A 56,724-nucleotide genomic window follows, 5' to 3' on the forward strand; every position below is an offset into this window, starting at 1 on the left:
CCCCGCTCCGGAATCGGAGCGGGGCGCGGTTCGAGGCGTGCGGCCGGGGCTCAGTGGCCGCCGGACTTCTTCTCGCCCTCCTGCTTGACGGGCTCGGGCCGGGCGAGGTCCGGGCCGGCGTCGACCGGCACGTTGATCGCGACGGTGCCGTTCCGCTTGAAGTTCATGGTGATCTGGTAGGTCAGGCCGGGGGTGACGTCCTTGGTCAGGCCGGTGACCTCGATGAGCAGCGGATCGGCGTCCGGGTCGGCCGTCTTCTCCGCGGCGGTGGTGGCCGGGGCGGCGTGCGAGTCGTCGTGCCCGCCGGCGCCGTGGTCGTCCGCCTTGGCCGCGGACTTGTTCGGCAGGTCCGCGACCAGGGTGGCCTGCGGCTTGATCTCGGCCTTGCCGTTGACCTTCACCTGGCCGATGTCGGTGGTGATGCTGACGAGCTCGTCGGGCTCGTATTCGCCGAGGTTGGCGGCGCTGAACGCGAGAACGGCCTTGCCGCCCTTGGCGTTCTGGTACTCCTCGCTCTGCGGGAGCAGGAAGCGCACGTCGCGCAGCGCGATCTTGCCGACCTCGGCCGCGTTGCCGTTGACGGCCGCGACCTGGTCCGCGGTCTGCGACACCTGTCCGGCGCCGCAACCCGTCAGCACTAGCGCCGCGCCCGCGGCGAGTGCAGCAACTGTCACGGCACGCGCCTTAGACAAGGTGGTGGCTTTCAGGGCAGTCACGGGTTGTCCTCCATGTCGACCGGGCTCACTCCACTATGCAGAGTAGTAGTCAATGAGAGTAATGCGTGCGATCGGACGCCTCGCGCGGGGGCAGTGTCGTTTATGCGAGGGTGCCCGCCGCGTATGCCGAGAGGGCCCCCGCATATGCCTGCGAACATCGCCGCGCGCTATCCCGTTATGCCACAACGAGATGCACACGATTCCTGTTCTGTCAACCCCCGCCGCTGGCTCGTTGTGGCCCTGACCTGCGCCGTTGATCGCGCCGTTACCGAGTCGCATGTTAAACTGTGAACATCGAAAGGGGCACGGGACAGATGATTTTTAAGGTCGGAGACACCGTCGTTTACCCCCACCACGGAGCGGCGCTGATCGAAGCTATCGAAACTCGCACCATCAAGGGTGTACAAAAGGAGTATCTGGTCCTGAAGGTCGCGCAAGGCGACCTGACCGTTCGGGTTCCCGCAGAGAACGCAGAGTATGTCGGCGTCCGCGACGTCGTCGGCCAGGAAGGCCTCGACAAGGTCTTTCAGGTACTGCGTGCACCGCACACCGAAGAGCCCACCAACTGGTCTCGCCGCTATAAGGCCAACCTCGAGAAGCTCGCCTCCGGCGATGTGAACAAGGTGGCCGAGGTCGTTCGCGATCTGTGGCGCCGGGAGCAGGACCGCGGCTTGTCCGCCGGTGAGAAGCGCATGCTGGCCAAGGCCCGCCAGATTCTCGTCGGCGAGCTCGCGCTCGCGGAGGGCACTGACGATGTCCGTGCCGAGACCCTGCTCGACGAGGTTCTCGCAGCGGCTTCCTGATAGTGAACGCATCACGCGGCGCGAGCCGTGTTGTCGCGCTGGTGCCTGCCGCCGGTCAGGGCGTACGCCTCGGTGAATCGAGGCCGAAGGCATTCGTCCCGGTCGGCGGCATTCCCATGCTCCGCCTGGCAATAGATGGCCTGCTCGCATCCGAGTCCGTCGACGAGGTCGTGGTGATCGTGCCCGCCGACCTCCTCGACGAGACTCGCGCCCTGCTGCCGGTCAGTCCCATCCCCGTGCGGGTGGTCCCCGGCGGTGCCGAACGCACGGATTCGGTCCGCGCCGGCCTGGACGCCACACCCGCTGCCACGCACGTGCTCGTGCACGACGCCGCCCGCGCCCTCACCCCGCCCGACCTCGTGTCGCGCGTGGTCGAACAGTTGCGCTCGGGTTCGGTCGCGGTGGTTCCGGCACTGCCGGTCACCGACACCATCAAGTCCGTGGACGCCGCGGGCGCGGTCACCGGCACGCCCGACCGTTCGGCCCTGCGCGCGATTCAGACGCCGCAGGGATTCGACGCGGAATTGTTGCGCGCCGCCCACGCCACCGGCGTGCAGGCGACCGACGACGCGGGACTGGTCGAATTACTCGGCGCGGTCGTGCATACGGTGCCGGGCGCGGCCATGGCCTTCAAAATCACCACTCCCCTGGACCTTGTGCTGGCCAATACACTGGTGGCGCAACGCGAGCCAGGTCCGAACGAATCCAGAGAGGCGGTGCCGGCGCCATGAGCTTCGATCCCACCTCTCTGCGGGTCGGCGTCGGCAGCGATGTGCACCCGATCGAACCCGGCCGTCCCTGCTGGATGGCCGGTCTGCTTTTCGACGGCGACAGCGGTTGTGCTGGGCATTCCGACGGTGACGTGGCCGCGCACGCGCTCTGCGACGCGCTGCTGTCCGCGGCCGGGCTCGGCGATGTCGGCGCGGTCTTCGGCACCGGCCGGCCCGAATGGGCGGGCGTCTCCGGTGCGGCCATGCTCAAAGAGGTCCGGCGGCTGCTGGATGAAGCGGGCTTGACGATTGTCAATGCCGCTGTACAAGTAATCGGGAACAAGCCGAAGATGGGCCCGCGACGCGCCGAGGCGCAACAGGTACTCGGGGAAATTCTGGGTGCGCCGGTATCGGTGTCCGGCACCACCACCGACGGCCTGGGACTCACCGGCCGCGGCGAGGGCGTGGCGGCCATCGCCAACGCCCTGCTGTGTTGTCGGGACTGACCCGACCCGCTGTCCCGCCTCAGAAATCGCACGCGGCCGCCCGAAGCCGCATCCGCCCGTCTTCCGCCATATCCCAACAGCTAGGATGCCTTGTCGTGACTCTGCGCCTGTTCGACACCGAGACGCGGACCCTGCGTGAATTCACTCCGCTGGTCCCCGGCCACGCCTCGGTGTACCTGTGCGGCGCGACCGTTCAGGGCGAACCCCACATCGGCCATGTGCGCAGCGGCGTCGCCTTCGACGTGCTGCGACGCTGGTTGTCCGCCAACGGTTTCGACGTCGCCTTCATCCGCAATGTCACCGATATCGACGACAAGATCCTGCACAAGGCCGCCGAGGCCGGGCGGCCGTGGTGGGAATGGGCCGCCACGCACGAGCGCGCCTTCGATCGCGCCTACGAGACCCTCGGGGTGCTGCCGCCGTCGGCGGAGCCGCGCGCGACCGGGCACATCACCCAGATGGTCGACATGATGGAACGGCTCATCGAGCGCGGGCACGCGTACCCGTCCGAGGGCAACGTCTACTTCGACGTCGTGAGCTTCCCCGAGTACGGCAAGCTGTCCGGGCACCGGCTCGACGACGTGCACCAGGGCGAGAGCGCGGGCCAGGGCAAGAAGGACCAGCGCGACTTCACGCTGTGGAAGGCCGCCAAGCCGGGCGAGCCGAGCTGGCCGTCACCGTGGGGCCCGGGACGCCCGGGCTGGCACCTCGAATGCTCCGCGATGGCCGAGTTCTACCTCGGACCGGAATTCGATATCCATTGCGGCGGAATGGATCTGGTCTTCCCGCATCATGAGAACGAGATCGCGCAGTCGCGCGCGGCCGGGGACGGGTTCGCCCGCTACTGGCTGCACAACGGCTGGGTGACCATGAGCGGCGAGAAGATGTCCAAGTCGCTGGGCAACGTGCTGTCCATCCCGAACGTGCTCGCCCGCCTGGACGTGCGGCCGGTCGAGCTGCGCTACTACCTCGGCAGCGCCAACTACCGCTCCATGCTCGAGTACTCCGATCACGCGCTCACCGAATCGGCGGCCTCCTACCGCCGGATCGAGGCGTTCATCCATCGGGTGGTCGAGCGGGCCGGGGACGCGCCGATCGGCGACTGGACCCCGGGCTTCGCCGACGCGCTCAACGACGACCTCAACGTCCCCAAGGCCCTGGCCGAGATTCACGGTGTGGTGAACGAGGGCAACAAGGCCGTGGACGCCGGCGACCTGGACACCGCCCGCACCCTCGCCGGACAGGTCCGGGCCATGCTCGGCATTCTCGGCGTGGATCCGCTCGACGCCCACTGGGTGGCCCCCGCCGACTCCTCGTCGGCGCTGGCGGCCCTGGACGTGCTCATCGGCGCGGAACTCGAACGGCGGCAGCAGGCCCGGGCCGACAAGGACTGGGGCGCGGCGGACGCCGTCCGCGATCGGCTCAAGGCGGCGGGCGTGGAGGTCACCGACACTGCCCGCGGTGCCGAATGGGCGCTGACCAAAGCGGATCGTTGATTCGGCCGGGGTCTCCCGGCAGTACCGGTCTCGAACTCGTTCGAGGCGACACCCGGCGCGGTTCCCGCCGCGCCGCACCCCGCGCCACGAGGCAGTGGCGCACCAGAAGAACAGGGCGCAGCCGTTTGCTGCGCCGACCGGATGCAGGTTTCCCGCATGATCGACCGAGAGCGGGTTCTCCCGTGACCGGCCGATGCGGGTTTCCCGCGTGATACGGAAGGCGAAGTAATGGCAGGCAATTCGGCGCGACGCGGTGCGGTGCGCAAGAGCGGCAGCAAGAAGGGGCAGGTCGTCGGCTCCGGCGGCAAGCGCAGCCACGGCCTCGAGGGCAGGGGCGCCACGCCGCCCGCCGCCGAGCGCACCAAGCATCCCGCGGCCAAGCGGGCCAGGGCCGCGGCCAAGGCGCAGAACGCCACCGCGAACACCCGGGCGCGCAACGCGAGCCGCCCGATCGCGGGCCGCAAGGACAACGCGGGCCCCGAGCTGGTCCTGGGCCGCAATCCCGTGGTCGAGTGCCTGCGGGCCGGGGTGCCCGCCACCGCGCTGTACGTCGCGGTCGGCACCGAGAACGACGAGCGGCTGACCGAGGCGGTGAAGATCGCGGCGGACACCGGCATCAGCATTCTCGAACTGCCGCGCACCGATCTCGACAAGATGAGCCACAACGGCATGCACCAGGGCCTGGCCCTGCAGGTGCCGCCGTATCGCTACGCGCACCCGGACGACCTCGTCGAGAAGGTGCGCGCCTCGGGCGAACCGGCCCTGCTGGTCGCGCTGGACAACATCACCGACCCGCGCAACCTGGGCGCGGTGATTCGCTCGGTGGCCGCGTTCGGTGGTCAGGGCGTGGTGATCCCGCAGCGCCGCAGCGCCAGCGTCACCGCGGTCGCGTGGCGCACCAGCGCGGGCGCGGCGGCCCGGCTGCCCGTCGCGCAGGCCACCAATCTGACTCGGACACTGAAGGATTGGGCAAGCAAGGGGTACCAGATCGTCGGCCTGGACGCCGGCGGCGACACCACCCTGGACGAGTTCGACGGCACCGCACCGACGGTCATCGTGGTCGGCTCGGAGGGCAAGGGCCTGTCCCGCCTCGTGCGCGAGAACTGCGACGCGATCCTGAGCATTCCCATGGCGGGTCCGGTCGAGTCGCTCAACGCCTCGGTGGCGGCGGGTGTCATTCTCGCCGACATCGCGCGCCAGCGCCGGTCCTGATCGCCGGTCCGCCGGACCCGAGCGGGCACCGGCGGCAGCGGTGAAAACCGCTGTGCACCAAGTATTTCCACGAACTCCCCGGACCGCCTCGGCGCCGGGGAGTTCGTGCGTTCGCACCCGGGCCGCCCCGGGTCCGGCGGCCTCGGCACGGCCGTGGAATCAAGTGCCGCAAGGGAACACCGCGCGTCTGCCTGTCGCGCGGGCGGATTCGACCGTAAAATCGGGCGGTGGCCATCCATCATCAGCCCATCGGCTCACCGATCGAGCACGAATATGCCACGACGGTGCTGTTACTCGGGGTGCTCAGCGTGTTCTGTTGCGGAGCGCTGGGGCCGGTGGCGTGGGCCATGGGCCGCCGTGCGATGAACGACATCGAGGCCTCGGGCGGTGCGATCGGCGGCGGCGTTCAGGTGCGCGTGGGCCTGCTGCTCGGGATCCTCGGCACCATCTTCATGATCTGCTTCGGCATTCTGTTCTTCATGATGGCGATCAGCGGCCGGGGCTGAGCGCCCGGGATTCAGTCCAGGCCGGGGCGATCCGCTCCGCCGGTGACCGCGTCCCAGGCCGGCCATTCCCCGCTCACACTGCCCGTCCACTTCGGTGAGCGCCTGTCCTTGAGCGCGGCCACGCCCTCGCCGCCGTCGGCGCTCTTGGCGACGTAGTCGTTGAGCTCGGTCTCCAAGCGGCCCACCGTCTCCGGGGACATCGCGGGCGCCTCCCACAGCAGTCGCTTGGACAGCGCCACCGGCAGCGGCGCGGAGCCGTGCGTGATGTCGTGCGCGACCGAGAGCGCGGTGGGCAGCACCTCGGTGGCGGGCAGGCACGAGTTGGCGATGCCGAGGACCTGGGCCTCTTCCCCGTCGAAGGTGCGGCCGGTGAGCAGCAGATCGGCGGCCACCGAGCTGCCGACCAGGCGGGGCAGGGTCCAGTGCGCGTAGCCGCCCGCGATCGCGCCGCGGCGCACCTGATTGAGGCCGTAGACCGCGTCCCGCGCGAAATACCGCAGATCGCACTGCAGCGCGATCTCCAGGCCGATGCCTACCGCGTGCCCGTTCACCGCCGCGATGACCGGTTTGCGAATACGGAAGGGCGCGGGATCGATGAGGCCGTTGACCTCGCCGGTCTTGAGGGAAAGGTCCGCGCCCGCGCAGAAGGCGGGGGCGGTGCCGGTGATGACGACCGCGCCGATCGCGTCCTCGGTGTCGCAGCGCCGCAGCGCCGCACCGAGTTCGGCCGCCATGGCGGGTGTGAGCGCATTCTGCTGAGCGGGCCGGTTGAGCGTGAGCACCGCGACTCCGCCGGACACATCCACATGCAGTTCCGAGCTCATGCGGGGAATGCTAATGCACCTACCTGGTTCGGCTGCCCGGAACCACTCCCCCCGCCCCGGTTCGGCCGCGGCCGGCGGGCGGGGGTGTGATTCTCGATCATCGGGACCGCGCCCGAGCGGGCGCGGCGGCGTCAGCGCAGGATCTGGCGGCCGATGGCGTACTTGTGCACCTCGGTGGGCCCGTCGTAGAGCCGGAAGGCGCGCATGTCGCGGAAGATCATCTCCACCACGGTCTCATCGCTGATGCCGATGCCGCCGAGCACCTGCACGCAGCGGTCGGTGACCTTGAACAGCTCCTCCGAGACGTACGACTTGGCGATCGAGCTCTCGTGCCGGGCCTTGTCGCCCTGATCCATCAGCCAGCAGGCGTGCCAGATGGTGAGGCGGCACTGGTGCAGCGCGATCTCGTTGTCCGCCAACATGAACGACACGCCCTGGTGCTCGCCGATGGTCTTGCCGAAGGCGGTGCGGGTCTTGGCGTAATCGATGGCGATGGCCTGCGCCCGCTCGGCCGCACCCAGCCAGCGCATGCAGTGCGTGAGCCGCGCGGGGGCCAGGCGCAGCTGGGCGTAGCGCAGGGCCTGGCCGGTCTCGCCGAGCACGGCTTCGCGCGGCAGCACGAGGTTCTCGAAGTTGACGACCGCGTGCCCGCCGACGTAGTTGCGGTCCATCGTGTTCATGATGCGTTCGATGACGATGCCCGGGGTGTCGCCCTCGCAGATGAACAGGGTCGGGCCCGCGGGCAGGTGCGCGTTGTCGGCCAGGCGCGCCATGATGATCCAGGTCTTCGCGCCGTCCGCGCCCGTGATCAGCCACTTGCGGCCGTTGATCGTGAAGTTCTCGCCGTCGAAGACGGCCTCGGTGGCGAGCTGGTTCGGGTCCGAGCCCGCGCCGTTCGGTTCGGTCATGGCGAAGACCGAGCGCTGGTGACCGTCGATGACCGGCTGCAGGAAGCGTTCGACCTGTTCCGGGTTCGCGATCTTGGAGAGCATGAACATGTTGCCCTCGTCGGGGGCGGCGCAGTTCATGGCGACCGGGCCCAGGGTGGACCAGCCCGCCGCCTCGTACAGCACAGCCTGCTCGATGTGGCTGAGGCCGCGTCCGCCCAGTTCGACGGGGGCCTGCACGGTGAGCAGCTTCTCGGCGCGAGCCAGCTCGACCAGTTCCTGCCGGAGCTCGTCGGTCGGGCCGTGCTGGGTCAGTCGCGGATCCCGCTCGTACGGGACGATCTTGTCGATGACGAATTGCCGCACTCGATCGCGTTCGGCGGCGAGGTCGGCGGGAATCGTGAAGTCGATCATCGTTGGTCACCATTCATTCCGGGTCGGCTGCTCGCCGAGCATACGACGGCGGCGGCACAAGACTGAAGGCACCCGCCTTCACAAAAGCCGGGGACCGCCGTGCCGGGCGGTGTACCGCATCGAATTCGCAGGTCAGCGTACTCCCAGTCGGGCGACAGCGGACCGGGACGGGCGAGCGCCGAGGTCTACGGCGAACTCAGCACCCGGCGCAGGAACAGCTCGACCTCGGCGCGGTAGACAGCCGGCTGATCGTCGTGCACCAGGTGCCCGGCACCGGCGATGACCACGTGCCGGGCATCGGGATGCACCGCGGCCATCTCGGTCATCTGCCCCGGCGGGGTGATCGTGAACTCGCCCTCGAGCAGCAGGGCCGGGACGGTGATCGACTTCCACTGGGTCCAGAAGTCGCGGGTGCCCCACTCCTCGGAGATGTCCCGGAAGGTGTCGACCTCGCCGTGCAGGTGGTAGCCGTCGGGCTCGCGGCGGAAGGAGTCGAGGAAGTAGCGGCCCGCGACCGGGCCGAAGAACTCCAGCATCGCGGCCTCGTCCGGGAAGGGCTGCGGCCAGGCATGAACCATGGCCGCCCAGTCCGCGGCGGTGCGGCCCTGGAAGTCGGGGGCGATGTCCTCCACGACGAGCGCGCGCACCCGGTCCGGATGCGCGGCGGCGAAGACCCAGCCGTGCAGCGCGCCCATCGAATGCCCGATCACCACCATGGGTTCGGTGATGTGCGCGGTGGCCGCGGCCAGATCGGCCACGAACGCCTCGGTGGTCAGCTCGGCCGGGGCCGGGCGGCCGTGGCCGGCGGCGTCGAAGGTGTAGACGTGGCCGAACTCACGCAACCAGCCGAGCTGACTACGCCAGGTGCGGGCGCTGCCCATGAGCCCGTGCAACAGCAGCAGCGGCACACCGCTGCCGCCTTCGTCGTGCAGGGCGCTCACGGCGGGATCTTCGTCATGCGACACGCCACCAATGTAGGGCGCGCGAAGCATTCACGGGTGTGTCGTCTCACGGTGCGGGCGGCGTAGATTCGGACATATGGCTGTCGTCAAGATCAATGCAATCGAAGTTCCGGAGGGCGCGGGCCCCGAACTGGAGAAGCGGTTCGCCGCCCGCGCGCACGCGGTGGAGAACTCGCCCGGTTTCCTGGGCTTCCAGCTGCTGCGCCCGGTCGCCGGGGACCAGCGCTATTTCGTTGTCACCCAGTGGGATTCGGAGAGTTCCTTCGAAGCCTGGCGGGACGGCCCGGCCCGCTCCGCACACGCGGGCAGCGAACAGCGCAAGCCCGTTTCCACCGGGGCCTCGCTGCTGGAATTCGAGGTCGTCCTCGACGTTCAGGGCAAGAACGCCTGATCAGCCCGTGTTGACGAGTGGCCAGCGGGGATGTCACAGTTCGAGGTGAAGTATGCGACGGTGACGCGTAAGCCGGTGTGAATCCGGCGCGGTCGCGCCACTGTATCCAAGCATCGAATCCTTCGGGGAGATGCCGGGAAAGCCAGACACCGGCATCGTCGCACCCATCTCGACAGGGACGCGAATTCCCTTAGGAGGATTCGAATGGCCACCATTCACTCTCCCAGCGAGGCATCGGGCGACGCGCTGAAGGCGCTGTTGATCTCCGCCGCCGTCGTTCTGTTTGCGCTGCTCACGCTGTACCTGGTCGGCTTCGACCAGGGTGCGGTCTCCCGCACCGGCATGTACATGCACGAGCTCATGCATGACGGACGGCACCTGCTGGGTGTCCCGTGCCACTGAGCGAAGCAACCGAGCCGCGCACCGCGGTGGGCGCCCTGACCGGTTCGCTCAAGACCCTGTTGATCCGCGGCCTGCTGGCCGGGCTGATCGCCGGACTGCTGGCGGCCACCGTCGGCTACTTCGTCGGTGAGCCCAAGATCGACGCGGCCATCGCCATCGAAGAGGCCGCCGGCGGCGGTCACACCCACGGCGAGGCCGCCGAACCCGCCGCCGCGGGCGCTCCGGCGGAAGAAGAGGAAGCCGAAGTCAGCCGGCCCGGCCAGAAGGCCGGGCAGTTCCTGGCCCTCGGCCTGGCGGGGATGGCCTTCGGCGCCCTGTTCGCCTGCGCGGCCAACGTGGCGCGCCGGCACACCACCCTGTCCGGTCCGCGCCTGGCGCTCGGTCTGGCCGCGGGTGGCTGGCTGGCGATCGTCGCCGTGCCGTTCTTCAAGTACCCGGCCAACCCGCCCGCGGTGGGTGATCCGGAGACCATCAACGACCGCACCTGGCTGTGGGTGGCGGTGGTCCTGCTCGGCTTCGCGGCCGTCGGGCTCGCCGTGTACGCCTACCGCCTGCTGAACGGTCAGCTCGACACCGTTCGACTGATCGGCGCGACAGCGGTATTCGTGCTGGTCACCGCGATCGGCTACATCCTGCTGCCGGGCGTCGACGAGGTGAAGGCCGACTTCCCGCCGTCACTGCTGTGGCAGTTCCGGGTGGCCTCGCTGGCCGAGACCGCGACCCTGTGGGCCGCACTGGGTCTGGCCTTCGCGGCGCTGACCGAGTTCGCCGCGCGCGGCGTGCGCGAACCCGCGGCGGTCGCCGCGTAGTTCGCACCCTCGCAACAGAAATGGGCAGTGCCGTAGGAACCGGCACTGCCCTTTTCGTTGTCCGGGCCGGATCCGGGCGAGCGGGTCGCCCGAATCCGGTTCAGCCGGGGAGCATCACGCCTCGAGCGTGGCGTCCAGCTCGATGGTGTCCACGCCCGCGAGGGCCTTGGAGACCGGGCAGCCGGCCTTGGCGGCGGCCGCGGCCTCGGCGAAGCCCGCGGCGTCGATGCCCGACGCGCGGCCGACGACCGTCAGCTTGATCTTGGAGATGCGGAAGCCGCCGGCCGGATCCGGGCTCAGCGAGACGTCGGCGGTGACGTCCAGGCTCTCCGGGGTGCCACCGGCATTGCCGATCTGCGCCGACAGCGCCATGGCGTAGCACGAGGAATGCGCGGCGGCGATCAGCTCTTCCGGGCTGGTGGTGCCGTCGGCATTGTCGGCGGCGCGCTTGGGGAACGAGACGTCGTACTTGCCGACGCCGGAGCTCGCCAATTCGACCTGACCGGAGCCGTCCTGCAGGCCGCCGGTCCAAGCGGTGCGCGCGGTACGTGTGGGCATCACTGTCCTTTCACTCGAGGAATAGGGACGAAACTACCCCGTCGCCGAAAGTGCGGGGCGGCAACCATATAGGAGACCGGGCGGTGGGTTACACCGCGGCGGCGGTCCGCAGGTCGAGCTGCTCCAGAACGGCGGGCCAGGATTCCCGATGCCGGTCCCGGGCCGCGGCGTTCGGGAATCCGGCGTGCGTGAGCAGCAGGGCGGTGCCCGCGCCGTGCGGTGAGAGTTCCACCGTCAGTACGGTTTCCGCGCCTTCGGTGCCGTCCGGGCCGGTCACCCAGGTGAGTTCCACCAGGCGTTCGGGGATCAGGCGCAGGTAGCGGCCGTAGTGCGGGTGGCCGCCGCCCGCGGTGAAGAAGAACGGCTCGTTCACCGCCGGGCGGGACAGCACCGAGCCCGGATCGGCGAACCACAGGCTCAATCGGCGGGTGCACATGAGGTAGAGCTCATCCGGGGAGGCGGCCATGATGCGCTCGGCGACCAGGGCGAACGGTCGCGCGGAGAGGTCGGGTGGCCGAATCGGCGCAGCGTCCATGCGCGAGCACGATACCGGTCGCCGTCGCCGTCCCCGCGCAGTGCCCGAGGCGGGTCGGCGAACCCGGCCGTCACTCCGGGTTGGTCACCCGGGCCAGCACGATGCCGCCGATGATGAGCGCGAGCGCCAGCACCCGGCCCGCCGAGAGCGGATCCTTCTGCAGCACCACGCCCAAACCGATGGCCCCCACCGCGCCGATGCCGGTGAAGACCGCGTACGCGGTGCCGACCGGCAGGGTGCGCATGCTGTAGGACAGCAGCCAGACCGCGACCGCGGCCAGGACGAAGCAGACCAGGGTGGCCAGCGGGCGGGTGAAGCCCTGTGTCGGTTTGATCGACTGGGACCAGGCGATCTCCACGATGCCGGCGAAAATCAGGACCAGCCAGGCCATGTCAGTACTCCTTTCCGAGCCGCCGGGCGGTGTCGAGCGCCGCGGCGTAGGAGGCGTCGTGCTTGCCACGGGCCTGCGCCAGGTGCGGGTCCTGGCGGGCGTTGGCCCATTCGGCGGTGACGAAGACGGTGTCCTCGACGGCGAAGTGGCCGGCGAAGAAGTCGCGCAGATAGCGCTCCTGATAGTCGAAGGCGGCCTTGGGCGCACCCGGGGAGTACGCGCCGCCGCGCGCGGTGGCGACCACGAAACGTGTGGGGGCCAGCGACATTCGAGGGAAGGTGATCTGGTCCAGCCACGCCTTGAGCGCGGCGGGGATCGAGTAGTTGTACATCGGGGCGCCGATGAGCACCACGTCGGCCGCGCGCACCTGGGCGAGCAGCGGCTCGACCACCGCCCAGGCGGCGGCCTGCGCCGGCGAATCCACCAGGTGCGCAAGGTGATCCAGGTCGGTGCTGCCGTGCGCGAGGACCCGGTCGCAGAGTTCGGTCCAGCCTTCCCCGATGAAGGGGATCGGGTCGGCGGCAAGGTCGCGGTAGTCGTAATCGCCGGCCGGGTGCGCGGCGCGCCAGGACTCGGCGAAGGCGGCGCTCAGCTCGCGGCTGATCGAGGCGCGGCGGGCACTGGCGTCGAGGTGCAGCAGGGTCGGCATGACGGTCTCCGATCTAAGTGGACATTGTGTCCGTTTATTCTCGAACGATAGACACTAACCGGACATGTTGTCCACTTATTCCGGACCGGGTTACAGTGGCCGTATGGACCCCGCCGGATTGCCACTGCTCGACGGCGCGGACGGAACCGCCCCGGCCGAACGCGCCGACGCGGCCCGCAACCGGGCCAAAGTCCTCAGCGCCGCAGCCGAACTCTTCGCGAGCAAGGATCCGCGCACCGTCACCATGGACGAGGTGGCCAAGGCCGCCGGGGTCGGGCGCGGCACCCTCTACCGGCGGTACCCGGACGTGGTGTCGATCGCGGTCGCGCTGCTGGATCAGCACGAACGCGAACTCCAGGAGCAGTTGCTGCGCGGTGCGCCGCCGCTCGGACCCGGCGCGCCCCCGGCCAACCGGCTGGCCGCGTTCTTCACCGCGATGGTCGAATTGCTGGACGCGCACGCCGATCTGGTGCTGGGCGCGGAGACCGGGGGCGCGCGCTTTCGCACCGGGGCGTATCAGTTCTGGCGCGTGCACGTGCGGTCACTGCTCGTGGAAGCCGGTGTGGCCGAGGTGGATTCCCTGGTGGACGCGCTGCTCGCGCCGCTGGCGGCCGAGGTGTTCCGGTATCAGCGCGAACACGGGCTCGACGCCGCGCGGATCAGCGCGGGGCTGACCCGCGTCGCCCACGGCGTACTCGGGCCGTAGACATCGCCGGGCCGGAGCCACCCGGCCGGCGACAGCGGATTCGGCGCTCAGACCAGGTCGCGGCGGCGGATGAGCCAGGTCGTGCCGACCGCGAAGGCCGTGATGTACAGGGCGAGCAGCGCCAGGGACTCCCCTCGGCTCAGGATGTCCAGTACGCCGGGGGTGGCCGGACCGGAATCGACGCGCAGGGACCCGGCGAGCGAGCCCGCCGCGGTGCCGGGGAGGTGATCGGTCAGGGGGCGGATCGGATCGAAGATCGCGGCCACGCCGCGCAGGAGGTTCTCCACCACCAGGACCCACACCAGGCCGAGGCCGACCGCGAGGGCCGGACCCCGGGCGATCGCGCCGATCAGCGCACCCGCCACGGTCCACATGCCGAGAATGGCCGTGCCCGAAGCTATTCCGAGCAGCGCCCGGCCCGCGGACGGCAGCGCGAGGGACTCACCCCGGGTCGCCGCGATCAGTGCCGCCACCCCCGTGTCGACCACGAAAGCGGTCAGCACCAGGACGATCACCGTCAGCGCGAGGGCGACGATCGCCCCACCCAGCACCGACACCCGCGAAGGCCCCTGGGTCAGAACGGTTTTCCAGCTGCCCCACCCGTACCCGGAGCCGATCGCCAGCGCGCCCAGCACCAGCATGAGCGCCCCGCCGAACATGGCCATGCCCTGGGTGAAGACCTCGGGCACCGCGGCGGGCAGCAGCTGGCGCAGCAGCACCTCGCGGGGCTGACCGTTCGACATCCGGCTGTCCGATCCACTCGTGTAGGCCAGATAGTTGAACAGGTAGGCGAAGGTCAGATTCAGCAGGATCCAGGTGCCGAGCACGATCCAGAACGCGGGCCACTTACGCAGGCGCAGCAGCTCGGCTCGCGTGCTCGCCACCAGGTCGCGCGCGGTGGATCCCGGCCGAGGGCGCGGCGGGACGACGGGCGGCCCGGCAGCCGGGGACCCCGCGTCCGCCTCGGCTGCCGTCCGATGGTCCGTACCTCGCGCCGGCCACGTATTCGTGGCTGCGCCGGGCGCCGTCGCATCGCCCGGATTCATTGCCCGATCCGTCATGTCGTCGTCTCCGTCATCTCGAAAAACACTTCCTCCAGGGACTTTTCGTCGGTGCGCAGCTCGAGCAGGTCCGCGCCGGACTCGATGACCGCGCGTGCCACCGCGGGCGCCATTGCCACACCGGCGTCGACCTTGATGCCGGTGGCGGTGAGCAGCGCGGATCGATCGCCCGCCACCCGGCGCACCGCCGGGAAGGCCGTCTCGAGGGGTTCGGCGCGCACGAACAGCGATGCCGTACCGCGCAACTCGCGCACGGTGGCTTCGGTGAGCAGGCGGCCGCCGGAGATGACGCCGACGCGGTCGCAGATCTCCTGCACTTCGGCGAGCAGGTGACTGGACAGCACGACGGTGTGCCCGTCGGCCGCGAGACCGGTGATCAACTCCCGCATCTCGGCCATGCCCGCGGGGTCGAGGCCGTTGGTGGGTTCGTCGAGAATCAGCAGGTCGGGACCGCCGAGCAGGGCGGCCGCGACGCCCAGGCGCTGCTTCATGCCGAGGGAGTAGGAGCGGAACTTGTCGTCACCGCGCGCGCCCAGACGCACGCGATCGAGGACGCGGTCCACCTCCGCGCGATCCGTGCCGCGGTAGCGGGCCAGCACCCGCAGGTTGTCGCGCCCGGACAGGTAGGGGTAGAAGCCGGGCCCCTCGATGAGAACGCCCATGCGGCGCAGGGCTTCCGGTGCGCCCGGGGGCTGTCCGAGCACCGTGGCGGCGCCGCCGGAGGGACGGATGAGGCCGACCAGCATGCGCAGGGTCGTGGTCTTGCCCGCGCCGTTGGGTCCGAGGAACCCGTAGATCTCACCGCGCCGCACCCGCATGCTGACCGCGTCCACCGCCAGGTGCGATCCGTAGCTCTTGGTCAACCGCTCGGTGTCGAGGATCGCTTCGTTCATGGTTTCAGCGTCCGCCCGGGGCGATCGGGAAACATCCGCCACACAACCCGATTCGATGTACGCACCGCGACGTATGTCCGGCCGGAGACACCGCCGCCGGCCGGCCCGGTCCCTGTGCCCGCGCGCTCGAGCACGCGTTCGGCACCTTCGCCGACACCCGCCTCGACTCCACCGGCGGCCGCCCGTCCGGGGACCGCCAGCGCGGACACATCCGGCGCGACCCCGTACGTACGCGGACGTATTTCCCGCCGAGACGGTGTCGCGGAAGCTCGCACGGCGCTACCGTTCAGCCATGGGTGCGGCGCGGTGGGGTCTGCGGAGCGGGGGCGTACGGGGCGGGGATGTGCTGCTCGCGCTGGTCATAGCCATCGCCCAACTCGGTGGCGGGACGGCGGCCAACGCGCACCAGGACGTGCTGCGCGAACTGGACCCGCTCGGGTACGCGCTGCTGGCGGCGGGGCCGCTGCTACTGCTCGTGCGGCGGCGGTATCCCGAACCCGTGCTGTACGGGACCATCGCCGCGGCGGCGGCGTATCTGCTCCTCGGGTACGGGTACGGGCCGATCTTCCTGTCGCTGGTGGTCGCGTTCCTGACCGCGGGCATCCGCGGATCACGGTGGCGCACCTATCCGCTGGTGCTCGCCGGATACCTGGTGATGGTGTGGCCGGCGCCCGGGTGGCGGGGCTACGCGAGCAACAGCTGGCAGCAGTTCGGGCTGCTGGCGTGGCTCGTCGTGCTGGTCGCGATCGCCGAGGGCATCCGGCAGCGCCGGGCCGCGCTGCGCGCACGACGGGAGCAGGAGGCCGAGGCATTGCGCAACGCCGAAGCCGAACGCGCGCGCGAACTCGCCGAGCAGGAGCAGCGGGCCGGCGAGGAACGGCTCGCCATCGCGCGCGAACTGCACGATGTGCTCGCGCACAGTCTCTCGCTCATCAATGTGCAGTCCTCGGTGGCGCTGGAATTGCTCGACCGCAAGCCCGAGCAGGCGGCCACGGCGCTGGCGGCGATCAAGACGGCCAGCAAAGACGCACTCGGGGAAGTGAATTCGCTGCTGCGCTCGATACGCGGCGGCACGGCCACCGTCTCCGCACCGGTCACGCCCACGGTCGGCATCGGTGACCTCGACGCGCTCACCGGGCCCGCCCGCACCGCCGGGGTGCAGGTGCGGACCATCGTGACCGGGACGGTCCGGCGGCTGCCGACCGTGGTGGAGGTGGCCGCCGCGCGGATCGTGCAGGAGGCGCTGACCAATGTGGTGCGGCACGCGCCCGGCGCGAGTGTGCTTGTGACCATTCGCTATTCGGCGGACCGGCTGTTCGTGTGCGTCGAGAACACCCCGCCCGCGCGGGCCGCTACCGAGACCGGCGGGGGCGGGCACGGCATTCGCGGGATGACCGAGCGGGCCAACGCGCTGGGCGGGCGGCTCGCGGCCGCGCCCAAACCCGACGGCGGATTCCGGGTGGAGGCGCGGCTGCCCGCGCATCTGACGCAGCCCGAACCCGCGACGTAGCCGTGCCCGGCGAATCCCGCGCACACGAGCCGTGGACCGGCGGGCGCGTAGGTTCGAGGCAGCCGCCGGTCGGCGGCCCCGGCGCTCACGCCTGCGGCCGTCGGCCCGCCCGGCCCGTCCCGGATACCGAAAAGCATGCGCACCCGGAGGTTTCGTGAGTATTCGAGTCGTGATCGCCGATGATCAGGCGCTGGTGCGCGCGGGTTTCGCGGCGCTGCTGAACGCACAGGACGACATCGAGGTCGTGGGCGAGGCCGAGAACGGCGACCAGGCGGTGCGCCGGGCCCGCGAGCTCACGCCCGACGTGGTGCTCATGGACATTCGCATGCCGGTGCTGGACGGACTGGCCGCGACCCGCGCCATCGCCGCCGATCCGAAGCTGGCCGGGGTGCGGGTGATCGTGCTGACCACCTTCGAACTCGACGAGTACGTCTTCGAGGCCATGCGCGCGGGAGCCACCGGGTTCCTGGTCAAACACACCGAACCGGCCGATCTCGTGAAGGCCGTGCGCGTGGTCGCCGAGGGTGACGCGCTGCTGTCCCCCGGCGTGACCCGCCGCCTGGTCGCCGAGTTCGCCGCCCACGCCAAACCCGCGCCGGCCGCTGCCCTGTCCGTCCTCACCGACCGCGAACGCGAGGTCATGACCCTGGTCGCCGAGGGCCTCACCAACGCCGAGATCGCCGCCCGCCTGTTCATGAGCCCCGCGACCGCCCGCACCCATGTCAGCCGCATCCTGGTGAAGCTCGGCGCGCGCGACCGCACCCAACTGGTCGTGATCGCCTACGAGTCGGGCATGGTGCGACCGGGCTGGCAGTGACGCCCCGGTGCGAGGCCCACCGGGGGCGTGCCCATCGGGCGGCCGGAAACCGGCGCACGGCTCCGGAACGGTTCCGCGCGCGTTCGCGTACGCCCGCGGACGTAGTCCGAACACCGCCCGCACGCAGATTCCGGGTGATGCGAACGCGCGCATGCTCGAAAAATGAACATGCACTTCGGAATCGTCCTGACTCCCCGTTCCGGCGCCGAATGGGTGCGATCCGTCCGGGAGGCCGAACAGCAGGGCTACGCCACGCTCATGCTCCCCGACACCCTGTACACACCCTCGCCGTTCCCCGCACTGGCGGCAGCGGCGGCGGTGACCAGCGCAATTCGACTGCGGCCCAACGTTTTGGCGGTACCCATGCGCACGGCCGTCGCCACCGCGCGGGAAACCTCGGCGCTGCAACTGCTTTCGGACGGCCGCTTCGAACTGGGCCTGGGCACCGGACGCCCCGACGCGAGCCGTGAGGCCGAAGGGCTCGGCGTGCCCTGGGGCTCGGCCGCCGAGCGCCGCGCCCAACTGCTGGCGACCATCGAAACCGTCCGCGCCACAGTCCAACCCGCTCCGCCGATCATCATCGCCGCCAGCGGCCCGCGCATGCTCGCCACCGCCGCCGCGCACGCCGACCGCATCCATCTCGCGGTCCAGCCCACCGCCACCGAGGACGACCTGGCCGCGGTGATCGCCACCGTGCGCGATCACACCGACCGCGCGATCCCCTGCTCGCTCCAACTGGTCGGCGTCGGAAACCAACTCCCCCACTACATGACCACCCACATGGGGATCACCGCCGCCGGCCTCCGCGAGGTGGACGCCGCCGCCCTGCTCCCCGCCGACCCCGGCGCGGCCGCCGAACTCCTGGAACACCGCCGCGAGAAGTACGGCATAGACGAGCTCCTGGTCCCCGGCGACCTCGCCGCGGCCTTCGCCCCCATCGCCGCCCGCTTCCACTGAACACCTCGCGCGCGAGGCCCACCTGTCCCGGGCACTGCACCGGGACAGGACGAAGCCGGAGCCGCACACGGTCGCCCGAACCTCAGCGCCGTGCGCGAACGGCCAGGGCTGCCGCCGTGGCGGCGTGAATCCGCTGGCCGCCGATGTGCCGATCCACGGCGGGCAGGGCGAACGCCGGCCGCCCGGATCACACAGCCGACCTCGTGCCGCCGACCGCCGCCGCGCAACCGACTTCGTACTACCGCTTGCGTGCCGCCGAGCGCGGGCCCGCCGACACGCGCCTATCCCCGCACACGCGAAAGCCCCGCTCACCCGAAGGTGAGCGGGGCTTTCGGTGGAACTCTTACTCGCCGGAGGCCGCGGGGGTCGCCGGGGTGTCACCGGCGGCGGCGACCGCCACCGGCTCTTCCGGGGCATCCTTCTTGGTCAGCTTGGCGCGGGCGGCGAAGGTGAACTTCGCCTTGTCGCCCTGGCCTTCGCCGTCCCAGCCCTCGACGTCGACCTTCACGATCTGACCGGCGCCCAGCTCGCCGAAGAGGATCTTCTCCGACAGCTGGTCCTCGATCTCACGCTGAATGGTGCGACGCAGCGGGCGCGCGCCGAGCACCGGGTCGAAGCCGCGCTTGGCGAGCAGGCTCTTGGCCTGTTCGGTCAGCTCGATCTCCATGTCCTTGTTCTTCAGCTGCTTGGCGACGCGGGCGATCATCAGGTCGACCATCTGGATGATCTGATCCTGGGTGAGCTGGTGGAACACGATCACGTCGTCGATGCGGTTGAGGAACTCGGGGCGGAAGTGCTTCTTCAGCTCGTCGTTGACCTTGAGCTTCATGCGCTCGTAGTTCGAGCCCTCGGCGTTGGACTGGGCGAAGCCCAGGCCCACGGCCTTGGAGATGTCCGAGGTGCCGAGGTTCGAGGTGAAGATCAGCACGGTGTTCTTGAAGTCGACCGTGCGACCCTGACCGTCGGTCAGGCGGCCGTCCTCGAGGACCTGCAACAGGGTGTTGTAGATCTCCTGGTGGGCCTTCTCGATCTCGTCGAACAGCACGACCGAGAACGGCTTGCGGCGCACCTTCTCGGTGAGCTGGCCGCCCTCTTCGTAGCCCACGTAGCCCGGAGGGGCACCGAAGAGCCGCGACGCGGTGAAGCGGTCGTGGAACTCGCCCATGTCGATCTGGATGAGCGCGTCGTCGTCGCCGAACAGGAAGTTCGCCAGCGCCTTGGAGAGCTCGGTCTTACCGACACCGGACGGGCCGGCGAAGATGAACGAGCCCGAGGGACGCTTGGGGTCCTTCAGACCGGCACGCGTACGGCGGATCGCCTTGGAGACGGCGCGAACCGCGTCCTCCTGGCCGATGATCCGCTTGTGCAGCTCGTCCTCCATGCGGAGCAGACGGGTGGTCTCCTCCTCGGTGAGCTTGAACACCGGGATACCGGTCCAGTTGGCCAGCACCTCCGCGATCTGCTCGTCGTCGACCTCGGCCACGACGTCCAGATCGCCCGAGCGCCACTGCTTTTCGCGCTCGGCACGCTTGGCGACGAGCTGCTTCTCCTTGTCGCGCAGGCGCGCGGCCTTCTCGAAGTCCTGCGCGTCGATCGCGCTTTCCTTCTCGCGACGCGCGTCGGCGATCTTGTCGTCGAACTCGCGCAGGTCCGGCGGTGCGGTCATCCGGCGGATGCGCATGCGCGCGCCCGCCTCGTCGATGAGGTCGATCGCCTTGTCCGGCAGGAACCGGTCGTTGATGTACCGGTCGGCCAGCGTCGCCGCCGCCACCAGCGCGGAGTCGGTGATCGAGACGCGGTGATGCGCCTCGTACCGGTCGCGCAGGCCCTTGAGGATGTTGATCGTGTGCTCGACGGTCGGCTCGCCGACCTGCACCGGCTGGAACCGGCGCTCGAGCGCGGCGTCCTTCTCGATGTACTTGCGGTACTCGTCGAGGGTGGTCGCGCCGATGGTCTGCAATTCACCGCGCGCCAGCTTGGGCTTGAGGATCGAGGCCGCGTCGATCGCGCCCTCGGCCGCGCCCGCACCCACCAGGGTGTGCAGCTCGTCGATGAACAGGATGATGTCGCCGCGGGTGTTGATCTCCTTGAGCACCTTCTTCAGGCGCTCCTCGAAATCACCGCGGTAGCGGCTGCCCGCGACCAGGGAACCCAGGTCGAGGGTGTACAGCTGCTTGTCCTTCAGCGTCTCCGGGACCTCACCGTTGACGATGGCCTGTGCCAGGCCCTCGACCACGGCGGTCTTACCGACACCGGGCTCGCCGATCAGTACCGGGTTGTTCTTGGTACGGCGGCTCAACACCTGCATGACGCGCTCGATTTCCTTCGAGCGGCCGATGACCGGGTCGAGCTTGCCCTCGAGGGCGGCCTGGGTCAGGTTGCGGCCGAACTGGTCGAGCACCAGCGAGGTGGACGGAGTGCCCGCACCCTCGCCACGCGTACCCGAACCCTCGACCGGCTCCTTGCCCTGGTAGCCCGAGAGCAGCTGAATAACCTGCTGGCGCACCCGATTCAGGTCCGCGCCGAGCTTGACCAGCACCTGCGCCGCGACGCCCTCACCCTCGCGGATCAGGCCGAGCAGGATGTGCTCGGTGCCGATGTAGTTGTGGCCGAGCTGCAGCGCTTCGCGCAACGACAGCTCGAGAACCTTCTTGGCACGCGGGGTGAAGGGGATGTGACCGGACGGCGCCTGCTGGCCCTGCCCGATGATCTCCTCGACCTGCGACCGCACACCCTCCAGCGAAATGCCCAGCGACTCCAGCGACTTCGCTGCGACGCCCTCACCCTCGTGGATCAGGCCAAGCAGGATGTGCTCGGTGCCGATGTAGTTGTGGTTGAGCATCCGGGCCTCTTCTTGGGCCAGGACAACGACCCGCCGCGCGCGGTCGGTGAACCTCTCGAACATCGCTCCCTCACTTCCTGCTCCGCTTGCTACGGCATCCGGCGCTTCAGACCCTGTGCTGCCCTTCTGGTCGCCAGCCTGCCATGAAGCCCTGGGGTTGCATCCCCCGCCTCCACTCTAGTTGGCAGGGGTCACGCACGTCGTCCGTCCACCCTATTGCGAACAGGCGACAGTACGACTCATTCCCTCATAACGGAGCTGTAGCCGGAATCGTTTCCGCCCCGGCTACGCCCACAGCTGAATTTTCTGCTCCCGCTCCGCGACGGCGGACTTCGCCGGGGTTCTACCCGGTGAAGGGTGGAATGAACGTGCACTCGACCGGGCGCGGGTGGGCCGGGTCCAGGGCGTTCAGGACGTAGGCGGCCGCGCGCGAACTGCCGGCGATCGCCAGGTGGTCGGAGAAATCGGTCGCGCAGCCGTCCTGGACGACGATGTTCGTCGCGTTCGGGCCGGGTATCAGGCCGGCGGTGTGCGGGAACGCGATCTCGTCGTAAACAGTGGCGATATTGGTATACGTGATCTCCGGCGCGTAGATCCCGTCGGCGTTCAGGGCCGCCAGGAAGGCCGACCCCGCCGTCAGCTGCGGGACGGCGGGCATGGGGAAGTTCACGGTGTCGAGGTCGATGCCCAGGCGCAGCGCCGTCTCGCGGATCACCGCCATCGAGTCACCGCCGACGCCGACCCAGGGTCCGGCGATGGAGACGAACTTGTCGACCTTGGCCGCCCCGCCGAGCCGCTTGACCATGTACTGGCCGACGATCCCGCCCTGGGAGTGGCTGATGAAATCCACCTTCGCCGCACCGGTGGCCGCGAGCACGCGGTCCACGAAAGCCGAGACCTGGGCGGCGCTTTCGGGGATGGGCCGCATCCCGCCCATGGCCGAGAGCGGCCACGGGACGTCGGCGCTGCCGTAGGTCAGGGCGTACGCGCAGTAGCCCTCGTTGGCCAGCAGCGGCGCGTACGCGCCCCAGTTGGTCTGCGCCCCGCCCGCGGTGCCGTGCAGCAGCACCACCGGATTGGGGTGCGCGGCGGTGGGCACGCACGAGAAGTCATTCGCACCGGGCAGCGAGCCGCCGGGGTTGGACAGCTCGTACGGAATGCCGGCGAAGAAGTTGAAGTCGACGCGGTACTCGGCGTGCGCGACGCCGCTCGTCCCCGTCCACAACATGGCCAGTACCGCCATGATCAGCAGTGATCCGGGTGCCCGGCGGGCCGCCGGTCCCCGCGATCGGCGGATCGGCATTCCCGGTGCTCGGCGCTGCGGCGCACGACGCATGGTCCCTCCCAAAATAGAACGCGTTCCATCAAGTTAATGGGAATTCGCGTCCGCTGAGGGACTTACCGACGGGTAATTTCTAGAACTTGTTCTTCCGAATGGAAGCGGTGCGGTGCACCCCCCGAACGACGGCGGCGGCCGGAACCCACCGCGGCAGCGCGCCGCACGATGGGTTCCGGCCGCCGCCGGATCGAGTCAGGACCAGCCGGGCGCCGAGCCCCGCGGCGCGGACCCGTGCGGGGCCGCGATCGGAGCCGAGAAGCCGCCGGGCACCTGCGGAAAGGCCGGGGCCGCGCTCTCCCCGGCCGCGGTGGCGGGCAGCGCCGCGCTCTCCGCGCGGCCGTGCTGCAGACCGGCCACGAACAGCGCGCCCAGCAGCACCAGGAAGGCCAGCGTGTGCAGCACCGCGCGCACGGTGTTCCAACGCACCCAATCGGATTCGAACTGGGCGCGCACCGCTGCCAGATCCGGGATCGCGTTCACATCGCCCGCGGCGGCCAGCTGATCGTTGAGCGGGACGTTCAGTCCGGAGGTCACCCCGAACGCGATCACGTTGAGCACCAGCGCCACCGCGATCCAGATCAGGGTGGTGCGCACATCCTTGCCGAGATGCAGGGCCGCGGCGACCACCGAGAAGCCGACGGTGCCCATGAACGCGATCATGAACCACGGATTGATGATGACCACGTTGATCTTCTGCATGACGTCCACGAGGGTGCGGTCGTCGGCGCGGTTCAGCGCCGGCATCACCGAGATCACATACCCGTAGAAGAGTCCCGCGATCAGACCCGTCGACGCAGTGGCCGCCACCAGGGCCGCGATCCGAAGTCCGAACATGTCCTTCTCCTGACTGAAAATCCGTCACCCGCGAAAACACCGGGTGCTCAACGACTTCTAGTCAACACCGGGACGGACCCCGCATTCCATCGCCGAGACGCTCGGCAACATCCGCGGTCGTCTCACGCGTCAGGACGCCGCGCGGGCGCGCATCACAAATCGCGTTCGGAGATGATGCCGCTCTGCAGGGCCAGGTTGGCCAGGCGCACGCGTTTGGCGTTCTGCGGCAGATCCTCCACGCCGAACTTGGCGAACAGCGCCCGCAGATGCGTCTTGATGGCGTCCACGCTGAGGAACAGCTCGGCGGCGATCTGTTGATTGGACGCGGGCGAGGCGAAGCCGTCGTTGCCGCGCAGCGGGCGGCACAGGGCCACCAGCACCGAGCGCTGGGTCTCGGTGAGCGAGCGCAGCGTGGGCAGGCCGCCGGTGGAGGTCTGGGTGATATCGCCTGCGGCGCCGGAGAAATCGTGGAAGGTCACGCGCGAGGTGCCCATGCGGATCACATCGCCGGGCTGCAGCCGATGCCGGCCGACCAGGCGCACGCCGTTGACGAAGGTGCCGTTGCGCGAGAGGCCGTCGTCCACGATGGTCCAGTGCGCGCTCAGGTATTCGGCGGTGGCGTGCAGGCGCGAGACCTCCACGTCCCAGGACAGCGAGAGATCGGCCTGCGGGGAGCGGCCGATCGTGATGCGGGGCTGGTCAGGGGTCAGCATCAGCTCGTGCTGACGACCCTCTTGATCCTTGACCCGCAGGAATGAACCGTGGAATGCGGTCACTGCGCCGATACCTCGTCTCTACATCCAGCCAGTGACATCGTCCGCACAGGTTCAATGGTGCCGTGCCGCCTCGGCACGAGCAAGATCGCACCCGATATATGGGCAGAACCCGCCCCACCGAGTTATACGCAAAGCGTATGAATAAACCACTGCCGCCCGGGCTCGCACGAATCACCCGAGCGGCAGTCGTAAAGACAACTAGTTCTTCGACGCGGCCTTGTTGTAAGCCTCCGTGATGTCCGCGGAGATACGACCGCGCGCCGACACCTTGTGTCCATTCCGGCGCGCCCATTCACGAATCGCCGCGCTTTGTTCGCGATCGATCGAGACCCGGCTCTTCGGACCCGTGGCCGCGGCGGCCGCGACCTTGGTGCGGCGGCGGCCGCTCACGCGACGCGCGTTGGAAACCCAGACTTCCAAACCGTCCCGCAGCTTGGCCGCATTCGCCGTCGACAGGTCGATCTCGTACGAGACGCCATCGATAGCGAACTCGATGGTCTCGTCCGCGATGGACTCACCGTCGACATCGTCGATCAGGCTAACGGTGACCTTCTTTGCCATGAGATGAACGTCCTCTCGAAATCGTGCGACCCGCATAGTTAGGCCGATTACCCAGAGCCAGAATACCGCTGAATTCGATAGTCCCAGAACGGGCACCGACAATGCAATCCAGCGAACTCAACGAGCAGCCGGACGCACAATTGGAAAGAGTATCGTTTCTCGGATTCCCAAGCCAGTCAGGGCCATCAGCAACCGGTCGATTCCCATACCGGTTCCAGTCGTCGGCGGCATACCGTGCTCCATCGCGGCCAAGAAGTCCTCGTCCAGGCGCATGGCCTCGTCATCGCCCGCGGCGGCCAAACGCGCCTGATCTTCGAAGCGCTCCCGCTGGATGACCGGATCCACGAGTTCGGAATATCCGGTGGCGAGTTCGAAGCCGCGCACGTACAGGTCCCACTTCTCGGTAACCCCGGGCTTGCTCCGATGCTGACGCGTCAGCGGCGAGGTCTCCACCGGGAAGTCGCGAACGAAAGTCGGCGCGTACAGCTTGTCGCCGTACACGTGCTCCCACAGTTCCTCGACCAGTTTCCCGTGACCGTAGCCCTTGTCCTGCGGAATTTCCAGACCTACGCGATCGGCGAGCTCCAGCAATTCCGCCACCGACGTTTCCGGCGTGACCTCGACACCGATCGACTCGGACAGCGACGGGTACATCTCGACGGTCGTCCACTCGCCCGACAGATCGTATTCGGTGCCATCGGCGAGCGTGACCACCAGCGTTCCGTAGACCGCCTGCGCGACTTCCTGGATCAATTCACGCATCATCTTCGCGGAATCGTCGTAGGTGCCGTACGCCTCGTAGGTTTCCAGCATTGCGAACTCCGGGGAATGCGTGGAGTCCGCGCCCTCGTTGCGGAAGTTCCGGTTGATCTCGAAGACCTTCTCGATACCGCCGACCACGCAGCGCTTGAGGAACAGCTCCGGCGCGATGCGCAGGAACAGCTCCAGATCGAGCGCGTTGGAGTGGGTGACGAAGGGCCGGGCCGCCGCACCGCCGTGGATGGTCTGCAGCATCGGGGTCTCGACCTCGAGGAAACCCCTGCGCTCCAAGGCATCTCGCAGCGCACGCACCGCGGCGACGCGGGTGCGGGCCATCTCCCGGGCCTCCGGGCGCACGATGAGGTCCACGTAGCGCTGGCGCACCCGGGACTCCTCGTTCATCTCCTTGTGCGCCACCGGCAGCGGGCGCAGCGACTTGGCCGCCATCTCCCACGCATCGGCCATCACGCTCAATTCGCCGGTGCGCGAGGAGATCACCTCACCGTGCACGAACACGAAATCGCCCAGGTCGACGTCGGCCTTCCAGGCGGCCAGCGACTCCGCGCCGACGCCGTTCAGGCTGATCATGGCCTGCAGCTTGGTGCCGTCGCCCTCCTGCAGGGTGGCGAAGCAGAGCTTGCCGGTGTTGCGCAGGAAGATGACCCGGCCCGCGACGCCGGCGACGAGGCCGGTCTGGGTGTCCGGGGCCAAATCCGGGTAGGCGGCCCGGATTTCGGCGAGGCCGTGGGTGCGCTCGACGATGACCGGGTAGGCCTCGCGCCCCTCGGCCAGCAAACGCTCCCGCTTCTCTCGGCGAATCCGCATCTGCTCCGGGACGTCCTGTTCCACGACAGGGGCTGCGGCAGCCTTCTGACCGGCGGCGGACTTGGTTTCAGCGGAAGAAGAGGAGGTGGGGGTGCTCACGGATGTCTAGCCTAGCTGCCTCGTCCACCCGAATACTCAGCGCCCGGTCGAGAGCGGTGACGCCCCCGCGCCGACGAAAAAGCGCCGCTCGCCCGCGCCCGCGACCCACGTCCGGGCAGCGCCGAATTCCGGGCGCCGCGCGAGCCGTCCGGCCCCGCCGCAGCATTTCCCGGGAACGGGACCGCAAATAGTCGGCAATACGCGTCGAACGCCTATGGCGTGGACCACCGACTCGGAAACAAAAGTCGCTCCCGCACCGCGAAACAGGCCGCCCGCGCGATCTCGGGCCCCGCCGTTACAACCAGGCGAGCGTGGCGACCTCGCGCTGAAAATGCGGGGCGGTGGTCGCGGCCACGGTCAGCAGCCCCGCGGCCTTGAGCGCCTGGTAGCCGCCGACCAGGTCGGTGGCGCGGCGCAGGCCCAGCTGCTGCAGCGACGACGCGGCCAGGCTGGAGGTGTAGCCCTCGGAGCAGGCGATGACCCACTCCACGTCATGGTCGGTGGCCAGGGCAAGGCGGGCGCTGCTGGACGGGTCGAGCCGCCACTCCAGCACATTGCGCTCGATCACCAGGGCGCCCGGCAGGGTGCCTTCGCGCAGGCGCTGGGCCTGCGGCCGGATATCCACCAGAATCGCGCCGCGGGCCAGGGCCTGCGGCAGTTCGATCGGGTAGAGGCGGCTCAGGCCCGCGCGGGCCTGGGCGAGCATGCCGTCGATCGTCAAGTGGGTCATTCGAGTTCGCCTTCGGGCTGGTCGGTGAGGACGGAACGGGTGCGCCGCAGGGTGCCGTGGCCGGTGACCTCGTAGTAGGACATGGCCGTCAGCGGCGGCGAGTAGGCATGCACGCTCAGGGTGGGATCCAGCGGTCCGGCGATGCCGGCGGCCGCGTCCGGGGCACGCACCACGTCGTGCACCCAGCCCAGCGGGAAGGAGGCCTGGTCACCGGCCACCAGGGTCCGGGGCCGCAATTCCTTACCGTTCCAGCGGTATTCGGACAGCGCGCCGGACAGCACGGTCAGCGCGCCCAGCGAGCCGGCGTGATCGTGCAGTTCGGTGTACTGATCCGCGACCCAGCTGATCAACCAGACGTCCACCTCGTCGTCGGCGTAAAGCCTTACGGCCCAGCGCTTCTCGGCGGGCCAGAGGCCGTCGGCGGGGAGCAGGTGATCGTAGCGGCCGAGCAGCACGTCCTCGGCGCCCTCATCGGTCAGGCGCAGCAGATCGGCCGGGCGCAACCGGGTGGGCAGGGCGGAGGCGGTGGCCCGCTCGGTGATCTCGGCGGGCAGCGGCTCGGACACGGCCGCGTGCGCGGACTCGGTCACGGCCTTGGCAAGGGAAAGGACAGAAGATCGCATGAGCGAAACTCCAAGGAGTGTGTTTACGGTCGAGGGCTAAAAACGCGGCCTCGACAAAATCGAGGCAATCAGCCTCGACAACACTCCTGGGCGCTCACACGGATGGACACGAGGGCGAGCTTAGCAAACGCTCCCGGCGAAGCAACAGCCCCGCCGGGATCGACTAGGTCACAAACCGGCTGGTCTGACATCTGCCGGGGCCGGCCCGGCGACCGCACACCCGCCGCGCGGGTGCGAATCACCGTTCACCTCGGAGTCCGGCGCCCCGGTCATCTCGGGGTGCGGCGCTGCTGATTGCGCTCGTACACCAGCCGCAGCCCGTCCAGGGTCAGATGCGGCTCGTGATGGTCGATGGTCTCCGATTCCGGGACGATCAGCGGGGCGCTCGCGCCGGTCGCCACGACGGCCACCTCGGCGCCGGAGAACGCGTCGAACTCGTCGCGAATGCGATCGATGAGCCCGTCGACCAGGCCGGCGAAACCGAAGATCGCGCCGGACTGCATGCACTCCATGCTGTTCTTGCCGACCACCGACCTCGGGCGCGCCAATTCCGTGCGGCGCAGCGCGCTGCGCTCCACCAGCGCCTCGGTCGAGATCTCCACCCCGGGCGCGATCACCCCGCCCAGGAACTCACCCTTGGCCGAGACCAGGTCCACACAGATCGCGGTGCCGAAATCGACCACGATGGAAGGACTTTGGAAGCGGTGATAGGCGGCCAGGCAGTTCACGATGCGGTCCGCGCCGACCTCCTTGGGATTGTCGACCAGCAGCGGAATCCCGGTGCGCACACCGGGTTCCACCACCACGTGCGGCACGTGACCCCAGTAGCGGTTCAGCATCTCGCGCAACTCGCGCAGTACCGGCGGCACCGTCGACAGCGCCGCGACGCCCACCACCTGCTCGGCATCGGCGCCGATGAGCCCGCGCACCTGCAGCGCGAACTCATCCGCGGTCAGCAACGGATTGGTGTGCATTCGCCAGTGCCGCACCAGTTTCGCGTGTTCGCCGCTGCCGGAGAACAGGCCGAGCTCGATACTGGTGTTGCGGACATCGATGGTCAGCAGCATCGCTGATCCTTCCTTCGCATGAACGGAGCGCCCGCGCGGTCACGCTCCGCTATCGCCCCGGCGAACCGGCCGTACGAGACCGGTCCGCGCCCCGCTCAGTGCACGAACGTCAGCGCTTCAGTGCGCGAACGTCAGCGAACGGGGTGAGATCAGATCCGAGCCCTCGGGCGCGTGCGCCGGATCCGAGCCCAGCTCGACCTGGCGGTTGCGATCGTCGACGAAGACCACGCGCGGGGCGTAGCTCTTCAGCTCCTCGGCATCCATCATGGCGTAGGCGATCAGGATCACCAGGTCGCCCGGGTTCACCAGATGCGCTGCGGCGCCGTTGATTCCGATGACTCCCGAACCACGCTCACCCGCGATGATGTAGGTCTCCAGGCGGGCGCCGTTGGTGATGTCGACGATGCAGACCTGCTCGCCCTCGAGCAGATCGGCGGCGTCGAGCAGATCCTGATCGACCGTCACCGAACCCACGTAGTGCAGGTCCGCGTGGGTCACCGTCGCGCGGTGGATCTTCGACTTCATCATGGTGCGCAACATCGTCGTCGCCTCCTTAAACGGTTGCCCGGTCGGACAGGTGGGGTGTGGTCGGATTGCCGTCGATCGGGGTACCGAGGCTGATGGGAAGGTTGTCGAGCAGGCGGGTACCGCCGACCCGGGCCGCGACGAGCAGCCGGGCGTTGCCGCTGGCCTGCACCTCGCCGAGATCGGAACCGCGCAGCGCCAGGTAGTCGACCTCGATGCCGGGCGCGGTGTCGAGCACGGCGCGCGCCGCGGCCAGCACCGCGTCCGCGCCCAGGCCCGAGGAGTGCCGGCCGGCCGCGAGCGCGGCGGACAGCGTGGTCGCCAGTTCGCGCTGCTCGGCGTCGAGGAAGCGGTTGCGCGAGGACAGCGCCAGGCCGTCGGGCTCGCGCACGGTCGGCACCGCGACGATCTTCAGATCGAAGTTCAGGTCGCGCACCATCTGCCGGATGAGCGCCAGCTGCTGGTAGTCCTTCTCGCCGAAGAACGCCTGGTGCGGGCGGCAGATCTGGAAGAGCTTGGCGACCACGGTCAGCATGCCCGCGAAATGCCCGGGGCGGACCGCGCCTTCGAGTTCGTCGCCGATCGGGCCGGGGTGCACGGTGGTGCGCGGGCCGTCCGGGTACATCTGCGCGGCGCTGGGCGCGAAGACCAGTTCCACGCCCTCGGCGCGCAACAGCTCGACGTCGGCGTCCAGGGTGCGCGGATACTTGTCCAGGTCCTCACCGGCCCCGAACTGCAAGGGGTTCACGAAGATCGACACGATGACGACCTGGTTGGTCCGCTTGGCCTGCCGCACCAGTTCCAGGTGACCCTCGTGCAGCGCGCCCATCGTCGGGACGAGCGCGACCGTGCGGCCGACCTGACGCAAAGCCTTGGCAACCGAGTTCACGATCGCCGGATCGTGCAGCACGGTCAGCTCGCCGCGCTTGTAGGTGCCACGCAGTTTCGGGTCCATCAGCGGTTTCCTTCTTTCGGCAGATCGGATCCGAGCAGCTCCAGCAGCGCGGGGTTGGTGGCGGCCCGCTCGGCCGTGCGCAGGGACATCGCGCGATATCCGGCGGCGATCGGCGGATCCACCGACTCCAGGGCCGACAGGTGCGCGGCCACCGCGGCCACGTCACCGCGCGCCACCGGACCGGTCAGCGCGGCCTGGCCGCGGCGCAGCGCGTTGTCGAGCGCGGCCGAGGCGAGCGGAGCCAGCATTCGCTCGGCAAGCCCGTTGGGCTGATCGTCCACCGCCTGCTGGCCCAGCAGGCCGGGCCCCGCGAGCGCGGACCGCAGCGCGGCCACCGCGTCGACGATGAGCGTCACCAGGTGATTACTGCCGTGCGCCAGCGCGGCGTGATAGAGCGTGCGGTTCTCCTCGGCCACCCGCACCGGCTCACCGCCCATTTCGATGACGAGCGATTGCGCGATGGCGTAACCGATCTCGTCACCGGCGGTCACACCGAAACAGGCGTTGGCCAGCCGGGCGACATCCTCGTCGTGGCCGGTGAAGGTCATGGCGGGATGGATGGCCAGCGGCAGCGCGCCCAGTTCGGTGAGCGGCGCCAGAATTCCGATGCCGTTCGCGCCGGAGGTGTGCGCCACGATCGCGCCGGGCCGCACGGCTTTCGCCGCCGCCAAACCCGCCACCAACCCGGCCAATTCGCTGTCCGGCACCGCCAGGATCAGCAGTTCGCTGCGCGCCGCGACCTCGGCCGCGGGCAGCACCTGCGAATCCGGCAGTCGCGTGGCGGCCCGGCGCAGCGAGGCGTCCGAAATCGCGGACACCCCGAAAACCACATGACCGGCACGTTCGAGTGCCACACCCAGAGCGGAGCCGACGCGTCCCGCCGAGACGATTCCCACCGTCAGTCGTGCAGGCGCAAGATCGGTTCCACAGACATCCTCGTCCGAGGTCACCCTTGTCCTCTCGAAGTTCGTTCCAGTCCCGCTCCCGCGGGTACCAGACGTTACGGCCCGAGAATATCGGCCCCGATTCCGCGGGGCCACCGACTGTGGGATGTCTTACAGGTCGCCCTCGGATCGCAGGTTCGCCATGATCTCGGCCACCGACAACCGTCGGCCCGACTCGGGATCGGTGTCCTCGTCCGACCGGCGGCGACGCCGGGCACTGGCGGTGCCCATGGCCGGGGCCGTGGTCGGCTCGGGCATCAGGCGCGGGGTCGCGGGCGCGGGCGCGTCGGATCCCTGCTCCGCGCCGAAGGACTTGTCCGCGAAGGGCTTGTCGAGGGGCTGCGGGCCCGCCGCGGCCAGGGCAGCTTCGACCTGTTCGGCCTCGCGCGCCTCGGCGGCGAGTGCGGCTTCGGCGGCGCTCTTCGCGTCCGCGGCGGCCTTCGCCTCCGCGGCGCTCGCGGCCTCGGCCGCGCTCTTGGCCTCCACGGCGGCGACCGCCGCGGCGGCAGCGGCCGCCACCCCGGAGGTCCGCGCGGTGCCGAAGGTCATGTCCTGTTCGAACTCGTTCATCTCGTCGTCGAGCTCGTCGAGGCCGACCGGCACGTCGAAGAAGCGCGGCTGCTCGCCCGGCTTGGACTTCATGGCCGCGGCCATGATCCGGTCGATGTCGAGCTGATCGACGCTCTCGGTGACGATGGAGGTCTCCGCGGTCACCGGGTCGTCGTAGGGGCTCGCGAAGGCCGGCGGCTCGGGATGATCGTCGTGGAAGATCGGCGTGACCAGGCTGCGCGGATCGGGCTCGGACGGCTCGGGCAGCTCCGGCTGGGACCACGGGTCCCAGGAGTCGGTGTTCTGCCAGCTACCGTTCGCCGTCGCGTCACGCGATTCGGCGCCGCTGCTGGGCAATTCCTGCACTCGGACCGCGTCGGCCCGCAGGGCGACCCGTTCCTGGGGCAGATCGCCGTCGAACAGGCGCTGCAGGCTCTCGCGCAGAACCGCCAGTTCACCGCGCAGCGCGGCCATCTCCTCGGCGTCCGCGCCGACCTCTTTGCGGACCCGGGACTCGACGCCGAGCTCGTATTCGCGGCGGGCGGCAACCTCCCGCTCGAGCTGGAGGTGGTAGACCTTCTGCAGGTCACCTACTTTGGCCTTGTCCACCGCCGATTCCCTGCGGTAACGGGTCGCGGCCAGGGCTCCGATAGCGGCCGCCCAGAGCGCCGCGACCAAGCCCACCCGGACCATATGGACATTGTCGCTGAAGACCAGGAAAACACTGGCAACCAGTCCGAGGAGGAGAAGCACGCCGGTGAAGAATTTTCCCGCGTCGACCCGCCGACGACGGGAAGCAGTGCTACGGGAGGGTGAAACCATGTCAGCCAGCGTAGCGGGTAGTACCGACTCCGGGTCCAACCTTGCCGATGATCATTGTCAATAAGTTAGCTAGGAAGTAGCCGCTTCATCGGGCGGATCGATCGGCGCCCGGCAGCAATATTCCAGCCACAGCGCCGCGGCCACCAGCGCCAACCCGGCCAGCAGCCCGACCACCGCGCCCGGGGTGTCCGAGGCGGCCGCGCGCAGCTCCGACCGCTCGGGCAGCAGCCAGATCAGGAAACCCAGCCAGATACCGCCCACCAGCGAACCCACCTGCACCGACGCCTTCGCCAGCGCCACCGCGCGCGCCACCGTGATGGGATGCAGCTGGCGGCCGCCCGAACCGATCCCCCGGTTCTCCATGCGCGCGCGAATCACGAAGGCCAGCACCAGTTCCAGCACCGCCACCGGCAGCAGCGAGGCGCCGGAAAACACCGAGATCGGCGGAAAGCTCGAATACGCGATATTGGTGACCACCCAGGCCACGACCGCCGCCAGCAGCAGATTCGCGCACAGATCCAGAACGCGGGTCGGCCTCACCGCATCGGCTCCCAGCCGCGGTTTACCGGCTCCCAGCCGCGGTTCGCCGGCTCCCAGCCGAGTGACAATTCCGTCCGTCGCACGCCCCGCACCTCGTCCGCGCTCAATTCGGTCAACAGCTCACGTATCGGGCGCGGCGCGCCCGCGACCACCTCGAGGGTCGCCCAGGGCTCCACCTCGGCCCACGGCGTCAGCACGAAGGCGCGGTTGTGCGCCTGCGGATGCGGCAGTGTCAGGGTGGGATCGGCACTGCGGCAGACGGTTTCGCCCGCGCCGCGCGACTGCGCGGCCCATACGATGTCCACGTCGAGAGTCCGTGCACCCCAGCGCACCTCGCGCACCCGGTCGGCTGCCCGCTCCAGATCCTGACCCAGGCGCAGCCAATCGCTGGGCTCGAGCTCCGGATCCCGCGCCACCAGCACGGCGTTCAGGTAATCCTGTTGCGGCACACCGCCCCACGGCGGCGTCGAGTACACCGAGGACACCGCGATCAGCCGCGGTCCCAGGGCCCGCACCACCCCGCGCAGATGCTCGAGCCGATCGCCGAGATTGGAACCGATGGACAGCACGACCCGGGTCATCGGCTACGCCGCCGATTCACGACGGCGCGAGGTGACGACGCGGACGTCGGAGAACGCGTGCGGGATCGGCGCGGAAGGCTTGTGCAGCACCACTTCCACGGCGCTGATCCGCGGATCGGCCAGTACCGCGTCGGCGAGTTCGGTCGCAACGGTCTCGATGAGATCGCGCGGCGGGCCACCGACCACGCGCACCGCGAGGTCGGCGAGCTCGCCGTAGTGCACCGTGTCCGCGATGTCGTCGGACTTCGCGGCGGCGGTGAAATCGGTCCACAGCGTCAGGTCCACGACGAATTCCTGGCCGTCGCGCTTCTCGAAGTCGAAGACGCCGTGATGGCCGAACACGCGCAGCCCGCGCAACTCGATGCGATCGGTGCTCAACGCTCTTCCCCCCAGGTCCAACGGTTCGAGTCCGTGCCGTTCGCGCGCCGGGCCGCGATGCCGGGCGCACGCACTCCGGCCGCATCCGAGCCCGGGGCGCGGCCGGCCGAGTGGTGACCGGCCGAATCGCCACGCTGCCCGGCCCCGGCCAGCCGCCGGGCAGCGGCGCGCCAGGCGTCGTTGACCGCGATGGCGTCGAGCGAGGCGCGCACATCGTGCACCCGCACCCCCCAGGCACCGTGTTCGGCGGCCAGCGCCGAGATGGTGGCGGTCGCGACCTCGCGGCCATCGGGCGGGCGCGGGGTATCCGCTTCGGCCAGTAGCGATCCCAGGAAACGCTTGCGCGACGCCCCGACCAGCACCGGCAGGCCGGTGTCCACGAATCGCGGTAGCGCGCCGAGCAATTCCCAATTGTGGTCCGCGTTCTTGGCGAAACCCAGCCCCGGATCCAGCACCAGCCGCGCCGGGTCGACCCCGGCCGCCACCGCCAGATCAGCCTGCACGCGCAGCTCCCCGAGCACCTCGGCGACCACCGAGCCGTAGGAGTCGGCGGCGCCGGTGTGCCGGTAGTCCGCGGCCGCGCGCCAATGCATGAGAATCCACGGGACACCTGCCGCGGCAACGACTTTCGCCATATCGGCATCGGCCCGGCCACCGGAGACGTCGTTCACCACCACCGCGCCGGCCGCGACCGCGGCCTCGGCCACCCGGGCGCGCATGGTGTCCACACTGGTCGGCACGCCGAGCGCGACCAGCTCGCGAATGACCGGAACGACCCGCTCGGCCTCGGTCGCCGGATCGACGCGGGTTGCGCCGGGCCGGGTCGACTCCCCGCCGACGTCGACGATGTCCGCGCCCTGTTCGTACAGCCGCAGGCCGTGAGCCACGGCCGCGTCCACATCCAGATAGCGGCCGCCGTCGGAGAACGAGTCGACGGTGACGTTGACGATGCCCATCACCACGCAGGAGCGGCCCGCGCGCGGAGCGATCCCGATAGCGCTCGCGGCGTGCGCCGAAGCACCCGAACCGGTGGCCGCCCGCGCGACGACATCGGTGCCCCGCCCGCCATCGAAGCGCTCGCCGGTCGCCGATTCGCCGGGTCCGGCTACCGCGCCACGGGTGGCTCGTTTCCCGTGGTCGATCCGGTACTCGCCACCGGCGGCGGCAGTTCGTGCGCCGAGCTCGGGCGTCGCGGAAGACACTTCGCCGAGTCCGGCGGGCACGGCACCGGATCCGGCGGGCATATCGTCGCCGAAAGCAGCGACGGGGCCGATCGATTCGGCGGCGCACTGGTTGCCGGATGCCACCGCACCGGCGGGTGAGGCCGGCGCACGCCCGTGGGCCGCGTCGCCGCGCGCTCCCCGGTTCGCGTTCTCCGCGTCGGCACCGAGAGCGGCTGCGGGGTCGCGCGATTCGGCAGCGAGGCGGTCGGCAGCTCGCACCGCGCGCTCGGACGCGGACGGCGCGCGACCGTCCGCCGCGCCGCCGCGCGCTCCCCCGTTCGCGTCCTGCGCGTCATCCGGTCCGGGAACGAGATGAGCGGTGAACGCGTCGGAGATGGCCATCGGACTCACTTGCGCAGAATGAGGTCCAGGGCCTCGGAGCGCGAGGCCGCGTTGGTCTGCAACAGGCCGCGCACCGCCGAGGTGGTGGTGCTCGCGCCGGGTTTGCGGATGCCGCGCATGGCCATGCACAGGTGCTCGGCCTCGACCACGACGATCGCGCCGCGCGGATCCAGCTTGCGCATGACGGCGTCGGCGATCTGACTGGTGAGGCGCTCCTGCACCTGCGGGCGCTTGGCGTACAGATCGACCAGGCGGGCCAGCTTGGACAATCCGGTCACCCGGCCGTGCGCGCCGGGGATGTAGCCGACGTGCGCGACACCGTGGAAGGACACCAGGTGGTGTTCACAGGTGGAGTACATCGGAATGTCGCGGACCAGCACCAGTTCCTGATGCCCCTCGTCGAACGTGGTGTTGAGCACCGCGTCCGGCTCGGTGTAGAGCCCGGCGAACATCTCCCGGTAGGCGCGTGCCACGCGGGCCGGGGTGTCGGCGAGCCCGGGACGATCCGGGTTCTCGCCGACGGCGAGCAGCAGTTCACGTACTGCGGCCTCGGCGCGCGCCTGGTCGAACGGCCGACCGGTATCGAGCGCGATCGGGCCGGAGACGACGGTGTTGTTGGTCGTCATTCGACACCTCCTGTATTGAAGCTGCCGCACCTGGCGGGGCGCGGCTTTCGCCGACTGCTGATATTCCAGGTCGGCCCAACCTCCGGAGGCTGCGAACCATTCCCGCGTACCGCGCGGCGGCGCACTCCGCGTCAACGGTGTGCGCCACGCCGGACGACACCCGCCACGCCGAGAACGGGTGGTGTACCCGCCCGCGCGCCGCGCGTTCGCCCGGCGAATGGTCTCACCCTCCGGACCGGGCCCGATCCTGCCGGGCCGCGAACCCCATGAGCCTATCCGGGCCGTGATCAGCGACGGCCGTTCGGTCCGCCGTCCCACTCGTTGCCGGCCTCGTCGGCGGGCCCTTCGGGCTGCTGCCCGGTGTGCTGATCCGGCTGCGGGTAGCCCTGCGGCGCGGGCTGGCGGCCGTATTCCGGCTGCTGTCCGTACGGCTGCTGCCCGTATTCCGGCTGTTGGCCGGGCTGGTAGCGCTGGTTGCCCGCGCGCGCCCAGCCGCCGTAGCCGGGGTGGGCCGGCGGCTGCTGCGGATCCTCCTGCGGCGGCCAGCCGGGGGCGGACCAGCCGGCCGGAGCGCCGTAGTCCGGACGCGAGCCGTGCGTGCCGCCGCGTCCCGGATAGGCCGGCTGCGGTGCGGGGTAACCGGCCGGGGCCGGGTAGCCGTACTGCGGCTGCGGCTGGCCGGGCTGGCCGTACGCCGGATCCGGGTAGCCGTTGGCGGGCGGGATCACGTGCACCGGCTCCTCCGGGAACGGCTCGCCACGTTCGGCGGCCAGTTCGCGCGGGGTCTTCACCGGCGGGCGATCGGACGGCACGCGGCCGCCGAAATCGTTGAAAGCCGTGATGCGCGGGCGCTTCTCGACGGTGCCGAGCACTTCCTCGAGATCCTTGCGGTGCAGGGTCTCGCGTTCGAGCAGGGCGGTGGCGAGGGCGTCGAGCTCGTCGCGGTACTCGTTGAGGACCGACCACGCCTCGGTGTGCGCGGCCTCGATGAGGTTGCGCACCTCCTCGTCGATCTCGCGGGCGACCTCGTGCGAGTAGTCCGAGCCGTTGCCCATGGACCGGCCCAGGAACGGATCGCCCTGTTCCTGGCCGTAGCGCACCGCGCCGAGGCGGGCGCTCATGCCGTACTCGGTGACCATGGCGCGCGCGGTCTTGGTGGCCTGGTCGATGTCGGAGGACGCGCCCGTGGTCGGCTCGTGGAACACCAGTTCCTCGGCGGCGCGGCCACCCATGGCGAACACCAGGCGGGCGATCATCTCCGAGCGGGTCATCAGGCCCTTGTCGTCCTCGGGCACGGTCATGGCGTGGCCGCCGGTGCGGCCGCGGGCCAGGATGGTGACCTTGTAGACGGGCTCGATGTCGGGCATCGCCCACGCGGCCAGGGTGTGCCCGGCCTCGTGGTAGGCGGTGATCTTCTTCTCGTGCTCGCTGATGATGCGCGACTTGCGGCGCGGGCCGCCGATCACGCGATCGACCGATTCCTCGAGCGAGGCGCCGGTGATGAGCGTGCCCTTCTCGCGGGCGGTCAGCAGCGCGGCCTCGTTGATGACGTTGGCGAGATCGGCGCCGGACATGCCGACCGTGCGCTTGGCCAGACCGTCGAGATCGGCGTCGGGGGCGATGGGCTTGCCCGCCGCGTGCACGCGCAGGATCGCCCGCCGGCCCGCGAGATCGGGGTTGCCGACCGGGATCTGGCGATCGAAGCGGCCCGGGCGCAGCAGCGCCGGATCCAGGATGTCGGGGCGGTTGGTCGCGGCGATGATGATGACGTTGGTGCGCTCGCCGAAGCCGTCCATCTCGACCAGCAGCTGGTTCAGCGTCTGCTCGCGTTCGTCGTGACCGCCGCCGAGGCCCGCGCCGCGCTGGCGGCCGACCGCGTCGATCTCGTCGACGAAGATGATGCAGGGGCTGTTCTGCTTGGCCTGATCGAACATGTCGCGCACGCGGGACGCGCCCACGCCGACGAACATCTCGACGAAGTCCGAACCCGAGATCGTGAAGAACGGCACCCCGGCCTCACCCGCGACCGCACGGGCCAGCAGGGTCTTGCCGGTACCGGGCGGGCCGTAGAGCAGCACGCCCTTGGGGATCTTGGCGCCCAGCGCGGTGTACCGCGACGGGTTCTGCAGGAAGTCCTTGATCTCGTACAGCTCTTCGACTGCCTCATCCGCGCCGGCGACATCGGCGAAGGTGGTCTTGGGCATGTCCTTGGACAGCTGCTTGGCCTTGGATTTGCCGAAGCCCATCATTCCGCCGCGCCCGCCGCCCTGCATGCGGGACATGACGAAGATGAACAGGCCCAGCAGAATCACCATGGGCAGCATGAAGAGCAGAATCTGACTCAGCCAGGAATCCTGCTTGACCGAGGTGTTGACCTTCGCGCCGGAATCCTGCGCGGCCTTGAAGATGGTCGCGGAGTTCTCACCGCCGCCGGGGTACTTGGCGATGATCTTCTTCTGGCCGTCGGTGGCATCGTTGCCGTTCTTCAGCGTGATGCGCAGCGCCTGCTCTTTATCGTCGATCTGAACCGAGTCGACGTTGTCCTTGTTCTGCAGTTGGGAGAGCGCCACCGACGTGTCGACGCTCTTCCAGCCGCGCGTGTTGTCACTGAAGTAGCTGACCAGATAGATCACGAGCAGGAAGCCCGCGACTATGGCCAGGTTGCGGAACACAAGCTTGCGGTTCATAGAGCGTAGGCCGGCGGCCAGTCCTTTCCGGGGGGTGTATCCGGTTTGCCTGCGATGCGTTCGTGGCGCGCCCGTTCCAGGGAACGGATGCGGACATGCCACGTTACCGCGTACGGTCTAGTCGATACATCGCGCAGTTCGGCAGCTAGTGCAGTTCGAAACGTAAACGGCTGGAGAACGCGGGTGGTTCCCCGACCATCTGCGGCAACACATCGGGTCGATCACCCCCTGGTGTCGGACCGAGTGGTCACAATCATGGCATGGTCGTCCTATCGTGAGCGACGACACAACAGAGCGCAGGGGGTATGGACATAGTCGAGCTACGGACACCCACAGCGATAGTGCGGCACGGCAACGGGCGACTGACGGTGCTGCGCCCCGGAACGGACGGCGAACTCGTCCTCGACGTCCCGGTCGGCGAACTCCTCAAGGTGCGGTTGAACCGGCGCGCCGACGACGCGGTCGTGATCGAGATCTACCTCCGCTACCCCACCCCGGTCCTGACCGGCGTCCCCGCCGACCGGACCCCCCTGCCGGTGCTCATCGCCGAACACGACGTGCCGCCCGCCACCGTCATCGTCGAGCGGATCAACAATCAGATCCTGGCCACCCAGCGTCTCGACGTGGCGGCCCCCGATCTGGTTCCGCCCACTCCCTCCTGGGGCCGCAACGGCCCCGTCCGCGCCGACGTGGATCGCGCGGTGCGCCGCATGGCGCCCAAGCGTGACGCCAAGTCCGCGGTCGCCGCGCTGCACCGCTACGTCACCCCCGGCGAGTACGTGCTGGAGACGGCCGTGGTCACCGGCCGCCCGCCCGCCACGAAAGGCGCTGGGCTGCTTGCGGTCACGACCACCCGGATGATTTTCGTGTCCACCGGCGCGACCCGGCGGTTCGCTCACGAACTGCCCGTGGCGTGCCTGCTGTGGGCGCGCAGCACCGACGATTCGGCCAGTCCCGGCGAATACGGCGTCGAGGTCAACGACGGTAATCAGACCTGGTATTTCACCGGCGCGGACCGCGCGGACACCGAGCGCATCACCGGTGCGCTGAATTTCGCGGTGCAGCGCGAATCCGCCGACGGGGCCGCGGGTTCCGCCGATCCGGGCGTTTCCAAGCTCTACTCCGAATGGGAGTTGCTGGTGGAGCGCCATTCGCTGGGAATGGTCGACGACGCGCAATTCCAGCGTTACGGGCGCGGAATTCTGCGGTCGCTGCCCGACTGAGTTTCCGCGCGCCGGCCCCGGGGGCACAAACCCTCGGGGCGTGCGCGGGCGAAAGTTATTCGGCGGGTTCCGCTTCCGGATCCGCATCCGGCTCGGTGTCGGGCTGGAGTTCGATACGCCGCCACGGACTGGTCGGGCGCATCCACAGGCGCAACAGTTCCATCCGCCGATCCACGCCACCGGACTTGAGTTCGGCGAGATCCTCGCACGCCTGCCAGTAGGTCCAGCCGGCCAGGTAGGCGTCGCCGAATTGCCGCCAATTGCGATATTTCCGCTGTGCCAGCGGCAGGGCGCGCATGAGGTAATCCCACGCGACATCGGCTTCCAGATATCCGGCGGTGTAGGCCATGCGGGCCACCGCGACCACGCGCGCCAGATCCCAGGCCTGGATATCGGTGGGCAGCGGGCGGACCAGGTGATCGGTGAGCCCGAGTTTGATGGCCTGGGCCCAGATGTCGTAGTCGCGTACCAGCGCCTCGGTGTTCTCCATGCCGCGGAACGAGCCGACCTGGCGCAGGAACGCGCGGTGCCGGTCGGCGCGCTCGCCGAAGCGATCGCGTTCAGGGGAATTGATGCCCGCCATGACGAGCGGATGCACGAGCGCGTAGAGCGGTGAGTGCATCCCCTCGAGCAGTTGCTCCATGGATGCCATGGCCTCGGTGCCGTCGGTGATGCCCCAGGCCCCGGTGAGGGTGTCGATGGCGAGTTCGCGGCGATCGCCGAGCGGGTGTTCGCGTTCGGGCCCCAGCAGGAGGGCGTCGTGGAAGGCGTCCCAGCGCGTGGAATAGAAGCCGCCGAGCGCCAGGGCGCGCAGTTCGTCGTCGGAGACCTGCGCACCGGACCAGTGGTCGTCCTCGCGCTGGTCGAGCTCCGGGTAGGGGAATGTCGTCAGCGTTGGCACGTCGCGGGCGGGCATACCCCCGATTGTGTCTCATCGATCTTGGAGTGGCCACGCATTCGCCGATAGCAGTGTGGCGGCGCGCTCGAGTGCCCTATTCAGGTGACTCGAGAGCTATCTCCGGATTTCGACCTGTCACACAAGGAAATCCGGCACTAGTCTCGGCGCCATGAGTGGGTACATCACCATCCTGCGCGGGCTGGAACCAGCCGCCACGGAACAAGAAATCTACGCGGCGGCACAAGAGTTCGTGCGCAAGGTCAGTGGGGTCTCCGGTTTGACGACGGCGACCAAACCTGCGGTCGACAAGGCGGTGGAGGCCATCGCGGCGGCGACCACGCAGTTGCTGGCGGAGTTGCCCGATACCCGGGTGCACGCTGCGGCAAGCGACGAGCCACCGTCGCGGCGGCGGGCGGCGCGCGACGCGGACTAGTTCCGGACGCCGTAGACGGCTACGCAGTCGAGGGCGATTTCCAGCTTCGGCCCGCGCTGTTCGACGGTGTGGCCGAGGAGATCTTCTATGCGCTGAATTCGGTAACGCACGGTGTTCTTGTGCACGCCGAGCATTTTCGCGGCGGCGTCCGGACTTCGGCGCGCGCGCAAATAGGCGTGCAGTGTTTCGCGCAAGCGCGCCGAATGCGCGCCGGGGCCGGCCAGCGCCCCCAATTCGCGGTCGATGAGCGCCCGCATGGCGGTGTCGTCGCCGCCGGCCAGGTAGGCCACTTCGACGTCGGGATAGTGCAGCACGCGTGCGGTCTCGGGCCGGGCGCGCTCGGCGACCTGGCGGGTCGCGACCGCTTCGCGGTGGGCGCCGCGGAATCCGGCGACCTGGGCAGCGGGACCGCCCACCGCCATCCGCACCGGTGATTCGACCGGCCAGGACGCCCCGCGCAAGTCCGCCGGTTCCTCGTCCACCCCGATCCAGGCCCACAGTGCCGTGGCGCCGGCGGGCACGGTGAGCAGGCTGCCGTTGCCCAGCGCGCTCGCGCAGCGCGCGGCCACCCGGTCCAGCAGGCCGGCCGCGTCGTCGTCGCCGTCGAAGCGGGCCACCGCCGCGTCGTCCTCGATCCACAGCACCAGGGCCGCGTGCCGCTGGGCGAGGCGGTAGCCGAGCCGGGCCGAGGCGTTCTCGACCTCGAGGTCGGAGCCCGCGAGCAGCGCGGACACGATGTCGGCGCGCTGGTTCAGGGCCGCGCGCAGGCCGCGTTCGCGCTCTTCCATATAGGTGTCGGTGAGCTGTTCGATCGAGGTGCTGACCCAGCGGGTGGTGCGGTCGAAAAGGCGCAGCAGCAGCGAGCGTTCGATGTCCTGCGGGAGTTTGCGCTGATCGATGACCTCGGCCATGTAGTCGATGACCGCTTCCTGGCCGAGGTGGTAGACCCGCAGCAGCAGGCGCACGTCGTAGCCCCGGCGGGCGATCGTGCGGGCGAAGGCGTGCGCGTCGGCGGGGACCGGATAGTCGAAGCGGTCCTGGGTGAGCCCGCTGAGCACCTCGAGGGCGTGCGCGCGGCTGCTGGCGGTGAGGTCGCGGCGCATATCGCGGTCACGCAGTTCCGGGATGCGGGCGATGATGGCATTGTCGAGCCGGGTGACGACCTGTTCCAGGGTGTCCGCGCGCAGGGTCTCGGCCACGAAATCGGCGATCCATTCGCGAATGACGGGGTCGGCGGGGCCGACGATCGGGCCGGTGGGCCCGGCAATGGGACCGGTAGCCACGTCCTTACCTCCGATTTTGTACTCGGAGCACAAACCCGGCCGCGAGTATTGAGCTCATTGGCCAAGAATGTGCCGGTCGAATTGTGTCACGATCATAGTTCAGTGAGCTGTCGCACACGGCTCATCAAGCATGCACCCTTCGCAACGCAGCGCACGTGGGAGAGCACATCGTGACCAATACCGAATCCGCCGCGGGTACGCCCCGCAAGAGCCCGGCGCGCAAGCCCGCCGCGGCCAAGACCACCAAGGCGGCGCCCGCGGCCCAGCCGAAGGCGGTGGCGACCCCGCCCGAGCCCACCGAACTCGAGGTGCGCAATCCCGCGACCGGCGCGCTCGCGGGCACGGTCCCGATCGATTCGGCCGAGACCGTGGCGGCCAAGGTGCGGGAACTGCGTGTGCACCAGGCCGAATGGGAGGCCATCGGGCCCGACGGCCGCAAGGAATGGCTGCTCAAGCTGCAGGACTGGCTGGTGGACAACACCGATCACCTGGCCGACGTGCTGCAGTCCGAGACCGGCAAGGCGCGGGTGGACGCCCTCATCGATCCGGCGTTCTCGGTCGACCTCACCGGCTACTACGCCCGCCGGGCCGCGAAATTCCTTGCGGACGAACATCCTTCGCCGCACAGCCCGCTGGCCCGGGTGAAGACGCTGACCCGCGTCTTCCGCCCGTACCCGGTGGTCGGGGTGATCACGCCGTGGAACTTCCCGCTCGCCATGCCGGTCATCGACGTGATCCCCGCGCTGGCCGCGGGTGCCGCGGTCATCCTCAAGCCGTCCGAGGTGACGCCGCTGTCGGCGCTCGAGCTGGTGCGCGGCTGGCGCGAGATCGGCGCGCCGCCGGTCCTGGACATCGTCACCGGTGCGGGTGCGACGGGTGCGGCCGTGGTGGACAACGCGGACTACATCCAGTTCACCGGTTCCACCCCGACCGGCCGCAAGATCGCGGCCGCCTGCACCGAGCGCATGATCCCGTACAGCCTGGAGCTGGGCGGCAAGGATCCGGCCATCGTGCTGGCCGACGCCGATCTGGATCGCGCCGCGGCGGGCATCGCCTTCGGCGGCCTGTTCAACGCCGGGCAGGTGTGCATCTCGGTCGAGCGCGTGTACGTGGAAGCGCCTGTCTACGAAGAGTTCCTGAAGAAGCTGACCGCCGCCGTCAAGGAGGTGCGCCAGGGTGTGGACGGGCGCGAGCCCAAGTACGACATGGGCGCGCTGGCCAACGAGAACCAGGCGCAGATCGTGCAGCGGCACGTCGAAGAGGCCGTGAAGCAGGGTGCGCGGGTGCTCACCGGCGGCAAGCGCACGGGCGTCGGCACGCTGTTCGAGCCGACGGTGCTGGCCGACGTGGACCACACCATGACCTGTATGACCGAGGAGACCTTCGGCCCCACGGTGCCGGTCATGAAGGTCGCCGACGAGGCGGAAGCCGTTCGACTGGCCAATGATTCGATCTACGGCCTGTCCGCGTCGGTGTGGAGCGGGGACAAGGATCGCGCCGAACGCGTTGCGCGCCAATTGAACGCGGGCGCGGTGAACATCAACGACGTGTTCTCCAACATGTTCAGTTTCGCACTGCCCATGGGTGGCTGGGGCCTGTCGGGCGTGGGTGCGCGCTGGGGCGGGGAGAACGGGGTGCGCAAGTACTGCCGCCAGCAGGCCATCACCAAGCCGATCCTGCCCACGCAGACCAAAGAGCTGCTGTGGTTCCCGTACAACACCACCAAGCTCGGAATCGCGCTGTCCGCGATGCGGGCCGCGGGTGCGCGCGGCGTGCGGCGGCTGAGCGTGCAGGCGGTTTTCGACACGGTGAAGGGGACCAAGTAATGACCGACTTCGGTGCTATCAGGGGCAAGGTCGTCGTCATCACCGGTGGCGCGCGCGGCATCGGCCTGGCGACGGCGACGGCGTTGCAGGCGCTCGGGGCGAAGATCGCCATCGGCGACGTGGACGAGGTGACGGTCAAGGAGTCCGGCACCACCCGCGGGTTCGAGGTGTTCGGGCGGCTGGACGTCACCGATCAGCAGTCGTTCGAGGCGTTCCTGGACGAGGTCGAGAAGCAGCTCGGGCCGATCGACGTGCTGATCAACAATGCCGGGATCATGCCGACGGGCCGGCTCGTGGACGAGTCCGACGTGATCACCCGCAGGATTCTGGACATCAACGTGTACGGGGTGATCCTGGGGTCCAAGCTGGCGATCGCGCGCATGCTGCCGCGCGGGCGCGGGCACGTCATCAACATCGCGTCGCTGGCCGGGGAGACCCATATTCCGGGTCTGGCCACCTACAACGCGTCCAAGCACGCGGTGCTCGGGTTCACCGACACCCTGCGCGAGGAATACCGGGGCACGGGGGTGCGGTTCTCCTCGATCCTGCCGACGCTGACCAAGACCGAACTCGGGTCGGGGGTCAATCCGCCCAAGGTGCTGCGGCCGGCCGAGCCGGAGGAGATCGCCGACGCCATCGCCAAGGTGATCGTCGAGCCGCGCAGCAAGGTGCGGGTCACGGCGGTCGCCGGTGCGATCTCCCAGGTCGTCGGGCTGCTGCCGGAGTCGTGGGGTGACGCGCTGGGCCGGGCGCTGGGCGCTCAGAGCGCGTTCCTGGACGACGTGGACTCCGCGGCGCGCAAGGCGTACGAGTCGCGGGTGCGCGGCAACGGCGGCTGAATCGCCGAGGGGTGAGGCGAGGGCCGTGACCGGTACCGGTCACGGCCCTCGCGGCGTCTAATGCACTGTCGCCGTGACGAATCGCTTGCCCGGGTCGACCATGGCGTTGACGGTCGCGCCGTCCCCGTAGTCGCCGAGCGCGGTCATGTTCCAGCCGTTGGCGGCGCGGGTGAGCATGCACATGAACAGGCCGGTGCGGCGGTCGCCGCGCGAGAGTTCGAAGCGCACCAGTTCCGCGCCGGTGTAGTCGTCGACCAGGCGGCAGAAGGCGCGGGAGATCTGGTCGAACTTCTGGCCCGAGTACGAGTTCACGGTGAACAGCAGGGCGTAGACGTTGGCGGGCAGGGCCGGCAGGTCGACGGTGATGACCTCGTCGTCGCCGTCCCCGTCGCCGGTCAGGTTGTCGCCGGAATGCTTGATGGCGCCGCGGAATTCGCTGAGGTTGACGAACCAGACCTTGCCGAGCTTCTTGGCTCGGTTGTCGTAGGCGACCACGGACGCGTCCAGGTCGATGGACTTGCCGCGCTTGGCCGGATCCCAGCCCAGGCCCATGCGCACCCTGGTCAGGGTGGCGACGCCGCCTTTGGTGAGCGAGACGGTCTCGTTCTTGCTGAGCGAGACGACCTTGCCCTTGTCCAGGCTGACGGTGGCCTCGCCGAAGCGGGGGGCGGGCTGCTGCGGGTAGCCGGGAGTGGGCGAATGCTGTTGCGGGGGTAATGAATACGGCTGCTGTGGCGGCGGGTACGCCGGTTGGGCGGGTGGCGGATACGACTGCGGCGGGTACTGCTGCGGCGGCGGGTAGGCGGGCGGCGGCGAATACGGCTGGGACGGAGCCGCGTACGGCTGTTGCGGCGGCGGGTACGGCTGTTGCGGCGGCGGGTACGGCTGTTGCGGCGGCGGGTAGGACTGCTGCGGAAACGGCGCTGTCGCGGGGAACGGCGCGGTGGGCGGGTACTGGTTCGCGGGCGGCGGGTACGGGCTCGCCTGCGGGGCGGGCTGCGGCGCGTCGTCCACGGTGATGCCGAAGTCGGTGGCGATGCCCGCCAGGCCGTTGGCGTAGCCCTGCCCGACGGCGCGCACCTTCCAACTGCCCTGTCGCCGATAGATTTCCAGTCCGACCACCGCGGTCTCGGTGCTGAGGTCCGAGGGGGTGAACGTGGCGATGGTGGTGCGGCGCAGCGGGTCGACGAGGGCGAGCTGCAGTCGCCCGGCCCGCCCCCAGTTCGGCGGGCCGCTGCCGTCGAGGCTGGCCGTGACCACGATCTTGTCGATGTCCGCGGGCACCTCGCGGGTGGCGATGCGGATCCGGTTGGGCGGCTGCACGGTGACGCCCGGGCCGCGCGGCTGGTTGTAGAAGATGAAGTCGTGGTCGGAGCGGACCTTGCCGGCGGCGGTCAGCAGCAGCGCGGCCACATCCACCTGCGTCGAGGCGTTCACCTCGACGACGACCTCGTCCGTCGTGAGCGGCGCGTTCGCGCCCTTGGTCAATTCCATTGCTCGCCTTACCTCCCCGTTCCCTCCACGGTAGCGCCGTAGGGTCGGCGGCATGGAAGTAAACGGCGCCGTCTTCGTCGGACTCGCGACTCTCGATCTCGCCTACACCGTCGACCGGTACCCGGCCGAGGACACCAAGACCCAGGCCGCGGAGCTCTTCCTGGGCGCGGGCGGACCCGCCGCGAACGCCGCGGTCGCCTACGCCCACCTGGCGGGCCACTCCCCCACCCTGATCACGGCCCTGGGCGAACACCCGCTGGCCGAACCGATTCGCGACGACCTGCACCGCTACGGTGTCGCCCTGACCGACCTGACCCCCGACGCCGCGACCCGGCCGCCGGTCTCCTCGATCGTGGTGGCGACCGCGGCCGCGACCCGGACGATCGTCTCCCTGGACGGATCGCGCGCCGACCCCCGCCTGCCCGCCGGGCCGGCCGGGCACGCCGCCACCGGCACGGTCGCGCCGGAGCACGCCGGGCCCGGAGATCGCTTCGAGGAGATCGCTGGACCGGGTTCCGATGCCGCGGCGGCCGAACTACTCGGGAACGCCGCGATAGTCCTGGTGGACGGCCACTACGCCGAACCCGCCCTGCGGATCGCGGCGGCGGCGCGGGCGGCGGGGATCCCGGTGGTGCTCGACGCCGGGCGCTGGCGGCAGGTGCACGCCGAACTCCTCCCCCTGGTCGATATCGCGATCTGCTCGGCGGCCTTCGCCCCGCCCGGCGTACCCCCCGGCTCGGCCGCGGAGGTCTTCGACTTCCTGCACACGGCCGGTCCGGCCTACGCGGCCATCACCAATGGCGCAGAGCCCATTCGCTATTCGTTCCGGGGAACGGACCCGGGTGTCCCATCCGCCGCTCGTGCGGCGGCCGGGTCACCCGATGCGGAGGCCACCGGCCCGAGGGTGCTCCGGCCGGTCGAGTCCGTCGGCGACGCGCCTACCGCCGACGGCGTCCGGTCCGGTGTGGCGGACGGGTCGCCCGGCATGGAGACCGCGTCACCCCGCACGGTGCGCGACGGCGCGATCGGATCGCCGGATGCGGTGCCCGACGTGGCTGCGGGGTCGCCCGATGCGGAGGCCGCTGCACCCCGCGCAGTGCCCGACGGGGACGGTGCGCGCCGGGCCGGCGGATCCGGCCGCGGCCCCGGACGGCCTCCGGTTCAGGGCGAAACAGCTTGTGCGCGTGGCGAAGTGGCGGTGCCGAAGGTGGCGGCGGTGGACACGCTGGGGGCCGGGGACATTCTGCACGGGGCGTTCTGCCATTTCCATGCGCTCGGGGAGGCGTTCCCGGTGGCGTTGCGGCACGCGGCCGAGGTCGCGGCGCTGTCCTGCGCGTCGGTGGGGACGCGGGGGTGGATGGGGGGTCAGACGATCTTGTAGTTGCGGCCGGATTTGCGCAGGACCAGGTCGGCGCGGGCCCGGGTCGCCTCGACCAGGCGGGCGTTGAGCAGATCGCTCTGCGCCACTTTGGTTTTGGCGGCCTCGGGGGTGCGGCCGCCGCGAATGTGGCGGCGCACCAAGCGCTGTTCGATGACGGGACGGGGCACGTCGAGGTACCAGGTTTCGTCGAGCAGGGGGCGCACGGCGGACCAGCCGGGGGCGGCGTCGTCCGCGAGCAGCAGGTAGTTGCCCTCGGTGATGATGATCGGGTGCGCCTCGAAGACGACGCCGCCGGGCACCGGCTCGTGCAGTTCGCGCGAGTAGGTGGGCCAGGGCACCGGGCGGCCGGGCGGGGTGTCGCGCAGGGCGCGCAGGGTCGCGACATACGCCGCGGCGTCGAAGGTGTCGGGTTCGCCCTTGCGGGCCAGATCGCCGGCGGCCCGCAGGCGCGCGTTGCTGAGGTGGAATCCGTCCATGGGCGCGACCTCGGCGAGTTCGGCCCCGGCCGCGGCGTTCAGCTCGTCGCGGACCCCGCGTGCCAGTGTGGATTTGCCCGCGCCGGGCGGTCCCGCGATCCCCAGGATGAATCGCCCGGAATGTCCGTCCGCTCGCCGTCGCAGGCGCGCCGCAAGCTCCGACAGGGTCGTTTCGACGCCGATGCGAGCCACCCCAGCACCCTACTGCCGGGCACACCCCTGCGGCCCGCGACACCGCGAGGTCAGCGGCGGCTGAACGCTTTTCGGTACGCGCTCGGCGGCAGCCCGTGCCGCCGGGTCAGGTGCAGCCGCAGCGATTCGGCAGTGCCGAGCCCGGACCGGCGGGCCACCTCGTCGATCGGCAGATCGGTGACCTCGAGCAGTTCGCGGGCCCGGTCCACGCGCTGGTGCAGCAGCCACTGCAGCGGGCTGGATCCGGTCTCGGCGCGGAAGCGGCGGGTCAGCGTGCGGGTGCTCGTGTGCGCGTGCGCGGCCAGCTCGCGCAGGCCGATCGGTTCGTCCAGCCTGGTGAGCGCCCAGGCGCGGGTGGCGGCCAGCGCCGCGCCGGTCTCCGGCGGCAGCGGCGTCTCGATGAACTGCGCCTGCCCGCCCGGGCGGATCGGGGCGACCACGGCCAGCCGCGCGACCGTATTGGCCACCGCCGCACCGTGATCGCGGCGCACGATGTGCACGCACAGGTCCAGGCCGGCGGCCAGGCCCGCGGAGGTCAGCACCTGGCCGTCGTCGACAAAGAGCACGTCGGGTTGCAGGTCCACCGTGGGGAAGCGCTCGCGCATCTCCTGCGAGTACAGCCAGTAGGTGGTGGCCGGGCGGTGATCGAGCAGCCCGGCCTGGGCCAATGCGAACGCGCCGGTGCAGATCGAGGCGATGCGGGTGCCCGCGGCGGTGGCCGCGCGCAGAGCCAGCAGTACCCGGGGATCGCAGTCGTCCCGGGAGCCCGCGCCGGTGACGATGACGGTGTCGGCCGCGGCCACGGCTTCCAGGCCCGCGTCGATGAGGTACGAGCGCCCGGTGTAGCCGGGCACGGCGCCGGGATCGGCGGTGCACATCACCACCTCGTACGCCGGGAGTCCGTCGACCCGCACTGCCGGAAAGACGATTTCGGGGATGCCCACGTCGAAACTGATGACGGGCGGGATGGCGAGGACGGCGATCCGGTGCATGGCTCGATCCTTGGGATATGTGGCTTTCCAGCCACTACCGTAGCTCGATTCGCGGGAGCAGGCTCGATGCGGGCCGTCGAGCGGCGGCCCGGAAACGAGGGGAATCACCATGTCTCTGCACGTCGTCGCGGGTGCGGGCAGCACCGGCTCCCGCACCGCCCTGTTGCTCGCCGAGTCCGGGGAGCGGGTGCGCCTGGTCAGCCGGCGCGGGCTCGGGCCCGCGCATCCGCTCATCGAGTTGGCGGCCGGGGACGCCTCGGACGCCGAGCGGCTCACCGAACTCGCCACGGGCGCAAGCGCTCTGATCAACACCGCCTGGCCCGCCTACAACCGGTGGCCGACGGACTTCCCGCCCATCGCCGCCGCGCTGCTGAGCGCGGCCGAACGCACCGGGGCGACGCTGGTGTCGCTGAGCAACATCTACGGCTACGGGCGGGCGGACGGGCCGCTCACCGAGGATCTGCCCATGGCGCCGATCTCGGTGAAAGGGGCTGTGCGCGCGCAGATCTGGCTGAACGCCCTGGCCGCACACGCGGCGGGCCGGGCCCGGGTCGCCGAGGTGCGCGCCGCGGACTTCCTGGGCGGCGACGCCGGATCGCTGTTCAATCTCCTGGTGACCACACCCGTGCTGGCCGGCGAACCCGCCGCGTACCCGGGTGATCTGGACGCACCGCACAGCTGGTCCTTCGTGGACGACGTGGCGCGCACCCTGGTCACCGTGGCCCGGGACGACCGCGCGCCGGGCCACGCCTGGCACGTGCCCTCGACCACGGTCTCGGTGCGGGAGCTGACCGCCCGGCTGGCCGCGCGGGCGGGGGCGCCGGAGCCGCGGCTGACCTCGATGTCGTTGGGGGACATCGCCTGGGCGGGCGCGCAGGACCCGATCGTGGCCGAGCTGATCGAGATGTCGTACACCATGACCCATCCCGAACTGCTCGATTCCACCCGCACCGAGCGCACCTTCGGCCTGTCCCCCACCCCGCTGGAGGACGTGCTGGCCGACACCGTGGCGGGCAACCTGGCGGGCGCCGCGCGCGCGTAGCCGAACAGGGCTGGCCGGAGCCGGGCGCGAGGGATCACGCGGCCCGGCCGCCGGATCCCGAACGCGATGCGGCGCGGCCGCGTTCGGCCGGGATCGCGCGCACCAGGGACAGCAGGTCGGCTTCCAGGAGCCGGGAGAGCCAGTAGCTCGCCGCGAAGGCCAGGACACCGCCCACGCTGAGCCAGCGGACGGTGTCGATCACCAGGGCCAGGTCGGCGCGGGAGACAAACGTCGCCGACGCGACACCGAGCAGCGGAACGGACGCCGCGACACCGAGATACCAGTTGCTGCGCCGGGCCAGCCGGCGCATGCGATCGCGGTCGGCGGGGCCGACGGTGCCGTGGGTGAGCAGCGGCGGGTACAGCGACCGCACCGAGTACACGGTGATCAGGAAGAACGGATAGGCCAGCGCCATGGCGGCGCAGACCAACTGGCCGATCCAGATCTGCGCGAGTGCGTTGTCGGGCAATCGAACTCCGGCCAGCACCAGCGCGGTGGGCCAGCCGATGCCCGAGGCTATCCAGGCCCCCGCCGACACCCACACCGCGCGCTCACCGACCAGCAGGGTGTCGGCGCGGGCACGGGCGAGTTCGGCGTCGGAGAACCGGTGCCCGCGCGCGAGCCGGTAGGTGACGGTCAGCGGCCGCCGGGCCAGCCAGAGCAGCAGCAGCCCGGCGAGCGGAAACGCGATGAGGTTGGCCACCAGCACCGTATGCGCGTAGGTCTGCTGCTCGGCGACGGTCAGGTGCTGCCCGATCAGGCTCCCACTGAGATTGATCTTGTACACGCTGGCGAGCAGATTGGGCAGCCCGAGGCACAGCGCGGCGATGGGCACCGCCCACCCCCGCGCCCGCGCCCGCCAGCTGCGCCGCGGCGGGTCGACCAGGTCCCGAGCCCGCGCGTCCAGGCACAGATCGAACTGCCCCGCCAGTTCGGCCCCGCTCGACCTCCGGTCAGCCGGTTCCGGTTCCAGACACTCGAGCAGCACCCGCCGCAGCGCATGCGGTGTGTCGGCGGGCAACGTCGCCAGCGCGGCCGCGGGCACCCCGGCCCGCCGCCGCTCGAGCATGTCCGCGACCGTCGTCTGCCCGAAAGACTTTGCCGGCGCAACTGTTTCGGCGGGGCCGGGCGGCTCGCCGGGCTCGGAATCGTCGAACGGTGGTGCGCCGGTGAGCATCTCCCAGAGCAGGACGCCGAGGGAATAGATGTCGGCGCGGGTGTCGGGGAGCGGCGCCGCGGGGTCCAGGGCGGCGGCCAGGGACTCGGGGGCCCGCCAGCGGAGGTCCGCCACCTGGGCCGGGGTTGCCTGCGCCATGCCGGCCGACGCCGGATCCCAATAGCGCGGACCCAGGGCGAAGTCCGCGAGCTTCGGCACGCCCTCGGCGGTGAAGAGCACGTTCGCGGGGCGAATGTCGTGGTGCAGCACGCCTTCCCGGTTGGCGTGGTCCAGGGCCGTCGCGAGCCTGCGGCCCACCCAGGCCACGGTTTCGGGCCAGCTCGCGGCCGCGAGCTCGGCGCGCACCCGCGAATCGACCGGCCGGATCTCGCCCCGGGTCTCCATGGCCGCGTCCACCGCGCGCAGCAGCACCGCGCCGCCGCCGGCGCTCCCCTGCTCGCGGCGCAGGCGCAGCACGCCCTCGGCGTTGCCGCCGGGCAGGTACTGCATGTACAGCAGCCGCAACGGTTTTCCGGCCGCGCCGGTGAGCAGCCGCTGATCGAAAACCCGCACGATGTAGTCGTGTTCGAGCTGGGCCACGGTGTGGGTGTCGCTGTCCGCGCCCGCGTCCACCCGGACCGCGACCAGGCGCTGCATGGAGCGCTGACGGGCCAGGAACATGCGGCTGTGCGCGTGCCCGCCGAGATCGGTCAGCAGATCGAAGTCGTCCAGGGTGCGGCCCACGGTGATGTCGGCGGGCAGGTCCGCGGGCGGCGCGGCCGGAGTCCGCGCACCCGCGCGCAGGCGCTCGCGCAGTTCCCCCGCGACCTCCGGATAGTCGGCGGCGAAGACCTCCGGGTCCACCGGCCGGTAGCGGCCGCGGATCAGATACTCCTCGTACACCAGCTCCGCGTACTCGGGACTGCCGGTGAGCTCGGGAAACTCGGTGCGGTACGCGAAGACTCGCTTCTCCAGACCCGCGCGCCGGCGGCGCTGGGAGATGTCGACCCGCACCAGTTCGACGAGCACGGCCAGCCGTGCGACGGCCGCGTCCGGCACGAACCGCGCCGGTGACGGGGGTTCGGAGCGCTGCCCGCGCAGTGTCGACTCCCACTCGGCGGCGAAGCGGGCCAGCGCCTGCGCCGCGTGCTCACTCACGATCGGCTGCCCGCTCGCTCCCGCGAGTCGTGGGACCGCACCGGCGTACCGACCCGTTCGAGGGCTCGCAAATCCGCTTCCAGGGCACGGAACATGATGTACACGACGACGAACGCCGCGATGCCGCCGACACTCAGCACCCGTACGGCGACGATCACGAGCGGGATGTCGTCCGGCGGCAGGAAGGTCACCCCCGCAACGGCCAGCAGCGGCACCGAGGCGGCCACCGCCAGATAGCTGGTGCATCGCCGGCCCAGCCGATGCAGCAACGCGACGTCGTCTGCGCTGACGCCCTCGCGCAGGAACATCGGATAGATGCAGCGCACCAGATAGAAGGTCACCAGGAAGAACGGATAGGCCACCGCCATGGCCCCGCACACCACCAGCGACACCAGGAAATGCACCATGCCGCGGGCCGGTATCTCCCCCGTCGCCAGCCGCAGCGCGATGGGGAAGGTGATGCCCGCCAGCACCCAGAGCGAGAACACCACGAAGGAAATGCGCTCCCCGCACAGCAATACATCGGTTCGCGCGCGGCGCAGGGTCTCCGCGTCGTACTCGCGGCCCTTGCGCAGGCCGCGCGGCACCGAGATCACCAACCGGCACAGATAGATGATGATCGCGATGCCGATGGGATAGAACAGCGAGTTCACGGTGGCCGTGGTCAGGGTGAAACTGCGCTCGGCCTCGGCCGACAGCCTGCTCACGATCAGGGTGTCGTTGTGCAGGATGTTGTACACCGAGACCAGGATGTTGGGAATCGCCACCGCGAGGGTCACCAGGGGAACCAGCCAGGGCCGCAGCCGCATTCGCCAGCTGTTCGGCGGCGGATCCACCAGGTCGCGGGCGCGCGGATCCAGGCACAGGGCGAACTGCTCGGCCAGCACCGCGCCGCTGCGCCAGCGCTGTTCGCGATCGGGGGCCAGGCAGGTCAGCAGCACCCGGCGCAGCGCGGCCGGGCAGTCCTGCGGAATCCGGTCCAGGGCCGGGCCCTCGACGCCGCCGCGCCTGCGCGCGAGCATGGCTTCCAGGGTGGTGCGGTCGCCGTGATCGCCGGGACCGGCGGTGGAGTCGTCGAACGGCTTTGCGCCGGTGAGCAATTCCCACAGCACCACGCCGAGGGAGAAGATGTCGGCGCGGGTGTCCAGGTCCGCGGCGGTGTGCGCGTGACCGGGATGGCAGGCCTCGAGCTGCTCGGGCGACATGTAGGACAGCGAGCCGCCGAAGTACGAGACCGGGCTGGCGTCCTCCAGATTCCGCGCGAAGCTGATGTTGAAGTCGGCCAGCTTGGGCACCGCCTCGGCGGTGAGCAGGATGTTGGCGGGCTTCACGTCGCGGTGCAGCACGCCGTGCCCGTCGGCGTAGTCCAGCGCCTCGGCCAGCCGGCGGCCCAGCCAGGCGACGGCTTCCGGCCAACTCAGGCTCGCGATCTCGGCGCGCACGCTGGAATCGGTGGGCCGGATCTCGCCCTTCTCCTCCATGGCCGCGTCCACGGCGTCCAGCAGCAGTTGCCCGCTGCGCTCGGCCACCGGGGTGGCGCGCACCCAGCGCAGTACGCCCAGCAGGGTGCCGCCGGGCAGGAACTGCATGTACAGCAGCCGCAGCCGCCGCCCGGACTCGAATCGGATCCCGGAGATCAGCCGCTGGTCGAAGACCCGCACGATGTAGTCGTGGTCGAGCTGGGCCAGGGTCTGCGGCTCGGTGCCGTGGTCGGCGGAGATCTTCACCGCCACCAGGCGCTGCAGCGACCGCTGGCGGGCCAGGAACACCCGGGCGAACGCGCCGCTGCCCAGCCCCGTGAGCAGGTCGAAATCGTCTATGCTCTGGCCGATTTCGATGCGGTCGAGCAGATCGCTCATGGCGGGGGCGGCCAGCCCGCCGGTGGCGCGGGTCTCGGCCAGGACCTCGGCGGAGTCGGGAATCCGGGTGGAATCCTCGGCGGGCGGATCCTCGGCCCGGGTGGCATCGTCGCCGGGCGCGTCCCCGGCCCGCGTGGCATCACCGGGGCCGGAACCCGCCCGGGTGGACTCGTCCGGCCCGGAACCGGCGCGAGTGGCCTCATCCAGCGCTCTGAGCCGCGTGGACTCGTCCAGTGACCGTGCCCGGGTGGGCTCGCCCGGTCCCCCGGCCTGCGTGGCCTCTTCCGGCGCTCCGGTCCGGGCTGACGCGGCCGGTCGCGCCCCGCCGCGGGTGAGTTCGCCGAAGAAGTCCTCGGCGCGCGTGGGCTCCCCGAGGGGATCGCGGCCGCCGCGGGTCGCGTCGCCGAACAGCTCGCCGATCGGGATCGGGTCGCCGGACTCGTTCCCGGCGCGGGTCTGCTCGCCGGGCGGCAGGCCGCGGCTGGTGGGTTCACCCTCGTCCTGCGGCCTTGGACCGAGCTGCGTGGGTTCGCCCTCGTCCTGCGGCCCCGGGCCCAGCTGGGTTGCCTCGCCGTCGTCGTCCGGCGTCGGCCCGAGCCGGGTGGGTTCACCCTCATCGTCCAGCCCGGGACCGAGCTGCGTTGCCTCGCCATCGTCTCCCGGCGGGGAGCCGAGCCGGGTGGGTTCACCCTCGTCCTGCGGCCCTGGGCCGAGCTGCGTGGGTTCGCCCTCGTCCTGCGGCCCCGGGCCCAGCTGGGTTGCCTCGCCGTCGTCGTCCGGCGTCGGCCCGAGCCGGGTGGGTTCGCCCTCATCGTCGGGCCCGGGACCGAGCTGGGTCGCTTCGCCGTCGTCGATACCCGGCCGCGCGGCGTCGCCGAGCCCGGCGCCGGTGAACCGCTTCGGCGCGGGTCCGACGCGCGTCGACTCACCGAGGTCGGCGGGCGGCTCCGGCGTGTCCCGGGTGGCCGTTTCCAGCAGTCCGGGCGCCCGGGTGCTCTGGTCCACGTCATCGGCGATGAGCAGTTCCCGCAGCTCCGCGGCCTGATCCGGATACTCGCGCAGGCACTCGCGGGGATCGACGCGCTCGCCGCTGTGCCGGCGGATCACGAACTCCTCGTAGACCAGCCCCG

At 70.1% G+C, this 56,724-nt stretch carries 55 protein-coding genes (1 of these 55 only partly in view); 19 read left to right on the forward strand and 36 right to left on the reverse strand.

Annotation, left to right across the window (positions count from 1 at the left end):
• Positions 1-50 precede the first annotated feature (50 nt).
• A complete protein-coding gene (locus tag ABZ319_RS21415) occupies positions 51-674 on the reverse strand; it encodes a hypothetical protein (protein ID WP_354988211.1) in 624 nt (207 codons plus the stop codon).
• A 356-nt stretch (positions 675-1,030) separates the two neighbouring features.
• Between ABZ319_RS21415 and carD the strand changes: the two genes are divergently transcribed.
• The 6 genes from carD (at position 1,031) to ABZ319_RS21445 (ending at position 5,949) form a co-directional block, all read left to right on the forward strand.
• Positions 1,031-1,519: an RNA polymerase-binding transcription factor CarD gene (gene carD / locus ABZ319_RS21420; protein WP_067569016.1), complete on the forward strand. Its 489-nt coding sequence runs from the start codon at positions 1,031-1,033 to the stop codon at positions 1,517-1,519.
• A 2-nt stretch (positions 1,520-1,521) separates the two neighbouring features.
• A complete protein-coding gene (ispD, locus tag ABZ319_RS21425; RefSeq protein ID WP_354988212.1) occupies positions 1,522-2,250 on the forward strand; it encodes a 2-C-methyl-D-erythritol 4-phosphate cytidylyltransferase in 729 nt (242 codons plus the stop codon).
• A gap of 17 nt (positions 2,251-2,267) precedes the next feature.
• Positions 2,268-2,735 (forward strand): 2-C-methyl-D-erythritol 2,4-cyclodiphosphate synthase, encoded by a 468-nt coding sequence (gene ispF, locus ABZ319_RS21430; RefSeq protein WP_354988265.1) that lies wholly within the window; start codon positions 2,268-2,270, stop codon positions 2,733-2,735.
• A 95-nt stretch (positions 2,736-2,830) separates the two neighbouring features.
• Complete coding sequence (gene cysS, locus ABZ319_RS21435) at positions 2,831-4,231, forward strand: cysteine--tRNA ligase (protein ID WP_354988213.1); 1,401 nt, start codon at positions 2,831-2,833, stop codon at positions 4,229-4,231.
• A 228-nt stretch (positions 4,232-4,459) separates the two neighbouring features.
• The gene (gene rlmB / locus ABZ319_RS21440) at positions 4,460-5,443 is read left to right on the forward strand and encodes a 23S rRNA (guanosine(2251)-2'-O)-methyltransferase RlmB (protein WP_354988214.1); all 984 of its coding nucleotides are present in this window, start codon (positions 4,460-4,462) and stop codon (positions 5,441-5,443) included.
• 227 nt (positions 5,444-5,670) lie between these two features.
• On the forward strand, positions 5,671-5,949 hold the full coding sequence (locus ABZ319_RS21445; RefSeq protein ID WP_354988215.1) for a DUF4190 domain-containing protein: 279 nt from the start codon (positions 5,671-5,673) through the stop codon (positions 5,947-5,949).
• Positions 5,950-5,960: 11 nt separating this feature from the next.
• Here the strand turns inward: ABZ319_RS21445 and ABZ319_RS21450 are convergent, their stop codons facing one another.
• The 3 genes from ABZ319_RS21450 to ABZ319_RS21460 form a co-directional block, all read right to left on the reverse strand.
• Positions 5,961-6,773, reverse strand: a complete 813-nt coding sequence (locus ABZ319_RS21450; protein WP_354988216.1) for an enoyl-CoA hydratase/isomerase family protein — start codon at positions 6,771-6,773, stop codon at positions 5,961-5,963.
• Positions 6,774-6,904: 131 nt separating this feature from the next.
• Complete coding sequence (locus ABZ319_RS21455; RefSeq protein WP_354988217.1) at positions 6,905-8,074, reverse strand: acyl-CoA dehydrogenase family protein; 1,170 nt, start codon at positions 8,072-8,074, stop codon at positions 6,905-6,907.
• A 185-nt stretch (positions 8,075-8,259) separates the two neighbouring features.
• On the reverse strand, positions 8,260-9,039 hold the full coding sequence (locus tag ABZ319_RS21460; RefSeq protein WP_354988218.1) for an alpha/beta hydrolase: 780 nt from the start codon (positions 9,037-9,039) through the stop codon (positions 8,260-8,262).
• A 73-nt stretch (positions 9,040-9,112) separates the two neighbouring features.
• Between ABZ319_RS21460 and ABZ319_RS21465 the strand changes: the two genes are divergently transcribed.
• The 3 genes from ABZ319_RS21465 to ABZ319_RS21475 all read left to right on the forward strand — a co-directional run bounded on the left by ABZ319_RS21465 (position 9,113) and on the right by ABZ319_RS21475 (position 10,638).
• Positions 9,113-9,427, forward strand: a complete 315-nt coding sequence (locus tag ABZ319_RS21465; protein ID WP_354988219.1) for an antibiotic biosynthesis monooxygenase — start codon at positions 9,113-9,115, stop codon at positions 9,425-9,427.
• A gap of 204 nt (positions 9,428-9,631) precedes the next feature.
• Positions 9,632-9,829: a CbtB domain-containing protein gene (locus tag ABZ319_RS21470; RefSeq protein WP_354988220.1), complete on the forward strand. Its 198-nt coding sequence runs from the start codon at positions 9,632-9,634 to the stop codon at positions 9,827-9,829.
• Complete coding sequence (locus tag ABZ319_RS21475) at positions 9,826-10,638, forward strand: CbtA family protein (protein WP_354988266.1); 813 nt, start codon at positions 9,826-9,828, stop codon at positions 10,636-10,638. Before ABZ319_RS21470 ends, ABZ319_RS21475 begins: the two co-directional genes overlap by 4 nt.
• Before the next feature lie 114 nt (positions 10,639-10,752).
• Here the strand turns inward: ABZ319_RS21475 and ABZ319_RS21480 are convergent, their stop codons facing one another.
• The 4 genes from ABZ319_RS21480 to ABZ319_RS21495 form a co-directional block, all read right to left on the reverse strand.
• Entirely contained in the window at positions 10,753-11,196 is a 444-nt protein-coding gene (locus tag ABZ319_RS21480) for an OsmC family peroxiredoxin (protein ID WP_354988221.1), read from the reverse strand.
• Between the two features lie 88 nt (positions 11,197-11,284).
• On the reverse strand, positions 11,285-11,731 hold the full coding sequence (locus ABZ319_RS21485; RefSeq protein WP_354988222.1) for an SRPBCC domain-containing protein: 447 nt from the start codon (positions 11,729-11,731) through the stop codon (positions 11,285-11,287).
• A 70-nt stretch (positions 11,732-11,801) separates the two neighbouring features.
• Positions 11,802-12,122, reverse strand: a complete 321-nt coding sequence (locus ABZ319_RS21490; protein ID WP_354988223.1) for a multidrug efflux SMR transporter — start codon at positions 12,120-12,122, stop codon at positions 11,802-11,804.
• A 1-nt stretch (position 12,123) separates the two neighbouring features.
• Positions 12,124-12,771, reverse strand: coding sequence for an NAD(P)H-dependent oxidoreductase (locus tag ABZ319_RS21495; protein WP_354988224.1), 648 nt, complete (start codon positions 12,769-12,771; stop codon positions 12,124-12,126).
• Between the two features lie 103 nt (positions 12,772-12,874).
• On the opposite strand from ABZ319_RS21495, the gene ABZ319_RS21500 reads away from it, so the two are divergent.
• The gene (locus tag ABZ319_RS21500; RefSeq protein ID WP_354988225.1) at positions 12,875-13,477 is read left to right on the forward strand and encodes a helix-turn-helix domain-containing protein; all 603 of its coding nucleotides are present in this window, start codon (positions 12,875-12,877) and stop codon (positions 13,475-13,477) included.
• Positions 13,478-13,524: 47 nt separating this feature from the next.
• On the opposite strand, the gene ABZ319_RS21505 is transcribed toward ABZ319_RS21500, so the two are convergent.
• Together ABZ319_RS21505 and ABZ319_RS21510 are read right to left on the reverse strand one after the other, a co-directional pair.
• Entirely contained in the window at positions 13,525-14,361 is an 837-nt protein-coding gene (locus tag ABZ319_RS21505) for an ABC transporter permease subunit (protein WP_354988226.1), read from the reverse strand.
• 173 nt (positions 14,362-14,534) lie between these two features.
• A complete protein-coding gene (locus tag ABZ319_RS21510; RefSeq protein WP_354988227.1) occupies positions 14,535-15,431 on the reverse strand; it encodes an ABC transporter ATP-binding protein in 897 nt (298 codons plus the stop codon).
• A 292-nt stretch (positions 15,432-15,723) separates the two neighbouring features.
• On the opposite strand from ABZ319_RS21510, the gene ABZ319_RS21515 reads away from it, so the two are divergent.
• The 3 genes from ABZ319_RS21515 to ABZ319_RS21525 all read left to right on the forward strand — a co-directional run bounded on the left by ABZ319_RS21515 (position 15,724) and on the right by ABZ319_RS21525 (position 18,715).
• Complete coding sequence (locus tag ABZ319_RS21515) at positions 15,724-16,941, forward strand: histidine kinase (protein ID WP_354988228.1); 1,218 nt, start codon at positions 15,724-15,726, stop codon at positions 16,939-16,941.
• Between the two features lie 154 nt (positions 16,942-17,095).
• Positions 17,096-17,758 carry a response regulator transcription factor gene (locus tag ABZ319_RS21520; protein WP_354988229.1) on the forward strand — a complete coding sequence of 221 codons (663 nt, stop codon included), beginning with the start codon at positions 17,096-17,098 and terminating at the stop codon, positions 17,756-17,758.
• 162 nt (positions 17,759-17,920) lie between these two features.
• Positions 17,921-18,715 (forward strand): LLM class flavin-dependent oxidoreductase, encoded by a 795-nt coding sequence (locus ABZ319_RS21525; protein ID WP_354988230.1) that lies wholly within the window; start codon positions 17,921-17,923, stop codon positions 18,713-18,715.
• Positions 18,716-19,058: 343 nt separating this feature from the next.
• On the opposite strand, the gene ABZ319_RS21530 is transcribed toward ABZ319_RS21525, so the two are convergent.
• From ABZ319_RS21530 to ftsH, 19 genes are all read right to left on the reverse strand, one after another.
• Positions 19,059-21,620, reverse strand: a complete 2,562-nt coding sequence (locus ABZ319_RS21530) for an ATP-dependent Clp protease ATP-binding subunit (protein ID WP_354988231.1) — start codon at positions 21,618-21,620, stop codon at positions 19,059-19,061.
• Positions 21,621-21,900: 280 nt separating this feature from the next.
• On the reverse strand, positions 21,901-22,800 hold the full coding sequence (locus ABZ319_RS21535) for an alpha/beta fold hydrolase (protein ID WP_354988232.1): 900 nt from the start codon (positions 22,798-22,800) through the stop codon (positions 21,901-21,903).
• Between the two features lie 288 nt (positions 22,801-23,088).
• Positions 23,089-23,730 carry an anthrone oxygenase family protein gene (locus ABZ319_RS21540; protein ID WP_354988233.1) on the reverse strand — a complete coding sequence of 214 codons (642 nt, stop codon included), beginning with the start codon at positions 23,728-23,730 and terminating at the stop codon, positions 23,089-23,091.
• A 152-nt stretch (positions 23,731-23,882) separates the two neighbouring features.
• On the reverse strand, positions 23,883-24,443 hold the full coding sequence (locus ABZ319_RS21545) for an FHA domain-containing protein (protein ID WP_354988267.1): 561 nt from the start codon (positions 24,441-24,443) through the stop codon (positions 23,883-23,885).
• Between the two features lie 261 nt (positions 24,444-24,704).
• Positions 24,705-25,067 carry an Lsr2 family protein gene (locus ABZ319_RS21550; RefSeq protein ID WP_354988234.1) on the reverse strand — a complete coding sequence of 121 codons (363 nt, stop codon included), beginning with the start codon at positions 25,065-25,067 and terminating at the stop codon, positions 24,705-24,707.
• Positions 25,068-25,184: 117 nt separating this feature from the next.
• On the reverse strand, positions 25,185-26,651 hold the full coding sequence (lysS, locus tag ABZ319_RS21555; protein ID WP_354988268.1) for a lysine--tRNA ligase: 1,467 nt from the start codon (positions 26,649-26,651) through the stop codon (positions 25,185-25,187).
• 394 nt (positions 26,652-27,045) lie between these two features.
• Positions 27,046-27,480 carry a rhodanese-like domain-containing protein gene (locus ABZ319_RS21560; protein ID WP_354988235.1) on the reverse strand — a complete coding sequence of 145 codons (435 nt, stop codon included), beginning with the start codon at positions 27,478-27,480 and terminating at the stop codon, positions 27,046-27,048.
• Complete coding sequence (locus tag ABZ319_RS21565) at positions 27,477-28,103, reverse strand: cysteine dioxygenase family protein (protein ID WP_354988236.1); 627 nt, start codon at positions 28,101-28,103, stop codon at positions 27,477-27,479. Before ABZ319_RS21565 ends, ABZ319_RS21560 begins: the two co-directional genes overlap by 4 nt.
• Positions 28,104-28,372: 269 nt before the next feature.
• Entirely contained in the window at positions 28,373-29,170 is a 798-nt protein-coding gene (locus ABZ319_RS21570; protein ID WP_354988237.1) for a type III pantothenate kinase, read from the reverse strand.
• Between the two features lie 117 nt (positions 29,171-29,287).
• Complete coding sequence (panD, locus tag ABZ319_RS21575; protein WP_354988238.1) at positions 29,288-29,710, reverse strand: aspartate 1-decarboxylase; 423 nt, start codon at positions 29,708-29,710, stop codon at positions 29,288-29,290.
• A 13-nt stretch (positions 29,711-29,723) separates the two neighbouring features.
• Positions 29,724-30,650, reverse strand: coding sequence for a pantoate--beta-alanine ligase (gene panC / locus ABZ319_RS21580; RefSeq protein WP_354988239.1), 927 nt, complete (start codon positions 30,648-30,650; stop codon positions 29,724-29,726).
• Positions 30,650-31,600, reverse strand: a complete 951-nt coding sequence (locus ABZ319_RS21585) for a DUF2520 domain-containing protein (protein WP_354988240.1) — start codon at positions 31,598-31,600, stop codon at positions 30,650-30,652. Before ABZ319_RS21585 ends, panC begins: the two co-directional genes overlap by 1 nt.
• Before the next feature lie 105 nt (positions 31,601-31,705).
• Positions 31,706-32,896 (reverse strand): DUF6779 domain-containing protein, encoded by a 1,191-nt coding sequence (locus tag ABZ319_RS21590; protein WP_354988241.1) that lies wholly within the window; start codon positions 32,894-32,896, stop codon positions 31,706-31,708.
• Positions 32,897-33,034: 138 nt separating this feature from the next.
• Positions 33,035-33,505 carry a DUF3180 domain-containing protein gene (locus ABZ319_RS21595; protein WP_354988242.1) on the reverse strand — a complete coding sequence of 157 codons (471 nt, stop codon included), beginning with the start codon at positions 33,503-33,505 and terminating at the stop codon, positions 33,035-33,037.
• Entirely contained in the window at positions 33,502-34,086 is a 585-nt protein-coding gene (folK, locus tag ABZ319_RS21600) for a 2-amino-4-hydroxy-6-hydroxymethyldihydropteridine diphosphokinase (RefSeq protein ID WP_354988243.1), read from the reverse strand. Before folK ends, ABZ319_RS21595 begins: the two co-directional genes overlap by 4 nt.
• Before the next feature lie 3 nt (positions 34,087-34,089).
• Positions 34,090-34,464, reverse strand: a complete 375-nt coding sequence (folB, locus tag ABZ319_RS21605) for a dihydroneopterin aldolase (RefSeq protein WP_354988244.1) — start codon at positions 34,462-34,464, stop codon at positions 34,090-34,092.
• Positions 34,461-35,420: a dihydropteroate synthase gene (gene folP / locus ABZ319_RS21610; protein ID WP_354988269.1), complete on the reverse strand. Its 960-nt coding sequence runs from the start codon at positions 35,418-35,420 to the stop codon at positions 34,461-34,463. The genes folB and folP overlap by 4 nt, the downstream gene beginning before the upstream one ends.
• 614 nt (positions 35,421-36,034) lie before the next feature.
• The gene (folE, locus tag ABZ319_RS21615; RefSeq protein ID WP_354988245.1) at positions 36,035-36,655 is read right to left on the reverse strand and encodes a GTP cyclohydrolase I FolE; all 621 of its coding nucleotides are present in this window, start codon (positions 36,653-36,655) and stop codon (positions 36,035-36,037) included.
• Between the two features lie 287 nt (positions 36,656-36,942).
• Positions 36,943-39,342, reverse strand: coding sequence for an ATP-dependent zinc metalloprotease FtsH (ftsH, locus tag ABZ319_RS21620; protein WP_354988246.1), 2,400 nt, complete (start codon positions 39,340-39,342; stop codon positions 36,943-36,945).
• Positions 39,343-39,647: 305 nt separating this feature from the next.
• On the opposite strand from ftsH, the gene ABZ319_RS21625 reads away from it, so the two are divergent.
• Entirely contained in the window at positions 39,648-40,565 is a 918-nt protein-coding gene (locus ABZ319_RS21625) for a hypothetical protein (RefSeq protein ID WP_354988247.1), read from the forward strand.
• A gap of 55 nt (positions 40,566-40,620) precedes the next feature.
• On the opposite strand, the gene ABZ319_RS21630 is transcribed toward ABZ319_RS21625, so the two are convergent.
• On the reverse strand, positions 40,621-41,481 hold the full coding sequence (locus ABZ319_RS21630) for a DUF1266 domain-containing protein (RefSeq protein WP_354988248.1): 861 nt from the start codon (positions 41,479-41,481) through the stop codon (positions 40,621-40,623).
• Positions 41,482-41,632: 151 nt separating this feature from the next.
• Here ABZ319_RS21630 and ABZ319_RS21635 point away from each other — a divergent pair, with 151 nt between their 5' ends.
• Entirely contained in the window at positions 41,633-41,896 is a 264-nt protein-coding gene (locus ABZ319_RS21635) for a DUF2277 domain-containing protein (protein WP_354988249.1), read from the forward strand.
• On the opposite strand, the gene ABZ319_RS21640 is transcribed toward ABZ319_RS21635, so the two are convergent.
• Positions 41,893-43,179 (reverse strand): helix-turn-helix domain-containing protein, encoded by a 1,287-nt coding sequence (locus ABZ319_RS21640; RefSeq protein WP_354988250.1) that lies wholly within the window; start codon positions 43,177-43,179, stop codon positions 41,893-41,895. The genes ABZ319_RS21635 and ABZ319_RS21640 overlap by 4 nt on opposite strands.
• 170 nt (positions 43,180-43,349) lie before the next feature.
• Between ABZ319_RS21640 and ABZ319_RS21645 the strand changes: the two genes are divergently transcribed.
• Positions 43,350-45,005 (forward strand): aldehyde dehydrogenase family protein, encoded by a 1,656-nt coding sequence (locus ABZ319_RS21645; protein ID WP_354988251.1) that lies wholly within the window; start codon positions 43,350-43,352, stop codon positions 45,003-45,005.
• Positions 45,005-45,844 carry an SDR family oxidoreductase gene (locus ABZ319_RS21650; protein ID WP_354988252.1) on the forward strand — a complete coding sequence of 280 codons (840 nt, stop codon included), beginning with the start codon at positions 45,005-45,007 and terminating at the stop codon, positions 45,842-45,844. The genes ABZ319_RS21645 and ABZ319_RS21650 overlap by 1 nt, the downstream gene beginning before the upstream one ends.
• Before the next feature lie 57 nt (positions 45,845-45,901).
• Here ABZ319_RS21650 and ABZ319_RS21655 read toward each other — a convergent pair whose 3' ends face one another.
• Entirely contained in the window at positions 45,902-47,338 is a 1,437-nt protein-coding gene (locus ABZ319_RS21655; protein WP_354988253.1) for a TerD family protein, read from the reverse strand.
• Positions 47,339-47,390: 52 nt separating this feature from the next.
• Here ABZ319_RS21655 and ABZ319_RS21660 point away from each other — a divergent pair, with 52 nt between their 5' ends.
• Entirely contained in the window at positions 47,391-48,719 is a 1,329-nt protein-coding gene (locus ABZ319_RS21660) for a PfkB family carbohydrate kinase (protein ID WP_354988254.1), read from the forward strand.
• Here ABZ319_RS21660 and ABZ319_RS21665 read toward each other — a convergent pair.
• Both ABZ319_RS21665 and ABZ319_RS21670 read right to left on the reverse strand, forming a co-directional pair.
• Positions 48,704-49,387: a nucleoside/nucleotide kinase family protein gene (locus tag ABZ319_RS21665; RefSeq protein ID WP_354988255.1), complete on the reverse strand. Its 684-nt coding sequence runs from the start codon at positions 49,385-49,387 to the stop codon at positions 48,704-48,706. The two genes, ABZ319_RS21660 and ABZ319_RS21665, sit on opposite strands and share 16 nt — an antisense overlap.
• A gap of 50 nt (positions 49,388-49,437) precedes the next feature.
• On the reverse strand, positions 49,438-50,379 hold the full coding sequence (locus ABZ319_RS21670; RefSeq protein ID WP_354988256.1) for a helix-turn-helix domain-containing protein: 942 nt from the start codon (positions 50,377-50,379) through the stop codon (positions 49,438-49,440).
• A 109-nt stretch (positions 50,380-50,488) separates the two neighbouring features.
• Between ABZ319_RS21670 and ABZ319_RS21675 the strand changes: the two genes are divergently transcribed.
• The gene (locus ABZ319_RS21675) at positions 50,489-51,421 is read left to right on the forward strand and encodes an NAD-dependent epimerase/dehydratase family protein (protein WP_354988257.1); all 933 of its coding nucleotides are present in this window, start codon (positions 50,489-50,491) and stop codon (positions 51,419-51,421) included.
• Between the two features lie 34 nt (positions 51,422-51,455).
• On the opposite strand, the gene ABZ319_RS21680 is transcribed toward ABZ319_RS21675, so the two are convergent.
• Together ABZ319_RS21680 and ABZ319_RS21685 are read right to left on the reverse strand one after the other, a co-directional pair.
• Positions 51,456-53,735, reverse strand: coding sequence for a protein kinase (locus ABZ319_RS21680; protein WP_354988258.1), 2,280 nt, complete (start codon positions 53,733-53,735; stop codon positions 51,456-51,458).
• Positions 53,732-56,724, reverse strand: partial view of a protein kinase gene (locus ABZ319_RS21685; protein ID WP_354988259.1) — the 3' portion only. The gene runs 298 nt beyond the window's last position; the window shows 2,993 of its 3,291 coding nt (coding positions 299-3,291); its start codon lies off the right edge, out of view — the gene reads right to left on this strand; its stop codon occupies positions 53,732-53,734. The genes ABZ319_RS21680 and ABZ319_RS21685 overlap by 4 nt, the downstream gene beginning before the upstream one ends.

The sequence above is a fragment of the Nocardia sp. NPDC005978 genome (genome assembly GCF_040614455.1).
GTDB lineage: Bacteria > Actinomycetota > Actinomycetes > Mycobacteriales > Mycobacteriaceae > Nocardia.

Coding starts and splice junctions, on each gene's coding strand:
- carD (WP_067569016.1), top strand. CDS start 1,031: ATGATTTTTAAGGTCGGAGACACCGTCGTTTACCCCCACCACGGAGCG.
- rlmB (WP_354988214.1), top strand. CDS start 4,460: ATGGCAGGCAATTCGGCGCGACGCGGTGCGGTGCGCAAGAGCGGCAGC.
- ABZ319_RS21450 (WP_354988216.1), bottom strand. CDS start 6,773: ATGAGCTCGGAACTGCATGTGGATGTGTCCGGCGGAGTCGCGGTGCTC.
- ABZ319_RS21455 (WP_354988217.1), bottom strand. CDS start 8,074: ATGATCGACTTCACGATTCCCGCCGACCTCGCCGCCGAACGCGATCGA.
- ABZ319_RS21465 (WP_354988219.1), top strand. CDS start 9,113: ATGGCTGTCGTCAAGATCAATGCAATCGAAGTTCCGGAGGGCGCGGGC.
- ABZ319_RS21470 (WP_354988220.1), top strand. CDS start 9,632: ATGGCCACCATTCACTCTCCCAGCGAGGCATCGGGCGACGCGCTGAAG.
- ABZ319_RS21480 (WP_354988221.1), bottom strand. CDS start 11,196: ATGCCCACACGTACCGCGCGCACCGCTTGGACCGGCGGCCTGCAGGAC.
- ABZ319_RS21485 (WP_354988222.1), bottom strand. CDS start 11,731: ATGGACGCTGCGCCGATTCGGCCACCCGACCTCTCCGCGCGACCGTTC.
- ABZ319_RS21490 (WP_354988223.1), bottom strand. CDS start 12,122: ATGGCCTGGCTGGTCCTGATTTTCGCCGGCATCGTGGAGATCGCCTGG.
- ABZ319_RS21495 (WP_354988224.1), bottom strand. CDS start 12,771: ATGCCGACCCTGCTGCACCTCGACGCCAGTGCCCGCCGCGCCTCGATC.
- ABZ319_RS21500 (WP_354988225.1), top strand. CDS start 12,875: ATGGACCCCGCCGGATTGCCACTGCTCGACGGCGCGGACGGAACCGCC.
- ABZ319_RS21510 (WP_354988227.1), bottom strand. CDS start 15,431: ATGAACGAAGCGATCCTCGACACCGAGCGGTTGACCAAGAGCTACGGA.
- ABZ319_RS21515 (WP_354988228.1), top strand. CDS start 15,724: ATGGGTGCGGCGCGGTGGGGTCTGCGGAGCGGGGGCGTACGGGGCGGG.
- ABZ319_RS21525 (WP_354988230.1), top strand. CDS start 17,921: ATGAACATGCACTTCGGAATCGTCCTGACTCCCCGTTCCGGCGCCGAA.
- ABZ319_RS21530 (WP_354988231.1), bottom strand. CDS start 21,620: ATGTTCGAGAGGTTCACCGACCGCGCGCGGCGGGTCGTTGTCCTGGCC.
- ABZ319_RS21535 (WP_354988232.1), bottom strand. CDS start 22,800: ATGGCGGTACTGGCCATGTTGTGGACGGGGACGAGCGGCGTCGCGCAC.
- ABZ319_RS21540 (WP_354988233.1), bottom strand. CDS start 23,730: ATGTTCGGACTTCGGATCGCGGCCCTGGTGGCGGCCACTGCGTCGACG.
- ABZ319_RS21545 (WP_354988267.1), bottom strand. CDS start 24,443: ATGCTGACCCCTGACCAGCCCCGCATCACGATCGGCCGCTCCCCGCAG.
- ABZ319_RS21550 (WP_354988234.1), bottom strand. CDS start 25,067: ATGGCAAAGAAGGTCACCGTTAGCCTGATCGACGATGTCGACGGTGAG.
- lysS (WP_354988268.1), bottom strand. CDS start 26,651: ATGCGGATTCGCCGAGAGAAGCGGGAGCGTTTGCTGGCCGAGGGGCGC.
- ABZ319_RS21560 (WP_354988235.1), bottom strand. CDS start 27,480: ATGACCCACTTGACGATCGACGGCATGCTCGCCCAGGCCCGCGCGGGC.
- ABZ319_RS21565 (WP_354988236.1), bottom strand. CDS start 28,103: ATGCGATCTTCTGTCCTTTCCCTTGCCAAGGCCGTGACCGAGTCCGCG.
- ABZ319_RS21570 (WP_354988237.1), bottom strand. CDS start 29,170: ATGCTGCTGACCATCGATGTCCGCAACACCAGTATCGAGCTCGGCCTG.
- panD (WP_354988238.1), bottom strand. CDS start 29,710: ATGTTGCGCACCATGATGAAGTCGAAGATCCACCGCGCGACGGTGACC.
- panC (WP_354988239.1), bottom strand. CDS start 30,650: ATGGACCCGAAACTGCGTGGCACCTACAAGCGCGGCGAGCTGACCGTG.
- folK (WP_354988243.1), bottom strand. CDS start 34,086: ATGACCCGGGTCGTGCTGTCCATCGGTTCCAATCTCGGCGATCGGCTC.
- folP (WP_354988269.1), bottom strand. CDS start 35,420: ATGGGCATCGTCAACGTCACCGTCGACTCGTTCTCCGACGGCGGCCGC.
- folE (WP_354988245.1), bottom strand. CDS start 36,655: ATGACGACCAACAACACCGTCGTCTCCGGCCCGATCGCGCTCGATACC.
- ftsH (WP_354988246.1), bottom strand. CDS start 39,342: ATGAACCGCAAGCTTGTGTTCCGCAACCTGGCCATAGTCGCGGGCTTC.
- ABZ319_RS21625 (WP_354988247.1), top strand. CDS start 39,648: ATGGACATAGTCGAGCTACGGACACCCACAGCGATAGTGCGGCACGGC.
- ABZ319_RS21630 (WP_354988248.1), bottom strand. CDS start 41,481: ATGCCCGCCCGCGACGTGCCAACGCTGACGACATTCCCCTACCCGGAG.
- ABZ319_RS21635 (WP_354988249.1), top strand. CDS start 41,633: ATGAGTGGGTACATCACCATCCTGCGCGGGCTGGAACCAGCCGCCACG.
- ABZ319_RS21650 (WP_354988252.1), top strand. CDS start 45,005: ATGACCGACTTCGGTGCTATCAGGGGCAAGGTCGTCGTCATCACCGGT.
- ABZ319_RS21655 (WP_354988253.1), bottom strand. CDS start 47,338: ATGGAATTGACCAAGGGCGCGAACGCGCCGCTCACGACGGACGAGGTC.
- ABZ319_RS21660 (WP_354988254.1), top strand. CDS start 47,391: ATGGAAGTAAACGGCGCCGTCTTCGTCGGACTCGCGACTCTCGATCTC.
- ABZ319_RS21670 (WP_354988256.1), bottom strand. CDS start 50,379: ATGCACCGGATCGCCGTCCTCGCCATCCCGCCCGTCATCAGTTTCGAC.
- ABZ319_RS21675 (WP_354988257.1), top strand. CDS start 50,489: ATGTCTCTGCACGTCGTCGCGGGTGCGGGCAGCACCGGCTCCCGCACC.